Annotated in this window: 64 protein-coding genes (1 of these 64 only partly in view); 44 read left to right on the top strand and 20 right to left on the bottom strand. The window is 68.2% G+C overall.

Translation table 11 applies throughout. The annotated features are described in order from the left end of the window. Both aroQ and ASD34_RS23365 read right to left on the bottom strand, forming a co-directional pair. Nucleotides 1-119: the 5' portion of a type II 3-dehydroquinate dehydratase gene (gene aroQ, locus ASD34_RS23370; protein ID WP_056582929.1), read on the bottom strand. The gene continues 322 nt to the left of window position 1, outside the view; the window shows 119 of its 441 coding nt (coding positions 1-119); the start codon lies at nt 117-119; its stop codon lies off the left edge, out of view. A 46-nt stretch (nt 120-165) separates the two neighbouring features. Further along, on the bottom strand, nt 166-1,161 hold the full coding sequence (locus tag ASD34_RS23365) for a LysR family transcriptional regulator (RefSeq protein ID WP_056582926.1): 996 nt from the start codon (nt 1,159-1,161) through the stop codon (nt 166-168). 171 nt (nt 1,162-1,332) lie between these two features. Between ASD34_RS23365 and ASD34_RS23360 the strand changes: the two genes are divergently transcribed. From ASD34_RS23360 to ASD34_RS23315, 10 genes are read left to right on the top strand one after another with little or no spacing between them, the layout of a single operon-like run. Further along, nucleotides 1,333-2,016: a Rieske (2Fe-2S) protein gene (locus ASD34_RS23360; protein WP_056582924.1), complete on the top strand. Its 684-nt coding sequence runs from the start codon at nt 1,333-1,335 to the stop codon at nt 2,014-2,016. 16 nt (nt 2,017-2,032) lie between these two features. Beyond that, nucleotides 2,033-2,878 (top strand): aromatic ring-hydroxylating oxygenase subunit alpha, encoded by an 846-nt coding sequence (locus ASD34_RS23355; protein ID WP_056582922.1) that lies wholly within the window; start codon nt 2,033-2,035, stop codon nt 2,876-2,878. Continuing rightward, the gene (locus ASD34_RS23350) at nt 2,875-3,525 is read left to right on the top strand and encodes a glutathione S-transferase family protein (RefSeq protein WP_056582920.1); all 651 of its coding nucleotides are present in this window, start codon (nt 2,875-2,877) and stop codon (nt 3,523-3,525) included. The genes ASD34_RS23355 and ASD34_RS23350 overlap by 4 nt, the downstream gene beginning before the upstream one ends. A 52-nt stretch (nt 3,526-3,577) precedes the next feature. Further along, the gene (locus ASD34_RS23345; protein ID WP_056582918.1) at nt 3,578-4,684 is read left to right on the top strand and encodes an S-(hydroxymethyl)glutathione dehydrogenase/class III alcohol dehydrogenase; all 1,107 of its coding nucleotides are present in this window, start codon (nt 3,578-3,580) and stop codon (nt 4,682-4,684) included. Between the two features lie 20 nt (nt 4,685-4,704). Continuing rightward, entirely contained in the window at nt 4,705-5,634 is a 930-nt protein-coding gene (locus ASD34_RS23340) for an alpha/beta fold hydrolase (RefSeq protein ID WP_056582916.1), read from the top strand. Then, nucleotides 5,631-6,515: an S-formylglutathione hydrolase gene (fghA, locus tag ASD34_RS23335; protein ID WP_056582914.1), complete on the top strand. Its 885-nt coding sequence runs from the start codon at nt 5,631-5,633 to the stop codon at nt 6,513-6,515. Before ASD34_RS23340 ends, fghA begins: the two co-directional genes overlap by 4 nt. A 45-nt stretch (nt 6,516-6,560) precedes the next feature. Beyond that, nucleotides 6,561-7,055 (top strand): GNAT family N-acetyltransferase, encoded by a 495-nt coding sequence (locus ASD34_RS23330; protein ID WP_235510224.1) that lies wholly within the window; start codon nt 6,561-6,563, stop codon nt 7,053-7,055. A gap of 30 nt (nt 7,056-7,085) precedes the next feature. Beyond that, nucleotides 7,086-7,481 carry a VOC family protein gene (locus ASD34_RS23325; protein ID WP_235510222.1) on the top strand — a complete coding sequence of 132 codons (396 nt, stop codon included), beginning with the start codon at nt 7,086-7,088 and terminating at the stop codon, nt 7,479-7,481. Then, nucleotides 7,478-7,870 (top strand): TfoX/Sxy family protein, encoded by a 393-nt coding sequence (locus tag ASD34_RS23320; protein WP_056582909.1) that lies wholly within the window; start codon nt 7,478-7,480, stop codon nt 7,868-7,870. Before ASD34_RS23325 ends, ASD34_RS23320 begins: the two co-directional genes overlap by 4 nt. Further along, nucleotides 7,867-8,499, top strand: coding sequence for a 3'-5' exonuclease (locus ASD34_RS23315; RefSeq protein WP_056582907.1), 633 nt, complete (start codon nt 7,867-7,869; stop codon nt 8,497-8,499). The genes ASD34_RS23320 and ASD34_RS23315 overlap by 4 nt, the downstream gene beginning before the upstream one ends. Before the next feature lie 18 nt (nt 8,500-8,517). Here the strand turns inward: ASD34_RS23315 and ASD34_RS23310 are convergent, their stop codons facing one another. After that, a complete protein-coding gene (locus ASD34_RS23310; protein ID WP_056582905.1) occupies nt 8,518-9,246 on the bottom strand; it encodes an alpha/beta fold hydrolase in 729 nt (242 codons plus the stop codon). Nucleotides 9,247-9,396: 150 nt separating this feature from the next. On the opposite strand from ASD34_RS23310, the gene ASD34_RS23305 reads away from it, so the two are divergent. The 8 genes from ASD34_RS23305 (at nt 9,397) to ASD34_RS23270 (ending at nt 14,957) form a co-directional block, all read left to right on the top strand. Next, entirely contained in the window at nt 9,397-9,720 is a 324-nt protein-coding gene (locus ASD34_RS23305; protein WP_056582903.1) for an ArsR/SmtB family transcription factor, read from the top strand. A 45-nt stretch (nt 9,721-9,765) separates the two neighbouring features. Next, nucleotides 9,766-10,233: an ArsI/CadI family heavy metal resistance metalloenzyme gene (locus ASD34_RS23300; protein ID WP_056582901.1), complete on the top strand. Its 468-nt coding sequence runs from the start codon at nt 9,766-9,768 to the stop codon at nt 10,231-10,233. Between the two features lie 32 nt (nt 10,234-10,265). After that, a complete protein-coding gene (locus ASD34_RS23295) occupies nt 10,266-10,760 on the top strand; it encodes an arsenate reductase ArsC (protein ID WP_056582899.1) in 495 nt (164 codons plus the stop codon). Nucleotide 10,761: 1 nt separating this feature from the next. Continuing rightward, nucleotides 10,762-11,247: an arsenate reductase ArsC gene (locus tag ASD34_RS23290; RefSeq protein WP_056582897.1), complete on the top strand. Its 486-nt coding sequence runs from the start codon at nt 10,762-10,764 to the stop codon at nt 11,245-11,247. An 82-nt stretch (nt 11,248-11,329) separates the two neighbouring features. After that, the gene (locus ASD34_RS23285; RefSeq protein ID WP_056582896.1) at nt 11,330-12,616 is read left to right on the top strand and encodes an arsenic transporter; all 1,287 of its coding nucleotides are present in this window, start codon (nt 11,330-11,332) and stop codon (nt 12,614-12,616) included. 35 nt (nt 12,617-12,651) lie between these two features. Further along, a complete protein-coding gene (gene arsC, locus ASD34_RS23280) occupies nt 12,652-13,083 on the top strand; it encodes an arsenate reductase (glutaredoxin) (RefSeq protein WP_056582894.1) in 432 nt (143 codons plus the stop codon). Continuing rightward, nucleotides 13,067-13,786, top strand: coding sequence for an arsenical resistance protein ArsH (arsH, locus tag ASD34_RS23275; RefSeq protein ID WP_056582892.1), 720 nt, complete (start codon nt 13,067-13,069; stop codon nt 13,784-13,786). The genes arsC and arsH overlap by 17 nt, the downstream gene beginning before the upstream one ends. A gap of 148 nt (nt 13,787-13,934) precedes the next feature. Beyond that, the gene (locus ASD34_RS23270) at nt 13,935-14,957 is read left to right on the top strand and encodes an AraC family transcriptional regulator (RefSeq protein ID WP_056582890.1); all 1,023 of its coding nucleotides are present in this window, start codon (nt 13,935-13,937) and stop codon (nt 14,955-14,957) included. 16 nt (nt 14,958-14,973) lie between these two features. Here ASD34_RS23270 and ASD34_RS23265 read toward each other — a convergent pair whose 3' ends face one another. Beyond that, nucleotides 14,974-16,170, bottom strand: a complete 1,197-nt coding sequence (locus ASD34_RS23265) for an ABC transporter substrate-binding protein (protein WP_056582888.1) — start codon at nt 16,168-16,170, stop codon at nt 14,974-14,976. Nucleotides 16,171-16,357: 187 nt separating this feature from the next. On the opposite strand from ASD34_RS23265, the gene ASD34_RS23260 reads away from it, so the two are divergent. Genes ASD34_RS23260 through ASD34_RS23235 form a run of 6 tightly spaced genes read left to right on the top strand, consistent with a single transcriptional unit; the run spans nt 16,358 to nt 21,830 of the window. Continuing rightward, nucleotides 16,358-17,620 carry a dienelactone hydrolase family protein gene (locus tag ASD34_RS23260; RefSeq protein ID WP_056582886.1) on the top strand — a complete coding sequence of 421 codons (1,263 nt, stop codon included), beginning with the start codon at nt 16,358-16,360 and terminating at the stop codon, nt 17,618-17,620. Beyond that, nucleotides 17,617-18,582 (top strand): PDR/VanB family oxidoreductase, encoded by a 966-nt coding sequence (locus tag ASD34_RS23255; RefSeq protein WP_056582884.1) that lies wholly within the window; start codon nt 17,617-17,619, stop codon nt 18,580-18,582. The genes ASD34_RS23260 and ASD34_RS23255 overlap by 4 nt, the downstream gene beginning before the upstream one ends. Before the next feature lie 23 nt (nt 18,583-18,605). Next, nucleotides 18,606-19,973: an aromatic ring-hydroxylating dioxygenase subunit alpha gene (locus ASD34_RS23250; protein WP_056582882.1), complete on the top strand. Its 1,368-nt coding sequence runs from the start codon at nt 18,606-18,608 to the stop codon at nt 19,971-19,973. Then, the gene (locus ASD34_RS23245; RefSeq protein ID WP_056582880.1) at nt 19,970-20,458 is read left to right on the top strand and encodes an aromatic-ring-hydroxylating dioxygenase subunit beta; all 489 of its coding nucleotides are present in this window, start codon (nt 19,970-19,972) and stop codon (nt 20,456-20,458) included. The genes ASD34_RS23250 and ASD34_RS23245 overlap by 4 nt, the downstream gene beginning before the upstream one ends. Further along, entirely contained in the window at nt 20,455-21,048 is a 594-nt protein-coding gene (locus tag ASD34_RS23240; protein WP_056582879.1) for a cysteine hydrolase family protein, read from the top strand. Before ASD34_RS23245 ends, ASD34_RS23240 begins: the two co-directional genes overlap by 4 nt. After that, nucleotides 21,045-21,830 (top strand): SDR family oxidoreductase, encoded by a 786-nt coding sequence (locus ASD34_RS23235; protein ID WP_056582877.1) that lies wholly within the window; start codon nt 21,045-21,047, stop codon nt 21,828-21,830. The genes ASD34_RS23240 and ASD34_RS23235 overlap by 4 nt, the downstream gene beginning before the upstream one ends. Before the next feature lie 7 nt (nt 21,831-21,837). On the opposite strand, the gene ASD34_RS23230 is transcribed toward ASD34_RS23235, so the two are convergent. After that, nucleotides 21,838-22,812 (bottom strand): helix-turn-helix domain-containing protein, encoded by a 975-nt coding sequence (locus ASD34_RS23230; RefSeq protein ID WP_056582874.1) that lies wholly within the window; start codon nt 22,810-22,812, stop codon nt 21,838-21,840. 146 nt (nt 22,813-22,958) lie between these two features. On the opposite strand from ASD34_RS23230, the gene gnd reads away from it, so the two are divergent. Further along, nucleotides 22,959-24,383, top strand: coding sequence for a decarboxylating NADP(+)-dependent phosphogluconate dehydrogenase (gene gnd, locus ASD34_RS23225; protein ID WP_056582872.1), 1,425 nt, complete (start codon nt 22,959-22,961; stop codon nt 24,381-24,383). 12 nt (nt 24,384-24,395) lie between these two features. Here the strand turns inward: gnd and ASD34_RS23220 are convergent, their stop codons facing one another. Continuing rightward, complete coding sequence (locus ASD34_RS23220) at nt 24,396-25,490, bottom strand: PA0069 family radical SAM protein (RefSeq protein ID WP_056582870.1); 1,095 nt, start codon at nt 25,488-25,490, stop codon at nt 24,396-24,398. A gap of 134 nt (nt 25,491-25,624) precedes the next feature. On the opposite strand from ASD34_RS23220, the gene ASD34_RS23215 reads away from it, so the two are divergent. From ASD34_RS23215 to ASD34_RS23195, 5 genes are all read left to right on the top strand, one after another. Next, the gene (locus tag ASD34_RS23215; protein ID WP_056582868.1) at nt 25,625-26,218 is read left to right on the top strand and encodes a GbsR/MarR family transcriptional regulator; all 594 of its coding nucleotides are present in this window, start codon (nt 25,625-25,627) and stop codon (nt 26,216-26,218) included. A 67-nt stretch (nt 26,219-26,285) separates the two neighbouring features. Next, entirely contained in the window at nt 26,286-26,717 is a 432-nt protein-coding gene (locus ASD34_RS23210) for a thiol-disulfide oxidoreductase DCC family protein (protein WP_056582866.1), read from the top strand. A 49-nt stretch (nt 26,718-26,766) separates the two neighbouring features. Then, nucleotides 26,767-27,723: an SAM-dependent methyltransferase gene (locus tag ASD34_RS23205; protein ID WP_056582864.1), complete on the top strand. Its 957-nt coding sequence runs from the start codon at nt 26,767-26,769 to the stop codon at nt 27,721-27,723. Beyond that, nucleotides 27,720-28,337, top strand: coding sequence for a DUF4166 domain-containing protein (locus ASD34_RS23200; RefSeq protein WP_056582863.1), 618 nt, complete (start codon nt 27,720-27,722; stop codon nt 28,335-28,337). The genes ASD34_RS23205 and ASD34_RS23200 overlap by 4 nt, the downstream gene beginning before the upstream one ends. A gap of 7 nt (nt 28,338-28,344) precedes the next feature. Next, complete coding sequence (locus tag ASD34_RS23195) at nt 28,345-28,692, top strand: DOPA 4,5-dioxygenase family protein (protein ID WP_056582862.1); 348 nt, start codon at nt 28,345-28,347, stop codon at nt 28,690-28,692. Between the two features lie 28 nt (nt 28,693-28,720). On the opposite strand, the gene ASD34_RS23190 is transcribed toward ASD34_RS23195, so the two are convergent. Continuing rightward, nucleotides 28,721-30,055 carry an aromatic ring-hydroxylating dioxygenase subunit alpha gene (locus ASD34_RS23190; RefSeq protein ID WP_056582861.1) on the bottom strand — a complete coding sequence of 445 codons (1,335 nt, stop codon included), beginning with the start codon at nt 30,053-30,055 and terminating at the stop codon, nt 28,721-28,723. A gap of 21 nt (nt 30,056-30,076) precedes the next feature. Then, a complete protein-coding gene (locus tag ASD34_RS23185; RefSeq protein ID WP_056582860.1) occupies nt 30,077-31,063 on the bottom strand; it encodes a Bug family tripartite tricarboxylate transporter substrate binding protein in 987 nt (328 codons plus the stop codon). Between the two features lie 113 nt (nt 31,064-31,176). Between ASD34_RS23185 and ASD34_RS23180 the strand changes: the two genes are divergently transcribed. From ASD34_RS23180 to ASD34_RS23175, 3 genes are all read left to right on the top strand, one after another. Further along, on the top strand, nt 31,177-32,004 hold the full coding sequence (locus tag ASD34_RS23180; protein ID WP_056582859.1) for a helix-turn-helix domain-containing protein: 828 nt from the start codon (nt 31,177-31,179) through the stop codon (nt 32,002-32,004). Between the two features lie 87 nt (nt 32,005-32,091). After that, nucleotides 32,092-32,217 carry a hypothetical protein gene (locus ASD34_RS28510; RefSeq protein WP_257214726.1) on the top strand — a complete coding sequence of 42 codons (126 nt, stop codon included), beginning with the start codon at nt 32,092-32,094 and terminating at the stop codon, nt 32,215-32,217. A 212-nt stretch (nt 32,218-32,429) separates the two neighbouring features. Then, a complete protein-coding gene (locus ASD34_RS23175; protein ID WP_235510220.1) occupies nt 32,430-33,161 on the top strand; it encodes an N-acetyltransferase in 732 nt (243 codons plus the stop codon). On the opposite strand, the gene ASD34_RS23170 is transcribed toward ASD34_RS23175, so the two are convergent. Then, the gene (locus ASD34_RS23170; RefSeq protein WP_056582858.1) at nt 33,124-34,026 is read right to left on the bottom strand and encodes a LysR family transcriptional regulator; all 903 of its coding nucleotides are present in this window, start codon (nt 34,024-34,026) and stop codon (nt 33,124-33,126) included. The genes ASD34_RS23175 and ASD34_RS23170 overlap by 38 nt on opposite strands. A gap of 85 nt (nt 34,027-34,111) precedes the next feature. Here ASD34_RS23170 and ASD34_RS23165 point away from each other — a divergent pair, with 85 nt between their 5' ends. Continuing rightward, nucleotides 34,112-35,227, top strand: coding sequence for an adenosine deaminase family protein (locus ASD34_RS23165; protein ID WP_235510219.1), 1,116 nt, complete (start codon nt 34,112-34,114; stop codon nt 35,225-35,227). 8 nt (nt 35,228-35,235) lie between these two features. Next, on the top strand, nt 35,236-36,219 hold the full coding sequence (locus ASD34_RS23160) for a Bug family tripartite tricarboxylate transporter substrate binding protein (RefSeq protein WP_056582854.1): 984 nt from the start codon (nt 35,236-35,238) through the stop codon (nt 36,217-36,219). A gap of 154 nt (nt 36,220-36,373) precedes the next feature. Here ASD34_RS23160 and ASD34_RS23155 read toward each other — a convergent pair whose 3' ends face one another. Continuing rightward, the gene (locus tag ASD34_RS23155; protein WP_056582851.1) at nt 36,374-36,832 is read right to left on the bottom strand and encodes a CBS domain-containing protein; all 459 of its coding nucleotides are present in this window, start codon (nt 36,830-36,832) and stop codon (nt 36,374-36,376) included. Nucleotides 36,833-36,987: 155 nt separating this feature from the next. Here ASD34_RS23155 and ASD34_RS23150 point away from each other — a divergent pair, with 155 nt between their 5' ends. Both ASD34_RS23150 and ASD34_RS23145 read left to right on the top strand, forming a co-directional pair. Beyond that, a complete protein-coding gene (locus tag ASD34_RS23150; RefSeq protein ID WP_056582849.1) occupies nt 36,988-38,298 on the top strand; it encodes an O-acetylhomoserine aminocarboxypropyltransferase in 1,311 nt (436 codons plus the stop codon). Nucleotide 38,299: 1 nt separating this feature from the next. Next, on the top strand, nt 38,300-39,106 hold the full coding sequence (locus tag ASD34_RS23145; protein ID WP_056582847.1) for an alpha/beta fold hydrolase: 807 nt from the start codon (nt 38,300-38,302) through the stop codon (nt 39,104-39,106). A 19-nt stretch (nt 39,107-39,125) separates the two neighbouring features. On the opposite strand, the gene ASD34_RS23140 is transcribed toward ASD34_RS23145, so the two are convergent. Together ASD34_RS23140 and ASD34_RS23135 are read right to left on the bottom strand one after the other, a co-directional pair. Beyond that, nucleotides 39,126-39,791, bottom strand: coding sequence for an NAD-dependent epimerase/dehydratase family protein (locus ASD34_RS23140; protein WP_056582845.1), 666 nt, complete (start codon nt 39,789-39,791; stop codon nt 39,126-39,128). 21 nt (nt 39,792-39,812) lie between these two features. Then, entirely contained in the window at nt 39,813-40,196 is a 384-nt protein-coding gene (locus ASD34_RS23135; RefSeq protein ID WP_056583435.1) for a thioredoxin family protein, read from the bottom strand. Nucleotides 40,197-40,294: 98 nt separating this feature from the next. On the opposite strand from ASD34_RS23135, the gene ASD34_RS23130 reads away from it, so the two are divergent. Continuing rightward, a complete protein-coding gene (locus ASD34_RS23130; RefSeq protein WP_056582843.1) occupies nt 40,295-40,636 on the top strand; it encodes a DUF962 domain-containing protein in 342 nt (113 codons plus the stop codon). 24 nt (nt 40,637-40,660) lie between these two features. On the opposite strand, the gene ASD34_RS23125 is transcribed toward ASD34_RS23130, so the two are convergent. Continuing rightward, the gene (locus ASD34_RS23125; protein ID WP_056582841.1) at nt 40,661-41,248 is read right to left on the bottom strand and encodes an SGNH/GDSL hydrolase family protein; all 588 of its coding nucleotides are present in this window, start codon (nt 41,246-41,248) and stop codon (nt 40,661-40,663) included. Nucleotides 41,249-41,675: 427 nt separating this feature from the next. Beyond that, the gene (locus ASD34_RS23120) at nt 41,676-42,887 is read right to left on the bottom strand and encodes a YihY family inner membrane protein (protein WP_056582839.1); all 1,212 of its coding nucleotides are present in this window, start codon (nt 42,885-42,887) and stop codon (nt 41,676-41,678) included. A gap of 66 nt (nt 42,888-42,953) precedes the next feature. Here ASD34_RS23120 and ASD34_RS23115 point away from each other — a divergent pair, with 66 nt between their 5' ends. Together ASD34_RS23115 and ASD34_RS23110 are read left to right on the top strand one after the other, a co-directional pair. Continuing rightward, complete coding sequence (locus tag ASD34_RS23115; RefSeq protein ID WP_056582838.1) at nt 42,954-43,364, top strand: DUF2069 domain-containing protein; 411 nt, start codon at nt 42,954-42,956, stop codon at nt 43,362-43,364. Then, a complete protein-coding gene (locus ASD34_RS23110) occupies nt 43,361-44,788 on the top strand; it encodes an FAD-binding oxidoreductase (RefSeq protein ID WP_056582836.1) in 1,428 nt (475 codons plus the stop codon). Before ASD34_RS23115 ends, ASD34_RS23110 begins: the two co-directional genes overlap by 4 nt. Here ASD34_RS23110 and ASD34_RS23105 read toward each other — a convergent pair. Genes ASD34_RS23105 through nthA form a run of 3 tightly spaced genes read right to left on the bottom strand, consistent with a single transcriptional unit; the run spans nt 44,785 to nt 46,459 of the window. After that, nucleotides 44,785-45,162, bottom strand: coding sequence for a nitrile hydratase accessory protein (locus tag ASD34_RS23105; RefSeq protein WP_056582833.1), 378 nt, complete (start codon nt 45,160-45,162; stop codon nt 44,785-44,787). The genes ASD34_RS23110 and ASD34_RS23105 overlap by 4 nt on opposite strands. Beyond that, nucleotides 45,159-45,824 (bottom strand): nitrile hydratase subunit beta, encoded by a 666-nt coding sequence (nthB, locus tag ASD34_RS23100; RefSeq protein ID WP_056582831.1) that lies wholly within the window; start codon nt 45,822-45,824, stop codon nt 45,159-45,161. Before nthB ends, ASD34_RS23105 begins: the two co-directional genes overlap by 4 nt. After that, on the bottom strand, nt 45,821-46,459 hold the full coding sequence (gene nthA / locus ASD34_RS23095; protein WP_056582829.1) for a nitrile hydratase subunit alpha: 639 nt from the start codon (nt 46,457-46,459) through the stop codon (nt 45,821-45,823). Before nthA ends, nthB begins: the two co-directional genes overlap by 4 nt. Before the next feature lie 36 nt (nt 46,460-46,495). Here nthA and ASD34_RS23090 point away from each other — a divergent pair, with 36 nt between their 5' ends. The 4 genes from ASD34_RS23090 to ASD34_RS23075 all read left to right on the top strand — a co-directional run bounded on the left by ASD34_RS23090 (nt 46,496) and on the right by ASD34_RS23075 (nt 49,385). Then, nucleotides 46,496-47,335, top strand: coding sequence for a thymidylate synthase (locus ASD34_RS23090; protein ID WP_056582827.1), 840 nt, complete (start codon nt 46,496-46,498; stop codon nt 47,333-47,335). A gap of 5 nt (nt 47,336-47,340) precedes the next feature. Continuing rightward, the gene (locus ASD34_RS23085) at nt 47,341-47,859 is read left to right on the top strand and encodes a dihydrofolate reductase (RefSeq protein ID WP_200937638.1); all 519 of its coding nucleotides are present in this window, start codon (nt 47,341-47,343) and stop codon (nt 47,857-47,859) included. Next, complete coding sequence (locus tag ASD34_RS23080; RefSeq protein ID WP_056582823.1) at nt 47,856-48,983, top strand: phosphatidate phosphatase App1 family protein; 1,128 nt, start codon at nt 47,856-47,858, stop codon at nt 48,981-48,983. Before ASD34_RS23085 ends, ASD34_RS23080 begins: the two co-directional genes overlap by 4 nt. Before the next feature lie 162 nt (nt 48,984-49,145). Further along, nucleotides 49,146-49,385 (top strand): hypothetical protein, encoded by a 240-nt coding sequence (locus tag ASD34_RS23075; protein WP_056582820.1) that lies wholly within the window; start codon nt 49,146-49,148, stop codon nt 49,383-49,385. Nucleotides 49,386-49,407: 22 nt separating this feature from the next. On the opposite strand, the gene gdhA is transcribed toward ASD34_RS23075, so the two are convergent. From gdhA to ASD34_RS23060, 3 genes are all read right to left on the bottom strand, one after another. Continuing rightward, complete coding sequence (gene gdhA, locus ASD34_RS23070) at nt 49,408-50,751, bottom strand: NADP-specific glutamate dehydrogenase (RefSeq protein ID WP_056582818.1); 1,344 nt, start codon at nt 50,749-50,751, stop codon at nt 49,408-49,410. 195 nt (nt 50,752-50,946) lie between these two features. Next, a complete protein-coding gene (locus ASD34_RS23065; RefSeq protein WP_056582816.1) occupies nt 50,947-51,966 on the bottom strand; it encodes a TRAP transporter substrate-binding protein in 1,020 nt (339 codons plus the stop codon). Between the two features lie 46 nt (nt 51,967-52,012). After that, nucleotides 52,013-52,795: an IclR family transcriptional regulator gene (locus tag ASD34_RS23060; RefSeq protein ID WP_056582814.1), complete on the bottom strand. Its 783-nt coding sequence runs from the start codon at nt 52,793-52,795 to the stop codon at nt 52,013-52,015. Between the last annotated feature and the right edge of the window lie 347 nt (nt 52,796-53,142).

The following is a 53,142-nucleotide window of genomic DNA, read 5'->3' as shown; positions in this document are numbered from 1 at the left end:
GCACCCGTTTCATGGCACAGGCGCTCCACATCGGCGAGCGTGTCGCGGCCGTACTGTTCGGGCTCGCGCGTGCCGAGCAGGTTGAGGTTGGGGCCGTTGAGAACGAGGATTTTCTTCATGATGGATCGGTGAAGGAAGCAACCGGATGCCGGCAGATGGCCGAGATTATGGGCGCGCCGCCGCCCGCGCCCGCCGGGCCGGCGACACCGTTGCGGTCGACCCCACATAGTGGTTGTACCTGCCGATGTCCGCCACGCAGCGCGCCATGAGATCGACGAAGGCGCGCAACTTCTGCCCCATGTAGCGCTGCCGCTGGTAGGCGCAGTACAGCCGCCGCGCCTCTGGCGGCCACTGCGGCAATACTGGCACCAACACGCCCTGCGCCACCTCGGGCTCCGCGAAGAACACCGGCAGCGGAGCGATGCCCAGGCCGTCGATGCAGAAAGTCTTCATCACCCAGTGGTCGTTGGTCTCGAAGGCCGGCTCCGCGCGCACGACGTGGCGCGCCGAAGGCTGCTGGGACACCAGCCGCAGCGGCGACGGCGGCCCCGACGGTTCGCGCATCGCGATCATCCGGTGCTGCGCCAGCGCCTCGGGCGTCTGCGGCGTGCCGTGCCGCGCCAGGTACTGCGGGCTGGCGTACAGGCCGTAGGCCAGCCGGCCCAGCAGCTTGGCGACGAGGTCCGGCAGGTCGGGCGGCGTGGAGCCCACATAGCAATCGACCTCGCCGATCTGCGGGGCCTGCGCGCCGTTCGCCACGTCGAGCTGGCAGCGCACGTTGGGGTGCGATTCGAGAAAGATCCGCACCACATGGCAGACGAAGGAGGTGCTGAACTGCGTATCGGACAGCAGCGTGAGCCGCCCCGACACCCCGCCCGTGAGCTCCTGCACCTCGGTGCGCGCCGTTTCCAGCCGGCCGCTCACCTCGCCGAGCAGCCCCTCGCAGCGTGCGAAGAACGCACGCCCGGCCTCCGTGGGCGCGATGCGGCGCGAGCTGCGCAGCAGCAGCTGGGCGCCCAGCAGTTCCTCCAGCCGCGTGAGCTGGCGGCTCAGCGTCGCCTTCGACACGCCCGACAGGCTCTCGGCCTTGGTGAGGCTGCCGCTCTTCATCACGAGCACGAAGGCCTCGACCAGCGCGAGGTCGATGCGCCCGGCCGTCATGGACGCGACCGCCGCGCGGGCCGTCGTTGCAGGAATGAAAAGGAGCGTCTTGGCATGGGGCTTTCATCGGTGCGGCGGACACGCTACGGTAGGCGGCACCGCCGACAAGGGCATGGCCGATGCTATGCCGATTTGCGGCGCCCTTTCCCGCTGCCCCCACGATCAAGACCCATGAATCCTTCCGCCGCATCACAGGCTTGGCACCCCGTCGCTCCCTCCGCCGAGGTGCGCGCCGGTGCCAACATCGTCGCCGGCTTTGCGCAAGGCCAGGAGCTCGCGCTGTGGCGCGCAGCCGATGGCTCGCCGCAGGCCTGGGAGAACCGCTGCCCGCACCGCAGCGTGCGCTTCACCCTCGGCCAGGTGACCGGCGGCGACCGCCTGGCCTGCGCGTACCACGGCTGGCAGTACGAGGCCGGCAGCGGCGCATGCGTGCGCATCCCGGCGCACCCGGCCATGCAGGCGCCGCGCAACGTCTGCGCCAAGGTGTTCGCCACGGCGGATGCGGCGGGCATGCTGTGGGTACGCCTGGAAGCCGACGGCCCGCCGGCACCGACCGAACTGGCCGATGTCGTTCCCGCGGGCTGGCACCTCGCCCGCACGCTGACGCTGCGCGTGGCCGCGTCCGAGGTGCGCGCTGCGCTCGCGCCGCATGGCTTCGCATCGACGGGAACGCCCGACGCATGGCAAGGCACGCTGGGCGAATCGCCCGTCGCCGCCCTGCTGCTCGACGCCCAGCCGCAGCTGAGCTTCCTGCACCTGTGGACCGACGCGGCCCCCGGCTCCGACGCGATGGCCCGGGTGCACCACGCGGCGCGCCAGCTGCGCAGCGACATCGAAGCCGCGGCCTCGCACTGAAAGAAGAAAGAAAGACATGCCCTTCGGCACCGACGATCCCAACATGCTCGACGACTGGCTCGTCGTCGGCCCCGCCAGCGGCTTGCCGCGCACAGCGCGGCTGCTCGGCGACACCCTGCACCTGCACACCGATGCCGACGGCACACCGCACGCCCTCCTCGGCAACGACGCACTCACCGTGCAATCGCGCTACGGCTTCCTCTGGGTCTGCCCCAGCGGTCGCCCGGCGCGCCCGCTGTTCGCCTTCCCCGAATACGACGAACCCGGCCGCCGCATCGTCGATTGCGGCGGGCTCGGCGTGGCAGTGTCGGGCCTGCGCGTGATCGAGAACTTCCTGGACATGGCGCACTTTCCCTTCGTGCACCCCGACTACCTCGGCAAGGTGCCGCACACCGAAGTCGCCAAGTACAACGTCGAGGTCGATGCCGCCACCGACGAGATCTGGGCCACCGACTGCCGCTTCTGGCAGCCGCGCGCCTCGGCCGCCCACGACACGGGCAGCGAGGTGTTCTACAAGTACCGCGTGATGCAGCCCTTCTCGGCCATGCTCTACAAGTCGAGCTCGCGTCCCGATGCGCTCGACGCCATCGGCCTGTTCCTGCAACCCGTGGACGACGAGCACGTCATCGCCCACACGCTGCTGGCCTACTTCGACGATGTGTCGACCGATGCCGAACTCATCGCGTTCCAGCACACGATCTTCGGACAGGACAAGCCGATCCTGGAGAACCACGCCTTCAAGCGCATGCCGCTCGAAGGCCGCGCCGAGACACCCACGCGCGGCGACACCACCTCCGTCACCTACCGCCGATGGCTGCGCGAGCGCGGCATGCGTTTCGGCACCGTGAGGGCCACCGCATGACCGTCCGGCTCTACGACTACCCGCTCTCGGGCAACTGCTTCAAGGTGCGCCAGATGCTGCTGTGGCTTGGCGTGGACCACACGAGCGTGCCGATCGACTTTCACCCGGGTCGCGCGCACAAGTCCGCCGACTTCCTCGCGGGCATCAACCCGCTGGGCCAGCTCCCGGTGATCGACGACGAGGGCTTCGTGCTGCGCGACGCGCAGGCCATCCTGGTCTACCTCGCGAGCCGCTACGGCAACGCCGAGCAGCACTGGTACCCCGCCGATCCGAAGCTGCGCGGCCAAGTCGCGATGTGGCTCGCCATGGCCGACGAGATCACGCGCACCGCTTCGGCCGCCCGGCTGCACGACGCGCTGGGCTACACGCACCTGGACATCGACGCCTGCCGGCGCGGCGCGCGCGCGGCCTTCCGCGTGCTCGACGACCACCTGGCCGAGCAGCACGCCGCCACCGGCCTGCGCTGGCTTGCGGCGGCGTCCGAGCCGACCCTTGCCGACCTCGCCTGCTTTCCGTACGTGGCGCTGGCCGGCGAAGGCGGCATTTCGCTCGATGAATTTCCCGCGCTGCGCCGCTGGGTCTGGGATTTCCGTCACCTGCCGGGCTTTGTGGGCATGTCGGGTATCTTCCCCGCTGGCCCCGCCTGAAGGCCCGCCTGAGTATCCTTGTCCCCTTCCGCTCTCTGAAGAACCGAATCCCATGAAAACCAAAGCCGCCGTCGCCTGGCAAGCAGGCCAACCCCTGACCATCGAAACCGTGGACCTCGAGGGCCCGAAGTTCGGTGAAGTGCTGGTCGAGATCAAGGCCACCGGCATCTGCCACACCGACTACTACACGCTCTCCGGCGCCGACCCCGAAGGCATCTTCCCCGCGATCCTCGGCCATGAAGGCGCGGGCATCGTGGTCGACGTCGGCCCCGGCGTCACGACGCTCAAGAAGGGCGACCACGTCATTCCGCTGTACACGCCCGAATGCCGCCAGTGCAAGTTCTGCCTGAGCCGCAAGACCAACCTGTGCCAGCTGATCCGCGGCACGCAGGGCAAGGGCCTGATGCCCGACGCCACCTCGCGCTTCAGCCTCGACGGCAAGCCCATCTTCCACTACATGGGCACGAGCACCTTCAGCAACTACACGGTCGCGCCCGAAATCTCGCTGGCCAAGATCCGCGAGGACGCGCCCTTCGACAAGGTCTGCTACATCGGCTGTGGCGTCACCACCGGCATCGGCGCCGTGATCTTCACGGCCAAGGTGGAAGCCGGCGCGAACGTGGTCGTGTTCGGCCTCGGCGGCATCGGCCTGAACGTGATCCAGGGCGCCAAGATGGTGGGCACCGACAAGATCATCGGCGTCGACCTGAACCCCGAGCGCGAAGCCATGGCCCGCCAGTTCGGCATGACGCACTTCATCAACCCCAAGACCACCGAGAACGTGGTCGACGCGATCGTGCAGCTCACCGACGGCGGCGCCGACTACAGCTTCGAATGCATCGGCAACACGCAGGTGATGCGCCAGGCGCTCGAATGCACGCACAAGGGCTGGGGCCGCAGCATCATCATCGGCGTGGCGGAAGCCGGTGCCGAGATCAGCACGCGCCCGTTCCAGCTGGTCACCGGCCGCAAGTGGGAAGGCTCGGCCTTCGGCGGCGCGCGCGGCCGCACCGACGTGCCGAAGATCGTCGACTGGTACATGGAAGGCAAGATCGACATCGACAGCCTCATCACGCACACCATGCCGCTCGAAGACATCAACAAGGGCTTCGATTTGATGAAGCGCGGTGAGTCCATTCGCGGCGTGGTCCTGTACTAACCCCTCGGGAGACGCCCGCCATGAACCGCATGGAACCCCTGCGCAAGATCGAGGCGGGCGTCCTCGAAATCGCCTACGTCGAAGCCGGCCCGAGCGATGGCCCGCCCGTGCTGCTGATGCACGGCTTCCCCTACGACATCCACACCTACGCCGAAGTCGCGCCGATGCTGGCCGCGCAGGGCTGCCGCGTGATCGTGCCGTACATGCGCGGCTATGGCGCCACGCGTTTCCTGAGCGACGCCACGCCGCGCTCGGGCGAACAGGCGGCGTTCGGCGCGGACCTGCTCGCGCTGCTCGACGCGCTGAAGATCGAGCGCGCCGTGCTGGCCGGCTACGACTGGGGCGGCCGCGCCGCCTGCGTGGTGGCGGCGCTGTGGCCCGAGCGCTGCGCGGGGCTGGTCTCGCTCAACAGCTACAACATCCAGAACATCGCCAAGGCGATGGAGCCGGACACGCCCGACAACGAGCACAGCCTCTGGTACCAGTACTACTTCCACAGCGAACGCGGGCGCGCCGGCCTGCAGAAAGACCGCAAGGCATTCACGAAGCTGCTGTGGAAGCTCTGGTCGCCGACGTGGCAATTCGACGACGCCACCTTCGCGCGCAGTGCCGCCGCCTTCGATCACCCCGACTTCGTCGACGTGGTGATCCATTCGTACCGACACCGCTTCGGCCTCGTGCCCGGCGACCCGGCGTATGCCGACATCGAACGCCGCCTCGCCGCGCAGCCGACGATCACCGTGCCCGCCATCACCTTCGACGGCATCGACGACGGTGTGCGACCGCCCGCCGATGCCTCGGCCCACGCGCACCGCTTCAGCGGGCCGCGCTCGCACCGCCTCGTGCCCGGCGCGGGCCACAACCTTCCGCAGGAAGCGCCGCGTACCTTCGCCGATGCCGTGCGCGAACTCATGCCCGCACTGCGCAGCCAGACGACCCCTTCTTCATGACCGACACCACTCCGACACTCCTTTCCGAACACCACGCCTTCGGCGGCGTGCAGCGCTTCTTCGAGCATCGCTCGCACGAAATCGGCCTGCCGATGCGCTTCTCGGTCTACCTGCCACCGCAGGCCGTGACCGCCGACAAGCCCGTGCCCGCCCTGCTCTACCTCGCAGGCCTGACCTGCAACGAGGAAACCTTTGCGGTGAAGGCCGGCGCCCAGCGCATGGCCGCAAGCCTGGGCCTGGCACTCATCGCTCCCGACACCAGCCCGCGCGGCGCCGGTCCCGAAAGCCTGCCGGGCGCGAAAGACAGCTGGGACTTCGGCATCGGCGCCGGCTTCTACCTCGACGCCACCGCCGAGCCCTGGGCCACGCACTGGCGCATGGAAAGCTGGATCGTGCACGAGCTGCTGCCGCTGGTGGCGCAGCACCTGCCCATCGACGGCGAGCGCATCGGCATCTTCGGCCACTCGATGGGCGGCCACGGCGCGCTCACGCTGGCATTGCGGCACCCGGGCCGCTTCAAGTCGCTCTCGGCCTTCGCGCCGATCTGCGCGCCCACCCAGTGCCCGTGGGGCCAGAAGGCTTTCGCCGGCTACCTGGGCGAGCCCGGCGACGACCGCGCGCAATGGCTCGCGCACGACGCCAGCGCGCTGATGCAGTCGCAGACCGTGGCGCCCTATCCGCAGGGCATCCTCATCGACCAGGGCCTGGCCGACAAATTCCTCGCCGAGCAGTTGCACCCCGAGGTCTTCGAGGCCGCCTGCTTCGCCGCCGGCCAGCCGCTCACGCTGCGCCGCCATGCGGGCTACGACCACGGCTACTACTTCATCCAGAGCTTCATGGCCGACCACATCGCGCACCACGCGCAGACGCTGAACGGGTGACCCCAAAGGGTGCGGTCCGCGCCCCGCGTGGCTATCATGGTCCGCATGTCTGCCGCCGAGATTCCCGCCTTCGCGTTGCGCTCGCGCGATGGCGGCGCCGAAGAGAACATGGTGCTCGCCGGCATCTGGCGCCGCGCCTGGGTGTCGGCCAATCGGGGCGCCGCCCACGTCGAGCCCATCGGCCATTGGCTGCACCGCGTGCAGACCGAATTCATCCCGCCCGCCGACGTGGTGCTCGCCGAGCGCGACGGCCAGGTGCTGGCCTTCATGGTGCTGCTCACGGCGCGCGAGTATGTGGCCCAGCTGTTCGTCGAACCGCACCTGCGCAGCCAGGGCCTGGGCAAGGCGCTGCTCGACGAGGCCTGCGTGCGCATGCCGCACGGCTGGCGGCTGCACGTGGCCGTCACCAACACCGAGGCGCAGCGCTTCTACGAACGTTACGGCCTCGCGCGCGGCGTGGTCGACCGACACCCGGGCAGCGGGCGCGAACGCATCGCCTACCATTGGTCGCCTGCCCGCGCGCCCTGGCGCACGGGCTGACACCGCCGCCCTCTTCCTTCTTCTTGCCCCATGCGCATCCGCATCGATCACATCGCCCTCTGGACCACCGACCTCGAACGCTGCAAGCGCTTCTATGTCGACTACTTCGGCGCCACCGCCGGCGCGGGGTATGTCAACCCGATCAAGGGCTTCGCCTCGTGCTTCCTGAGCCTGGGCGACGGCGCGCGCATCGAGGCCATGACCACGAGCACCCTGTCGCCCGTGGTCGCCGAGGCCGGCGCGCAGCGCATGGGCTGGACGCACCTTGCGATTTCGGTCGGCTCCGACGCCGAAGTCGATGCCCTCACGCAGCGGCTGAAGGCCGATGGCTACCCGCTGCTCGACGGCCCGCGCCGCACCGGCGACGGCTACTACGAGAGCGTGGTGCTCGACCCGGACGGCAACCGCATCGAGATCACGTCATGAGCGTTTTTGTACAGAGCCTGCATGAGACCTTCGAACGCCTCGGCCGCATCGAGACCCGTCGCATGTTCGGTGGCCACGGCGTGTGGCACGAGGGTCGCATGATCGCGCTCGTCGTCAGGGACACGCTGTACCTCAAGTCCGATGCGGGCAGCGCCGCGCACTTCGATGCGCTGAACCTGCCGCCCTTCACGTACGTGCGCGCGGGCAAGGAGATGCCGATGTCGTACCGGCAGGCGCCGGCCGACCTGTTCGAAGACCGCGAGGAAGCCGCCCGCTGGGGCCGCCTGGCCTACGAAGCCGCGCTGCGCTCGGGCCAGCCGCCGAAGCAGAAGAAGCCCAAGCCCCAACCCAGGACCCCCCCCAAGGCCGCGAAAGCGAAGACCCGGTGAACGAACAGAACAACGACAACAACCACCTCGGCCACCGGCTTCCTCCGCTGCCCGAGCGCGACCAGATCGCGCTGCTTGATCCGTTCGACAGCCTCGATCTGAAAGACATCGTGGTCGTCGCCTCACTGGCCGAGGCCGAACGCGCCGCAGACGCATTGCTCACCGCCGGCGTGGCCGGCTTCGACACCGAGTCGCGTCCCACCTTCGCGAAGAACGAAGTGTCGACCGGCCCGCACGTGGTGCAGTTCGCCACGCGCGACACGGCCTGGCTGTTCCAGCTGCACCGCGACGAATGCAACCACGTGGTCGCGGGCCTGCTGGCCTCCCGCGAACTGCGCAAGGTCGGCTTCGGGCTCTCGAGCGACCTGTCGCTGATCCGCCTGCGCCTCGCCATTGCACCGCAGGCCGTGTTCGACATCGACGACGAGTTCCGCCGGCGCGGCTACCGCCGTTCGGTCGGCGTGAAGACGGCGGTGGCGCTCATGTTCAACCAGCGCTTCGCCAAGTCGCGCAAGGCGACCACGTCGAACTGGGCGCACAAGCAGCTCAGCGAATCGCAGATCCGCTACGCGGCCAACGACGCCTGGGCGTCGCTGCGCGTGTTCGACGCGCTCTTTCCGAACGGCTGACCGAACGCGCGGCTTGCGTCAGTCGCGCCCCGCTTCGAGGATCGCCTGCGCCAGCCGCAGCGGGTTCGAGAAGAACATCTCGTGGCTGCCCGGGCACTCGACGAGCCGGAACAGCCCGAGTCGCTCCGACAGCCGCGGATGCCACGGCAGGCTGTGCGGCAGCGCCGTGTCCTGCTGGCAATTGACGTACGACTTGCCCAGCGCCAGCGCCGCCAGCGGCTGCTTCAGTTGGATCCTGTCGGTGAAGGTGCGGTACGGGTGCGGGTTGAGCTGGTCGTACGCAGACTGCGCCAGCCGCAGGTCGGCGTCGTTGATGAAGGCCTCGCGCCAGACCTCGAACGGCAGCACCACCGCGTTGTCGTTGGCCCCCGCAATGGCATCGAACATGGTCACGTAGTGCGGCGGCACCATGTCGTTCAGCGACTCGCCGTCGAGCGGCACGAAGGCGTTGATGTAGACCAGCCGCCGCAGCCGCGCCGCGATGCGGTCGGCCACGCCCGAGATCACCATGCCGCCGTAGCTGTGGCCCACGAGCCGCACTTGCGTGAGGTTCTTGCCCTCGATGAAGCGGACCACCGACGCGATCGCGTCGTCCAGGCTGGTGTTTGCGCGGCTGTCGCCGGGGTTGTTGCCGGCCACGGTGGGGCAATGCACGGTATGGCCGGCCGCGCGCAGGCCGTCGGCCACGGCCTCCATTTCGGCGCCGGTGTGCCAGGCGCCGTGAACCAGAACATAGGTGTCGGACATGGGTGTCTCCTTGGTTGGATGCTTCGTTGGGGAATGAGCCGAGCGCGACTGTAGAAAAAGCGGTGCGCCGCGGATGGCCGCTGCCTGCCAGCGCGATGGCCGATTCGCGCCGTGGTTGCTCCAATTCAATAATTCAAATATTATTGAAATATGGAAGAAGACATCGTCATCCGCTCGCTGGCCGCCCTGGCGCAACCCGTTCGCCTGCGTGTGTTCCGCGCACTGGTGGTGGCCGGGCCTGCCGGCCTCACGCCCGGCGCCCTGGCCGAAGCCCTCGCGGTCTCGGCCACGGGCCTGTCCTTTCATCTGAAGGAGCTCGTGAACTCAGGGCTGATCTCGCAGGAGCGGCAAGGGCGCAACCTCGTCTACCGCGCCGCCTTCGAGCAGATGAACACCTTGCTGGCCTATCTCACCGAGAACTGCTGCCAAGGCGAGGCCTGCCTTGTCGACGCGCAGGCCGACTGCGACTGCTGAACAACCCGACCATCCCACCACCACCACCGATCGAGGAGAGTCACCATGAAGCGCTTCCACGTCCACCTGCATGTCGATGACCTGAACCGGAACATCGCGTTCTATTCGCGCCTCTTTGCGGCCGAGCCCACGCGCGTCGAGAGCGACTACGCGAAGTGGATGCTCGACGATCCCCGGGTCAACTTCGCGATTTCCACGAGAGGCCATGGCACGGGCATCGACCACCTGGGCATCCAGGCCGAGGACGACAACGAACTGGCCGAACTCAAGCTCCGCGCCCAGGCCGCCGACCGCGCGCTGTTCGATGAGGGCGCCACGGTCTGCTGCTATGCCAAGAGCGAGAAGCACTGGGTCACCGACCCGCAGGGCCTGGCATGGGAGCACTACCGCACGATGGACGCGTCGAAGATCTTCGGTCAGGGGCGCGACCAGGTCAGCCAGCAAGTGCAAGGCCTGGCCACCAAGGCGGCCGAGCAGCTGGGGCGCCCGGCAGGCGCCTGCTGCGCGCGTTGAGTCCCCTTCACAAACCCGCACTTCCCCACCCCATGACCGAACGAAAACACAACGTCCTGTTCATCTGCACAGGCAACTCCGCCCGCTCCATCCTGGCCGAAGGCATCCTCGATGAGCTGGGCTTCGACCGCTTCACCGCGTACTCGGCGGGCAGCCAGCCCAAGGGTACGGTCAACCCGCTGGCGCTGTCCACGCTGCGTCATCTGCACTACCGCGACACCGGCTATCGCAGCAAGAGCTGGGCCGAATACGCCACCGACGGCGCCCCGCACATGGACTTCGTGATCACCGTGTGCGACCAGGCGGCCGGCGAGGTGTGTCCGGTCTGGCCCGGCCAGCCCATCACCGCGCACTGGGGCCTGCCCGATCCGGCCGCGGTCGAAGGCTCGGACGACACCCGCCATCGCGCCTTCATGGATGCGGCGGTCACACTCAAGCGCCGCATCGAGTTCCTGCTCTCGCTGCCGCTGGCCAAGCTGGAGACCCTGGCGATCCAGCGTGAAGTGCGCGACATCGGAGCCCGCTGACATGACGACGAATGTGCTGATCCTGTGCACCCACAACTCGGCGCGCAGCGTGCTGGGCGAGGGCATGTTCAATCACTGGGCCCAGGCACTCGGCGTGGATGCGCGCGCGTACAGCGCGGGCAGCACGCCGAGCGGCCGCATCAACCCGATGGCCATCGAGGTCCTCGAGAACGCCGGCATCGACACGTCGGGCTACCGCAGCAAGCGCTGGGACGAATTCTCCGCGCCCGATGCGCCGACGATGCGTGTCGTGATCACGGTGTGCGACAGCGCGGCGCAGGAAACCTGCCCGTACTGGCCCGGTTCGCCGGTGCAGATTCACTGGGGATATCCGGACCCGTCCCATGCCGGCAGCACGCCCGAAGAGAAACGCGCGGCCTTCGAGGCCACCCGCCGGGCAATCGGTGAACGCATGCACCAGCTGGCACAAATTCCGTTCGACACCCTGAGCGATTCGCAACTGCGCGCCCGACTCGACACGCTCTGACTCCCCTCGCACGGCGCGCGGCCCGGCCACGGGCTGCGCGCCTTCATGCGCCCTTGCTCCATCCGTTCACGTTCACCGCCCCATGCTCGCAGCCCTCCTCATCTTCATCTTCACGCTCGTGCTCGTCATCTGGCAGCCGCGCGGCCTGGGCATCGGCTGGAGTGCCTCGCTGGGCGCCGTCATCGCCCTGCTCTTCGGTGTCGTCCAGCTGGCCGACATCCCCGTGGTGTGGGGCATCGTCTGGAACGCCACCGCGACCTTCATCGCCGTCATCCTCATCAGCTTGCTGCTCGACGAAGCCGGCTTCTTCGAATGGGCCGCGCTGCACGTGGCCCGCTGGGGACGCGGCAACGGTCGCCGGCTGTTCGCCTTCATCGTGCTGCTGGGTGCCGCGGTGTCGGCCCTCTTTGCGAACGACGGTGCGGCGCTGATCCTCACGCCCATCGTGATGGCGATGCTGGTGGCGCTCGGCTTCCGGCCCGCCGCCACGCTCGCCTTCGTCATGGCGGCGGGCTTCATCGCCGACACGGCCAGCCTGCCGCTGATCGTGTCGAACCTCGTGAACATCGTGTCGGCCGACTTCTTCAAGATCGGCTTCAACGACTACGCGGCCGTGATGATCCCGGTGAACCTCGCCGCGGTCGCGGCCAGCCTTCTGGTGCTGATGCTGTACTTCCGCCGCGACATTCCGGCGAGCTACGACGTGGCACAGCTCAGGCACCCCGTCGAAGCCATCCGTGACCCGGCCACCTTCCGGGCCGGCTGGGTCGTGCTGGTGCTGCTGCTCGTCGGCTTCTTCGGGCTGGAGCCGCTGGGCGTCCCGGTGAGCGCCGTGGCGGCCGTGGGTGCGGCCCTTCTACTGGCCGTGGCGGCGCACGGGCATGTCATCAGCACGCGCAAGGTGCTGCATGGCGCACCGTGGCAGATCGTCGTCTTCTCACTGGGCATGTACCTCGTGGTCTACGGCCTGCGCAACGCCGGGCTGACGGACCGGATCGCATCGCTGCTCGACGTGTTCGCGCAAGGCGGCGTGTGGGGCGCCGCCATCGGCACCGGCTTCCTGGCCGCGGGGCTGTCATCGGTCATGAACAACATGCCCACCGTGCTGGTGGGCGCGCTCTCCATCGATGCGTCGGGCACCACGGGCCTCGTGAAGGAAGCCATGGTCTACGCCAATGTCATCGGCTGCGACCTGGGCCCCAAGATCACGCCGATCGGCAGCCTGGCCACGCTGCTGTGGCTGCACGTGCTCGAGAAAAAGGGCACGACCATCGCCTGGGGCTACTACTTCAAGGTCGGCATCGCGATGACGCTGCCCGTGCTGGCCGTCACGCTGGCCGCGCTGGCGCTGCGCCTCAGTCTCGGCTGATCCCTTTCACTTTTCTTTCCTCCAACGAGCTTGCCATGAGCGACATCACGATTTATCACAACCCCGCCTGCGGCACGTCGCGCAACGTGCTCGCGCTGATCCGCAACACGGGCGACGAACCCACCGTCGTCGAGTACCTGAAGACCCCGCCCGACCGCGCCACGCTCACGCAGCTGATCGCGGCAATGGGCGTGCCCGTGCACGACGTACTGCGCCAGAAAGGCACGCCGTACGACGAGCTGGGCCTCGGCGATCCGAAGTGGAGCGACGCTCAGCTCATCGACTTCATGGGGCAGCACCCGATTCTCATCAACCGACCCATCGTCGTCACGCCGCTGGGCACGCGCCTGTGCCGGCCGTCCGAAGCCGTGCTCGACATCCTGCCGAAACCGCAGCAAGGCGCATTCGCCAAGGAAGACGGCGAAGCCGTGGTCGACGCGAAAGGCCAGCGTGTCGCCAAGCCCTGACCTCCCCCAGCTCGACACCGATGCGTTCCGCGTCCCCCGCCTGCAGGAGCTTCTGCCCACCGCTCGCGCCACGCATGCACCGCGCATCCTGCTGCTGTACGGATCGCTGCGCGAGCGCTCCTACAGCCGCCTGCTGACCGAAGAGGCCGCGCGCCTGCTGCAGGCGATGGGCGCCGAGCCCCGCATCTACGACCCGCGCGGCCTGCCGCTGCCCGACGGCGAACCCGAAGACCATCCGAAGGTGCAGGAGCTGCGCGATCTCGCGCAGTGGGCCGAGGGCATGGTGTGGACCTCGCCCGAACGCCACGGCGCCATGACCGGCATCATGAAAGCGCAGATCGACTGGATTCCGCTGGCCGTCGGGTCCGTGCGGCCCACGCAGGGCAAGACGCTCGCGGTGATGGAGGTGTCGGGCGGCTCGCAGTCGTTCAACGCGGTGAACCAGCTGCGCGTGCTGGGCCGATGGATGCGCATGATCACCATCCCCAACCAGTCGTCGGTGGCCAAGGCCTTTCTCGAGTTCGACGACGCGGGCCGCATGAAGCCTTCGCCCTACTACGAGCGCGTGGTCGACGTGATGGAAGAGCTGGTGAAGTTCACGCTGCTCACGCGGGACTGCGCGAGCTACCTGGTCGACCGCTACAGCGAGCGGCGCGAGAGCGCGCAAGCACTGTCCAAGCGGGTCAATCTGCGCAGTATTTAGAAACAAGTCGGGCAAGCTTCTTGCAACGGGGACGCCCGTTGCCCGGGCAATTCCCATGGCGGCGCGCGGCGCACCGACGTAGATTCCGGCGTAGAAAAAAGCGTCCGTCGCCGTCGCTTTCCCCTACTTTGGCCCCGCAGGAGTGTCCATGGACGCATGGTCGAGTCAGCAACTGTCCCCGCTGTACAGGCGCGAGGTCTTTCGCTCGCGCGAGGCCGAAGAAACCGACGCCCGCGTGGCCCGCGAACTGAAGCCGCACCGCAGCGCGTGGGGCGCGGGCGATGTCGATGCCATCTTCTGCCGCGCCGAGATGAACGCACTGTCGCTGTGCATCCTGCGCTACGGCTGCGACGTCGACATCGAGCCCGACGCGCTCGGCAACTTCGTGCTCGTGCAGATGCCATTGCGCGGCCATGCCGACATCCACACCGGCGGGCAGACGCTGCAGATCCATCCCGGGCAAGGCGCCATCATTTCCGCCCACAAGCCCGTGCGCCTGCGCTGGCACGCCGACTGCGAGCAGCTGATGCTGAAGATCGAGCTCAACCGCCTGCAGGAGGTGGCGCGCCATGCCTTCGCGCTGCGCGGCACCGACACCGTGGGCGAGATCGATTTCGACATGCCCTTTCGCCTGGACGACACGGCGGGCACGCAGTGGTGCCGCATGGTCGCGAGCCTAGCCTCGCTGCTGCCGCCGAACGAGTTCGAGCGCTACGACCCGCGCTGGCTCGCGCACTGCGAAGACAACCTCATGCTCTACCTGCTGTGCCACCGGCCGAACTCGGTGCTGCAGCGGCACGCCGACGCGCAGCGCGGCACCGAAGAAACCAGCCTGCGGCAGCTGCGCCGGGCCGAAGAATTCATGCGCGAGCGGCTCGACTCGCTGCTCTCGCTCGAAGACGTGGCACAGGCCGCGGGCATCACGCGCCGCGGCCTCGCCCTGCTCTTCCGGCGCTACCGCGACCTCTCGCCCGGCGAGGTGCTGCGCAACATGCGCCTCGATGCCGCGCACGCGCAACTGGCGCGGCACGACGGCGCCAGCGTCACCGAGGTGGCGCTGAACTGCGGCTTCTCGCACCTGAGCCGCTTTGCCGCCTGCTACCGCGAGCGCTTCGGTCAGCTGCCGCGCGACACCTCGCGCGAGCCTTTGGCCGCGCCCGCGCGGCACTGAAGAAACCCAGCGCGCTTCAGGATTTCATCGGGCACTGCACGGCCGTGCGGTCCTGGTAGCGCTCCAGCACGGTGCCGATGACCTTGTTGGCGATGCGCCCGTTCGCATCCTTGGCGATCACGCGCAGGTAGTAGTTCTGGATCGGGAAGTTGTTCGGGCCATAACGGAAGTCGCCGCGCACCGATTTGTAGTTCGCCGCCTTGATCGCCTTGAGCAGCGCGGGTTTGTCGGCCACCTTGCCGCCGACGTCGCGTACGGCCGCATCCATCGCCATGAGCACGTCGTAGGCCTGGCCGGCATAGAACGACGGGTTGCGCCCGTTGTTCTGCTGGCGGAACGCGGCCACGAAGCGCTGGTTGGCCGGGTTGTCGAGGTCGAACGACCAGTGCGCCGTGTTGAACAGGCCCAGCATCGGCTCGCCGACGGCGGGGATCATGTCCTCGTCGGCGGAAAAGGCGGTGGAAATCAGCGCCACGTCCTTCGACAGCCCCGCGCCGACGAACTGCTTGATGAAGCTCACGCCCATCGCGCCAGGCAGGAAGAAGTACAGCGCATCGGGCTTCGACGCACGAATCTGCGCGAGCTCGGCCGAGTAGTCGAGCTGCCCGAGCTTGGTGTACAGCTCGTCGCCCACGCCGCCCTTGAAGGTGTGCTTGAAGCCGTTGATGGCGTCCTTGCCACCGGGGTAGCTGGGCGCGATCATCGCGACCTTCTTGAAACCCTTGTCCGAGGCGAACTTGCCGGCCGATTCGTAGTACGCGTCGTTCGGGTACGAGGCGCCGAAGAAGTACGGGTTGCAGCGCGCGCCCGAATAGTCGCTCGGGCCGGTGTTGCTCGACAGGTAGGGCACCTTGGCCGCGAAGAGCGGCGGGCCCACGGCCAGCGCGACCGACGAGCCGACGGGCCCGGTGAACAAATCGATCTTGTCGCGCAGCAGCATGCGCTCGACCACCTGGCGCGCCATCTCGGGATTGCCTGCCGTGTCGGCCTCGACGAACTCCACCGGCACGCCGCCGAGCTTGCCGCCCAGCTGCTTCATCGCGACGGCAAAGCCGGCCTTGGCCTCGGCGCCGCCGACGGCAAACGGGCCGGACAGGTCCATCGCCAGGCCGACTTTCACGGTCTGCGCGGTCTGCGCCTGCGCGGGTAAAGCCAGCGCGCCCACCAGGACGGTGAGTGCGCACAAGACGGATCGGGGCGTGGCCTGCGACATGAGAGATCTCCTCGATGTGAGCTCGTTGAACGTGGGGGAGTGGCAAATGCAGGCCGCAGTCTCTGTGCGGCAGCGGTGCCCCGCTATCCGTTTCGTGCGACCGAAACCGCTGCACGAAATGGACAGACAACGCCCCGGCGCGCTCCACAGAATCGCCGCCGACCCCACCACTTCGAGAGACGAACCGATGAGCGACACCATCGACATTCCCACCGGCGACGGCACCCGGACCTTTCGCGGCTACCTGGCCCTGCCCGCCTCGGGGCGTGGCCCCGGCATCGTGCTGTGCCAGGAAATCTTCGGCATCAACGACTACGTGCGCGAGGTGGCCGACCTCTATGCCGAAGAGGGCTACGTGGTGCTCGCGCCCGACCTGTTCTGGCGCATGGAGCCCGGTGTCGAACTCGGTTACTCGCCCGAAGACTGGCAGCGCGCCTTCGGCTTCTTCCAGAAGTTCGACATCGACGCCGGCGTGGCCGACGTCACGGCGAGCGTGAAGGCGCTGCGCGCCCATCCGGCCTGCACCGGCAAGGTCGGCGCGCTGGGCTTCTGCCTCGGCGGCAAGCTGGCCTACCTGGCCGCCGCGCACTCGGGCGTGGACGCGGCCGTGGGCTACTACGGCGTGGGCATCGAGGGCGCACTCGACCTCGTGCCGCAAATCCAGTGCCCCATCGCCCTGCACTTCGCGGAGCTCGACCAGTTCTGCCCGCCCGAGGCCCGCGCCCAGGTGCTTGGAGCCTTCGCCGGCCAGCCCGATGCGCAGATGTATGTGTACCCCGGCGTCGACCACGCCTTTGCGCGCACCGGCGGCGAGCATTTCGACAAGCCCTCCACGCTCATGGCGCACCAGCGTTCGATGGCGCTGTTCAAGGAAGCGATCGGCCCGGTGTACGACCTCTCGGCGCTGTGGGACAAGCACTGCGAGTACGAGTTCGCCACGCGCGACGTGGTCGCCACCATGGCCACGATGGTGAGCGAGCCCTACGTGAACCACATCCCGACCATGACCGGCGGCGTGGGCGCCAGGGAGCTGTCGCGCTTCTACAAGCACCACTTCATTCCGAGCACGCCGCCCGACACGCGGCTCACGCCCATCTCGCGCACGGTGGGCGCCACGCAGATCGTGGACGAGATGCTGTTCAGCTTCACCCACACGGTCGAGATCGATTGGCTGCTCCCGGGCATCGCGCCCACCGGCAGGCCGGTGGAGATTCCGCTCGTCGCCATCGTGAAGTTCCGCGGCGACAAGCTCTACCACGAGCACATCTACTGGGACCAGGCCAGCGTGCTGGTGCAGATCGGCCTGCTCGATCCGAAGGGCCTGCCCGTGGCCGGCGCCGAGACGGCGCGCAAGCTGGTCGACGAAACGCAGCCGTCGAACACGCTGATGCCGCGCTGGGAAAAATCGACCGGCCTCACCATCGCCGACCCGGCGCTGCCCCTGGGATGAGCCACGCCGCCGACATGCTGGCGCTGGTCGTGGACTCGGTCAGGCCGCTCACCCCGGCCATCAAGGCCTTCGTGCTGCGCTCGGCCAGCGGCGAGCCGCTGCCGCCGTTCACGCCGGGTGCGCACCTGGGCGTGCAGGTCATGCAGATCAACGGCCACCCGGGGCAGCGCGCCTACTCGCTCGCCAGGCCGCACGACGGCTCCGACCGCTGCGAGATCGCCGTGCTGTGCGAACCGCAGGGCGCGGGCGGCTCGGCCTGGATGCATGCGCTGCAACCGGGCACCGCACTGGCCGCGCATGCGCCGCGCAACGACTTCGCCTTGCACGCGGGCAGCGCGCCGCCGCTGCTCATCGCGGGCGGCATCGGGATCACGCCGCTGCTGTGCATGGCGCGCTCGCTCGCGGCCGAAGCGCGCCCCTTCGAGTTCGTCTACGCTACGCGCAGCGAAGAAGCCACGGCCTACCTGCACGAGGTGCGCGCGCTCGGTGGCACAGTGGTGCACGACGGCGGCGACCCGGCACGCGGTGTGGACCTGCGCGCGCTGCTGGCCGCGCCCGAGCCCGGTCGCCACCTGCATGTGTGCGGCCCGCGCGGCATGGTGCAGGCCGTGGTCGACACCGCCCGCGCGCTCGGCTGGCCCGACGACCACGTGCACTTCGAACTCTTCGCCGGCGCCATCGAGCAGGCGGGCGATGCGCCCTTCGAGGTGCGCACGCTGCGCTCGGGCAAGACGCTGACCGTGGCCCCCGACCAGAGCCTGCTCGACGTGCTCATCGCCGCCGGCCTGGACCCGCTGTACGACTGCCGCCAGGGCGACTGCGGCGTGTGCGTGGTGGACGTGATCGAGGGCGTGCCCGACCACCGCGACCACAACCTCAGTCCGCGCGAGAAGGCGGACGGCAAGACCCTGTGCACCTGCGTGTCGCGCGCCAAGACGCCGCACCTGGTGCTCGACATCTGATGACGTTTCAGGAGACCCACCCGATGAATTCCGTGATTCCCATCATCCCCATCGCGGCGACAAACCCGATCGACATCCAGTCGCTCGTGCAGCCCGACCGCGTGCACAAGCGCGTCTACACCGACCCCGCCATCTTCGAGCTGGAGATGGACCGCGTGTTCGGCCAGGCCTGGATCTACATCGGCCACGAAAGCCAGGTGCCCAAGCCCGGCGACTACTTCACCACGCGCCTGGGCCGCGAGCCCGTGGTGATGGTGCGGCACACCGACGGCCAGGTGCACGTGATGTTCAACCGCTGCCCGCACAAGGGCGCCAAGCTCGTGCCCGACGGCAGCGGCAGCGCCGGCAAGTTCCTGCGCTGCCTGTATCACGGCTGGACCTTCAAGTGCGACGGCAGCCTGCTGTCGGTGCCGCTGCGCAGCGGCTACGAATGCACCGCGCTCGACCTGAAAGACCCCCAGTACGGCGTGCGCAAGGTCGCGCGCGTGGCCACGCACCGCGGCTTCGTGTTCGCCAGCCTGTCGGAAGACGGGCCCGAGCTGAAAGACTTTTTGGGTGGCGTGGCCACGTCGCTCGACAACTTCTGCGACCGCGCGCCCGAAGGCGAAGTGGAAGTGGCCGGCGGCGTGCAGCGCGTGATCCAGCGCAACAACTGGAAGATCTTCTTCGAGAACCTGCACGACACCATTCACGCGGTGGCCACGCACGAGTCGTCGTGGCGCGCGGCCAAGGAAGAGCACGCGTCCATGCCCGCCGGCACGCCCAAGCCTTTCGAGGTGGTGATCGTCGACGGCAACGGCGAGCCGCTGGAGTTCTGGGAGAAGCTGGAGCTCAAGGGCTACGACCACGGCCACGGCTTCATGGAAGGCATCTTCGTGCCGCCGACAGACCCGGTGAGCCTGGCCTATGTGGCCTCGCTCGAAGCCGCGAAGGGCGCCGAGCGCGCGGACGAGATCCTTCGCGTGAACCGGCACAACACCATCGTGTACCCGAGCTGTTCGCCGCACACCTCGTTCCAGCAGATCCGCGTGATCCGGCCGCTGTCGGTGGACCGCACGCTGGTCGAGATCTTCAGCTTCCGCCTCAAGGGGGCGCCCGAGGCCACCTTCCAGCGCACGCTCAAGTACACCAACATCGTCAACTCGCCCTCGTCGAACGTGATGCCCGACGACCTGGAGGCCTACAACCGCGTGCAGGAAGGCCTGAGCTCCGACGGCGGCGACTGGGTCAGCATGCACCGCGCCGCCGGGCGCGACCAGCCGCTGCCGGGCGGGCGCGCGTCCAACGGCAACAGCGAGATGCCCTCGCGCAACATGTTCGCGGCGTGGGCTGGCTACATGGGCGTGGACACGGGCGCACAGACGAACGAACACGCGGGGAGCGCCGAATGAACTTCCGCGACTGGAACGAACAGCAGGACCTCACGCAGTTCCTGCACCACGAGGCGCGCCTGCTCGACGAGCACCGCTGGGACGAATGGCAGAAGCTCTTCACGCCCGACGGCCTGTACTGGGTGCCGCTGGTGCACGGCCAGGTCGACCACCTCAACCACGCCTCGCTGTTCTGCGAGGACGCCCTGCTGCGCTCGATGCGCGCGCGGCGGCTCGAACAGGCGCGTGCCTACTCGCAGCAACCGCCCACGCGCACCGTGCACGTGCTGGGCAACATCGCGCTCGAGTCGCGCGACGACGATGCGGGCTGCACCGTGCGCTCGACCTTCCTGCTGCTGGAGTGGCGCAAGACCGAGCAGCGCACCTTCGGCGGCAGCGTGCTGCACACGCTGCGCCGCGCCGACGACGGCTGGCGCATCCAGACCAAGCGCGTCGACCTCGTGAACTGCGACGCGCCGCACGAAGCCCTGCAGGTGTTCCTGTGAAGGCCGCGCTGCTGGCCATGCACTACCAGAACGACGTGCTGCACGTCGATGGCAAGGTGCGCGTGGGCGTGGCCGCCGACGACCCGGCGCGCCCGCGCCTCATCGCCTCGGCCGCGCGGCTCATCGCCGGGGCGCGCGCGAACGGCGTGCCGGTGATCTTCGTTCGCATCGCCTTCGCGCCGGATTACGCGGACTGCCTGCGCAACTGCACGCTGTTCCGGCGCGTGGCCGAGAGCGGCGCCGTGCAGGAAGGCAGCTGGGGCGCCGGCTTCTACGACGAGCTCGCGCCGCGGCCGGGCGAAGCCGTCGTCACCCACAAGCGCAACAACCCCTTCTGGGCCAGCGGGCTCGAAGAGGTGGTGCGCGCCACCGGCGCCCGTCGCCTGTACCTGGCCGGCATCGCCACCAACCACGTCGTCGAGCACGGCGCGCGCCATGCGAGCGACCTTGGCTACGACGTGGCCGTGGTCGCCGACGCCTGCAGCACCGCGCAGGCACACCTGCAGGCGGCGAGCCTCGAAACGCTGGCGATGCTCGCGGACGTGGTCCGCGTGGACGATGCCGTCGCGCAGATGGGAGGCCAAGCATGACCCCACTGCAAGGCAAGGTCGCGATCGTGACGGGCGCCGCCGCGCTGCTGGGCAGCGCCATCGTGCGCGCTTTCGTGCAGGCCGGCGCGCGCGTGGTGGCGGTCGACATCGACACGGCGCGCGGCGCCGCACTGGCGGCCGATGTGGGCGCGGGCTGCCGCTTCGTCGTCTGCGACATCGCGTCGGACGATGCACTCGATGCGCTCGTGGCCGGCACGCTGCGCACCGAAGGCCGCATTGACTTCCTCATCAACAACGCCGTGGTCTACGGCGACGCGGGGCTGGATGCCGCGCGTGCCGACTGGCTGGGCGCGCTGAACGTCAACCTCGTCTCCGGCGCGATGCTGGTGCAGAAAACCGCCGACGCGCTGGCCGCGCACGGCGGCGCCATCGTGAACATGGGCAGCGTCGGCGGCAAGTTCGGCGCGGCGGGCCGGGCACTGTATCCCGCGGCCAAGGCGGCCATCCTGCAGCTCACGCGCAACCAGGCCGCCACGCTGGCGCCGCGCGGCGTGCGCGTGAACTCGGTGTCGCCGGGCTGGACCTGGTCGGACGCGCTCTCGCGCATGGCGAACGGCGACCGTGCACGCGCCGACCGCGTCGGCGCACCGATGCATCCGCTGGGCCGCGTGGGCGACGGCGACGACGTGGCGCAGGTGGTGCTGTTCCTGTGCTCGGACGCGGCGCGCTTCGTGACCGGCGCAGACATTCCGGTCGATGGCGGCTTCTCGATGCTGGGGCCCGACCAGGGACGCTCGGCGCGCGACTGGTTCGAGGCGTAGCGACCGTTCAGCCGCGCGACTGCCGCAGCGCCCCCGGCGTGCCGCCCAGGTGCCGGCGGCACAGCCGCACGAAGTGCGAGGCATCAGCCAAGCCGACGCGCAGGCCGATCTGCGCCACGCTCAGGCGGTCGAAGCGCGCATCGGCCAGCATCCGCTGCGCCACCTGCATGCGGCAGGCGGCCAATGCGCTCGCGAAGGTGGTCGCTGCCTCGCCCCCTTCCGCGAGGCAGCGGTGCAGGCTGCGCTGCGAAATGCCCAGCCCCTGCGCGACGGCCGCGGCCGTGAGGCCCGGCTCGGCATGACGCTCGCGCGTGGCGTCGAGCACGCGCTGGCGCAGGGCGGCACGGCCACATGCGCCGGTCGCCGCCACGCTGGCTGCCGGGCCGAGCGCCAGTGCCAGCAGGCCGCCGAGCTGATCGGCCAGCAACGCCGGCGGCAGCGGCGGCCGCAGGGCCACTTCGGGCGACAGCGCCCGGGCGAAGCCGCTGAGCGCCGCACCCCAGCCGCCGTGCCCGTCGATGCGGCGCGCCACGTGGTCGCCGGCATCGGGCAGCCACGACTCGACCCACGCGGTCGGCAACTCGATGGACACCGTGTCGGCCGACTGCTGCAGATGGAAGGCGTAGCAGCGCCGCGAATCGACCAGCACCGCGTCGCCGGGCAGCAACCGCGCGGAGCGCTCCTCCTGCACCGCGACCCAGGGCGAATCGGCCTTGCACAGCAGGTAGTAGTAGTTCTGGCGGCTGTGGGCGATGGCGCGGCGCGTGCGGTACACGTCCTGCGCGCTGCCGCGCACGCGGTTCACATGCAGCGGTCCGAGCGGCGCGGATTCGAGCGAGGCGCCGAAGCCACCGGCTTGCGGGCTGCTCACGTCCATCTCGAGAAAGCCTTCGCAAACCGCGCCGATCCAGTAGTCCAGCCGCTGCGGCGGCGGCACTGCGTCGGTCGACCAGGTGTGGATCGCTACGGGGGTTGCGGACATGGCGGCGGAAGTCATCCGGCCAACATAGCCAGCCCAGGCCCATTTGCCAAGCGGGTATAGACGCCCTCCGACGCCGCGCCGCGCGGGCGCCCGGCACAATCACCGGCTACTTTTTCCAACTGCACATGCACGAAGGGCCCGCACACATGAGCAAGCAGCAAAGCGATTTCGGATTGATCGGCCTGGCCGTGATGGGACAGAACCTGGTGTTGAACGTGGAAAGCCGCGGCTTCCAGGTCAGCGTCTACAACCGCACCGAGGCCACGACCGAGGCCTTCGTTGCAGCCAACCCCGGCAAGAAGCTGGTCGGTGCCAAGACGCTCGAGGAATTCGTCCAGAGCCTGGCCAGGCCCCGCAAGATCCAGATCATGGTGAAGGCCGGCGCGCCGGTCGATCAGGTGATCGAACAGCTCATTCCCCTGCTCGACAAGGACGACATCGTCATCGACGGCGGCAACAGCCTGTACACCGATACCGAGCGCCGCGATGCGTACCTGACGAGCAAGGGCCTGCGCTTCATCGGCGCAGGCGTGTCGGGCGGCGAGGAAGGCGCGCGCAAGGGGCCGTCGATCATGCCGGGCGGGCCGCTCTCGACCTGGGAGGTGATGAAGCCGATCTTCGAGAGCATCGCGGCCAAGGTGGACGGCGAGCCTTGCGTGATCCACATCGGACCGGGCGGCGCGGGCCACTACGTGAAGATGGTGCACAACGGCATCGAGTACGGTGACATGCAGCTGATCTGCGAGGCCTACAGCCTGTTCAAGGCGGCCGGCTTCACGACCGACGAAATGGCGGCGGTCTTCAACGACTGGAACGAGGGCGAACTGCAGAGCTACCTGATCCAGATCACCGCCAAGGCGCTCGAACAGAAAGACCCGCAGACGGGCCAGCCGGTGGTCGACGTGATCCTTGACAAGGCCGGCCAGAAAGGCACGGGGCAGTGGACGCTGCTGAACGCGGCCGAGAACGCGGTGGTCATCAGCACCATCAACGCTGCGGTCGAGGCGCGCGTGCTGTCGTCGCAGAAGAAGGCGCGCGTGGCGGCGAGCCAGCTGCTGCACGGGCCGGCGCCCACGCTGTCGATCGAGAAGCAGGCGCTGGTGGCCAAGGTGCATGACGCGCTCTATGCCTCGAAGGTCATCAGCTACACACAGGGCTTCGACCTCATCCAGACGATGGGCGAGAAGAAAGGCTGGAAGCTCGACCTGGCGGGCATCGCATCGATCTGGCGCGGCGGCTGCATCATCCGCGCGCGCTTTCTGAACCGCATCACCGACGCCTTCCGCACCGACCCGGCGCTGGGCAACCTGATGCTCGACGCGTTCTTTCAGGACTTGCTGAACCGCACGCAACAGAACTGGCGTGAGGTGGTGGCGCTGGCAGTGAGCAACGGCATCCCGGTGCCGGCCTTCAGCGCCTCGCTGGCCTACTACGACAGCTACCGCACCGCGCGCCTGAGCGCGAACCTGCTGCAGGCGCAACGCGACTTCTTCGGGGCCCACACATACGAACGCGTGGACAAGCCTGAGGGCCAGTTCTTCCACACCGACTGGCCCGAGGTCATCGAGTAAGCGGCCTGCGGGTCAGAACAGAGTGCCCTGTCCTTGCGCGCCAGGCGGCCGGAAGGCGCTGGTGTCGAGCGCAATCCGCTCGCGGTTGAAACCCAACCGGTTCGTCGCCTTCTGGAAGCGCTGGTGGATCAGGTCGGCCCACAGGCCGCTGCCCTTCATGCGCGTGGCGAAGTCGGCGTCGTAGTCCTTGCCGCCGCGCATCTCGTGGATGCGCGCCATGACGCGCTCGGCCCGCTGTGGGTAGTGCAGCTCTAGCCACTCCTTGAAAAGCGGCGCCACCTCCCACGGCAGCCGCACCACGGTGTAGAAGGCGCTGCGCGCGCCCGCTTCCCAGGCGGCTTCGAGCACCTGCTCCATGTCTTCGGTGATGAACGGAATCTGCGGCGCCACGCTCACGCCCACCGGCACGCCGGCCTCGGCCAGGGTGCGGATGGTGCGCAGCCGCCGGTGCGGCGCGGCGGCGCGCGGCTCGAGCTTGCGCGCCAGCTCGCCGTCGAGCGTGGTGATCGTGACGTACACGGCCGCGAGCCGGTCGGCCGCCATCGGCGCGATCAGGTCGAGGTCGCGCTCGACCGCGCTCGACTTGGTGACGAGCGCGAACGGATGCCGCACCTCGCTCAGCAGCTCGATCACGCCGCGCGTGAGCCGCAGCTCGCGCTCGATGGGCTGGTAGCAGTCGGTGGCGGTGCCGATGGCAAGGTTGCTGGGGCGATAGCTCTTGCGCCCGAGTTCGGCGCGCAGCACCTCGACGAGGTTGCGCTTGGCGATGAGCTTGGTCTCGAAGTCGAGGCCGGGTGAAAGGTTCAGGTAGCTGTGCGTGGGCCGCGCAAAACAGTAGATGCAGCCGTGCTCGCAGCCGCGGTACGGGTTGAGCGAGCGGTCGAAGGGAATGTCGGGCGAGTCGTTGCTGCTGAGCACCGACTTCACGTCCTCGAAGCGCACCTCGGTCGCCAATGGCATCAGCCCGGCGGCCTCGGCCTCGCCTTCTTCCAGCGTGCCCCAGCCGTCGTCGAAGGCGTCGCGTTCGTCTTTGGAAAACCGGTGCGCAAGCCGCGTGGCTGCGCCGCGGCCCTTGATGATGTGGATGGGAACCTGGGCGGCGGGCATGGCGAATCCTTGGAAGGCGTCAGGACACAAATTTGATAACTGTTTATTCATACAGTATTTCATCTTTGATTCGACCACGCTCGAATTTTTATTTCTGTATTGACAGAAATTTAGGAATTCCTAAACTCGATGCCATGGAACTCACCGACATTCAACGCAAGTTCGTCCTGCACTGGGGCGAGATGGGCTCCATGTGGGGCGTGAACCGCACGGTCTCGCAGATCCACGCCCTGCTCTTCGCGCACGGCAAGCCGATGCACGCCGAAGAGCTGTCGGAAACGCTGGGCGTGGCGCGCTCCAACGTCAGCAACAGCCTGAAGGAATTGCAGGCCTGGAACCTCGTGCGCATCACCCACACGCTGGGCGACCGGCGCGACTACTTCGAGACCAGCGTCGATGTGTGGGAGCTGTTCCGTACCGTGGTACGCGAGCGCAAGGAGCGCGAGTTCGACCCCACCATCCGCGTGCTGCGCGAGATCGTTTCCAGCCCCGATTTCCAGAAGGAGCCCGCCGATGCGCAAGACCGCATCCGCTCCACCATGGACCTCATGACCAAGCTCGCCACCTGGGCCGACGAGATGCTGCGGCTGTCGCCCGGCACGCTCGACAAGGTGCTCACGCTCGGCGCCAGCGTGCAGAAGTTCGTGCGCGGCGATGCGGCACCGCCGTCGCCCGCAGGCAAAGGTGACGATCCCGACGCGCACCATGCCAGCCTGCCCATGATCTGAGAAAGGCCGCGTCTTTTTTTGCCTTCTTATTTCTGTTTTGACTGAAATATCGAGAACCACAAACGCCATGCCCCGCTTCGCCCTTCCCAGCTACCCGCTCACCGTCTATTTCGACGCCACCTGCCCGCTGTGCACGGCCGAGATGGGCGCCATGCAGGCGCGCGACACCGCGGGGCGGCTGCACCTGGTCGATTGCTCGCCCGCAGGTTTCTCGAACGGCCCGGCACCGCGCGAGGCGTTGATGCGCTCGCTGCACGCGGTCGATGCCACAGGGCGGCTGCGCGTGGGCGTCGACGCCATCCGCGCCTGCCGCGCCGCCGTGGACCTGCCGGCCGGCGGCGCCGTGCTCGACCTGCCGGCGATCGGCCGGCTGGCCGACCGCGCCTACGCGGTCCTGGCCCGCAACCGCTACCGGCTGCCGCGCTGGCTGGTGCTGCGGCTCGCGGGGCACGGTGCGATCGCCCCGGCCACCTGCGCCGACAACCACTGCAAGCTCTGAAAAAACTCACGCTGTCACACACCCACGTTCACGTCCGAAGGAGTTTTCGATGCCCGACGTCTTCCAGCCCGACTTCCGCCTGCCCGGCACCGCGCGCACCACGCCGCCCGCGGTCGAAGGCCACGTGAGCCGCGAGGACACACAGGACTATTTCACCGAGGTCGCGGACGACTACCGCGCCTGGAGCCCGAGCTACAACATGCACTTCGGCTTCTGGCGCCTGGGCCTGAACCCGCTGCGGCGCGAAGGCATGCTGATCGAGATGAACCGCGCCGTCGGCCGCGCACTGCGGCTCGACGCGGCCAACGCCGGCCCGCGCTGCGTGCTCGACCTCGGCTGCGGCGCCGGCGCCACTGCGCGCACGCTGGTCGGCGACGACCTCTCGCTGCATGCGGTCACGGTGACCAACGTGCCGGTGCAGAACGGCATCGCCGCGCGGCTCGATGCCCGCGCCGGCGTGGCCGAGCGCATCGCGCACGTCGAGGCCGACTACACCCGCACCGGCCTGCCCCCCGCCCAGGCCGACGGCGGCTGGGCACTCGAAAGCGCCTGCTACGCCGAAGGCACCGCCAAGGCCGACTTCGTGCGTGAAGCCGCGCGGCTGCTCAAGCCCGGCGCGCGGCTGGTGGTGGTCGACGGCTTCCTGCTGCGACGCCGGCCGGGCCGGCTCGCGGGCTGGCTGCACCGCCTGTGGGCCGACAGCTGGGCCGTGCCCACGCTGGCCGTGCGCGAAGACTTCGTCGCCGCACTGGGGGCGCATGGCTTCGACGACATCGAGGTGAAGTCACTGCGCTGGCGCGTCGCGCCCAGCGCGCTGCACATCCCGGTGCTGGCCACGCGCTTCACGCTGGCCGAACTGTGGAAGGCGCGCGGCAGGCTCAGCCCCTGGCGCCGCAAGCACATCGTGGCCAGCTACTGCGCGCTTGCGCTGGGCATGTTCTGGCGCGACTTCGACTACGCCATGGTGAGCGCCACGCGCAGAGCCGGCGAAAGCACCGCGTCATGAGCGCCACGCCGCTGATCCGGCAAGCGCTCGGCCCGGCCTGGGAACGCCTGGGCGACGTGATCCGCCGGCACTACGCCATGACGCCCTTCTCGGCCGAACACGTGTGCGTGCGCGGCGCCATGCACGAGGTGCACCATGCGCCGTGGGCCGCGCTGCTGATGCCCTTCGGCCGGCTCGTCGGCGCGCTGGTGCCGCACACCGGCACCGACGTGCCGATTGAGGTGCACTACCGCTGCCGCATCGACGACCCGCACCTGTACTGGGACCGCATCTTTCACTTCGCGGGCCGCGTGCCTTTCCACTTCCGCTCGCACATGGAAGCCGCGCCTTCGCAAGATGGCGAGGTGATCGAGTTCGTGCGCTTCGGCATCGGCATGCGGCTGGCGGTGAGCGCCGAAGACGGCGCGCTCGTGTTCCGCGACCGCGGCTACCTCTGGCGCCTCGGCCGGCTGCGCATTCCTCTTCCGCTGGGCTTGCTGCTGGGCACGGCCTACGTCGAGGAGCGGCCCGATCCCGTCGACCCCGACCATTTCACGATGAAGATGCTGCTGCGCCATCGCTGGTTCGGCGACGTGTTCCGCTACAGCGGCCGCTTCCGCCTCGGCTCACAATGAGGGCACCATGCCGCGTCGCCCCGAAAACCTCTACGCCCAGTATCACGCCCACATCTACTTCGCACCCGCCACGCTGGCGCAGGCGCGCGAACTCAGCGAGCGTGCCGGCCGCGAGCTGATGGTGGTGGTGGGCCGCGTGCACGAACGCCTCGTCGGACCGCACCCGCACTGGAGCTGCCAGCTGGCCTTCGACGCCGCCGAGTTCCACGAGGTCATCGCCTGGCTCGAGGCCCACCGCAATGGCCTCGACGTGTTCGTGCATGGCGTGACCGGCGACGATTTCGCGGACCACACGGCGCACGCCATGTGGCTGGGCGAAGAGAGCGCGCTCGACCTGCGGATGTTCCGGCGCTAGACCCGCATCGCGGCGTGCTGCTGCAGGGTCAGGCCGCGTCCTGCGTTTCAACTTCGGCGTCCGACGCGCCGCCGTGCACCTTGAAGAAACGCGCACCCTCGACCTTCTGGCCAATGGCCTTCTCATACGCCGCGCGCACATCGTCGGGCTGACCGGCCTGGCCGAAGAAGTCCTTCAGGTACGGTCCCAGCAGCGGATGCGCCGCCAGTTCCTCGCGCGGCAGGCCATGCAGCATCTCGTCGCGGCAGGCCGACGGCAGGAACACGTCGCGGTTCTTCTCGGGATCGCGGATGAGTCCCTTGGGCTCGTGTGACGGATCGGACTGCATCGATTCGAGCTCTTCAAAAAAGCGCCGGCGCATCATCACGATGCCCTTGTCGCTCTGGCCCAGCTTCTCGCGCGTGCGGTCGGTCACGGTGCCCTGCCCGACCCACACGACGAAGTCCTGGTTGGCGACGTGGCTCGTGATCCAGCGGCCCGTGGCCGGGTCCTTGATGGGGCCGTACCACGAGGGAATGCGCTCCTGCACATACGGCTCCTGCTCGGTCGGCACGCGGCTGAGCACCCACAGCACGCTCAGCGTGTGGTGGTCGTCGATGGGCACGCGCCATTCGAAGTGGTGGCCGAGGAAGAAGCCGTTGGGCCACAGCGTGACGCGGCCGGTGGTCCACATCACGTTGTCTTCGCGCTCGCCGCCGCGCAGGCGCTTGTAGACGAAGCCGTGCTCGAACTCCTCGAACGCGAGCTTCAGGTGCGTGGGCACGTAGGGGCCTTCGTCGCCCTGCAGGCGCGTGGTCCAGTTGTTGTGCGTCCACTCGAAGTGCACGGGGTCGATGGAGTTCTCCTGGCACTGGAACCAGTTGCAGGGAATCTCGGCGAACACGGCCTGCGCGAAACCGTTCCTGCAGTTGAAGAGTTCCCAGTCGGGCAGCAGCGGCGCGGGCTGCGGGCCCATGTAGGCCCACAGCAGGCCGGCTTTTTCCTGCACGGGGTAGGCCTTGATCTTCGTGTTCCTGCGCATGCGCGCATCGGGGTCCAGTGTTTCTTCAAACGGCTGGTGGATGCACTGGCCGCTGGTGTCGTACTGCCAGCCGTGGTAGCTGCAGCGCAGGCCGCACTTCTCCACGTAGCCGTACGACATGTCGGCGTTGCGGTGCGGGCAGCGGCGATCGACCAGCCCGTAGTTCCCGCTCAGGTCCTTGTAGAGCACCAGGTCCTCGCCGAGGATGCGCAGCGGCTTCACGGCCTTGTCGTCGAACTCGCTGGCGCCGGCGATCGGGTGCCAGTAGCGGCGCAGGTAATCGCCCATGGGCTTGCCCGGACCGACTTCGGTCAGCAGGCGGTTCTTTTCTTCGCTCAACATGCATCGTCTCCTTTTATGGGGTCAATCGGCGCGGATACCGAACTCGCGCACCAGCTTGCCGAAGCGCTGGTCGTCGTCGCTGATCTGCTGCGCCAGCACGGCCGGCGCGCCGCCCACGGGTTCGATGCCGAGCGCGGCCATGCGCGCCTGCACGTCGGGCATCTTCAGGATCTCGTTGAAGTGGCGGTTGAGCGTCTGCACGACCTCGGCCGGCATCGCCTTCGGCCCGAGCAGGCCCATCCAGGCGCTCACGTCCATGTCGCGGTAGCCCAGCTCGAGAAACGTGGGCACGCTGGGCATGAGCTTCGTGCGCTGGCGTTCGGCCACTGCGAGCGGCACGAGCTTGCCGGCGGCGATGTGGCCTGCCACCGCGCCCGGCGTGATCCAGCCCACGCTCACATGGCCGCCCAGCGTGTCGTTGACCACCGGCGCCACGCCGCGGTACGGCGCATGCGCGACGGCAATGCCGGCATCCTTGTTGAACAGCTCGCCCGCGATGTGCATCGGCGAGCCCGCGCCCGGCGTGCCGTAGGTGAAGGCCTTGCCGGCCCTGGCGCCGGCGACGAGTTGCGCCACGTTCTGGATGCCGCTCGCAGGCGCCGTGACCATCAGCACCGGGATGTTGCCGGTCTTCACGATCGGGGTGAAGTCTTTCACCACGTCGTGCGCCACGCCGGGGCCGGCCTTGAGCACATGCTGCGCGATGGGAAAGGTGCTCGGCGTGAAGAGCAGCGTGTAGCCATCGGCCGGCGCCTTCGCGACCCAGGCGTTGCCGATCATGCCGCTCGCGCCGGGCCGGTTGTCGATGAGCACCGGCTGCCCGACGCGCTGCGCGAGCTTCTCGGCGTAGGCGCGCGCGATGGCGTCGGTGTCGCCGCCGGCCGGGTAGGCGACGACGATGGTGATCGGCTTCGCGGGCCACGACTGCGCCAGGGCCGCCGTTGCGGCACATAGCAAAAGAATGGCTCCTGCAGCGGCACGGACCACGTTTCGGTGGTGAAACATCATGGCAATTTCCTTCTCTGTGGGACGACGTTTAGGTGTCGTCGGACTGTAGGAATGCCATCGCGCGACCAGAAGATATAGTTTCACTGAGTGAACTTTTTTTCTTCGGAGGCGGCATGTCAGACACCACCGGCGCGCACAGCGTGAAGTCGATCGACGCGCTGCGTCGCGGGCTCGACGTGATGCTGGCCATCCAGCGTTCGTCGGCCGTCACGCTGCAGGAGCTGCACCGGCAGACCGGCATGTCGAAGGCCACGCTGCTGCGCATCCTGAAGACGCTGCAGCAGGCCGGCTGGGTGGAACGCAACGAGCTGGAGAAGCGCTACGTGCCCACTTCGGCCACCGGCCAGTCGGGCGCCGCGGCGGCGTGGCGTACGCGGCTCACGGCGCTGGCGGCATCGCCGCGCGCCACGCTGCAGCGGCTGGTGCCGTGGCCGATCGACCTCGGCGTGCGCGACGGCACGGCGATGCTGATCCTCGACACCGACCGGCCGCGCAACGGCCTCGCGGTGAACTACCGCGCGCTGGGCTTTCGCCCGCCCATGCTGCTGTCGTCGCTCGGGCGTTGCTACCTCGCGTTCTGCCCCGAAGACGAACGGCGAGAAATCGTTGCAGCACTGGCGCGTTCACCCAACGACTTCGACCGCGGCGCGCGGCGCCCCGACAGCATCCGCCGCATGGTGGCGCACGCACGCGACCAGGGCTACGCCGCGCGCGACCCCACGTCCACCAGCCTCGATTCGCCCGACCGCTTTGGCGCGGTGTCGGTGCCGGTGCGACTCGGCGATCGGGTGGTGGGTTGCCTCAGCTGCGCATGGCTGCCGACAGTGAAGAGCGAGCGCGAGATCGTGTCGGCGCATCTGGGCGACCTGCAACAGGCCGCGCAAAGCATCGAACGACGGCTGAGACAAGACACGCTCGGCCTGCCGCCCGCGAGCCCCTGAAGCGCTGCACTGAACGCAACCCAATCTGGCAAAGCGCGCGGGGGCTTTGATGGCCTGGATGCCCCTTTGCTTCCTACAATCGGCCCTATGAACGTCATGGTTTTCATTGCCGGCTTCGATCGCACGGCGGCCTGCGCGGCCCCGGGCGATGCGCGCGTGCGCGCGCCCGCCGCAATGACGGCGAGGTCGCAGCAGACCCTCGCACATCCCTGAGCCCGGCGGTCAGCCTCCTTTTTTCTTCAGCGCACATCGACCGTCGGGCACCCGCCCCGCGCGGTCGCGCGCCCTGGCCCTGATCCATTGATCGATCGGCCCGGGCGACGCACCACTTCCCCAGCGTCCGACTTTCTTCCCGCCTCCGGCCCCGTGCCGCGCGGAAGAGCCTCGCCCGCTTCGTCGTCGTGTTTCGTCGTGAGGATTTCCCCGTGGTGGCTCTTGCCCTCTCCCCTGTCGTCTCTTTTTCGCCTTCACCCGCCCTGCCGCCCTGGCCCGCATGGCTGTCGTTCGATGCGCTGAGCCGCCGCCTGCTGCGGCCGGCCGAACTGCGCATCGACGTCGATCCGAAGAAGGGCCGCCCGAGCGAGCCGCTGACGCCGGTGTACGAGCGCATGCGCGCCATGGGCGACCGCGTGCAGGACCTGCCCGCGCTGCGCCTGGACGACCCCGACCTGCACGCACGCTTTCGCGAGGCCGACGGCGAGACCTACGTGTACATCGAAGACGTGCGCCAACAGCGCCTGGTCGGCTACACCGTGTTCAACCGCCTGATCGAACTCGACCGCCGCGCCGACCGCCACCTGCGCGCACCGCATTCGCAGTACGACGCCGCTTATCAGCGGCGCGGGCTGGCCACGGCGGTGTACCGCTGGGCGCTGGGCAGCGGCATGTGCCTGATGAGCGGCGCGCGCCAGTCGCCGGGCGCGCATGCGCTGTGGCTGCGTCTGGGGCGTGACTACACGACAGGCTTCGTCGACCTGCGCGAGAAACGGCTGAGCTACCTCGGCGACGAAGTGGACGACGACACGCTGTCGCAGCTGCACACGCGCATGTTCATGCTCGGCGCCGGCTGGACGTTCGAGCGTTTCAGCAGCGAAACGCGCATGGCGATGTGGGGACCGCCTAAGCCTGCGGCAGCCGCTCGCGCAGGAACCCGATGAGTTCCTGCGCCGCGACATTGCGCATCGGCCCCGGCAGGTAGGCCAGCACCACGCGCCGCTCGATGCGCGGCGCCGACAGCGGCACCACGGCCAGCTCGGGGTCGCGCAGCGACGAGGTGTACAGCTGCGGCATCAGCCCCAGCGCCTGCCCGCTGCGCACCAGCGCGTAGAGCGTTTCGGAATAGCTCACGCGGTACGGCTGCGCACCCTGCGCGAACTGGGCCCGCGCCGGATCGCCCAGCGCCGGCATGCTGCCGCTTTCGAACAGCACGAGGCGCTCGCTGCCGATGGCTTCCCACCGCACATCGCGCGCCGCCGCCAGCGCATGGTCGCGCCGCACCACCAGCACCAGCGGATCGCGGAACAGGTCGATGCACGCCAGTCCGCCCGGCGGCTCGGTGATCGCGGCCACGGCCATGTCGAGCTGGCCGCTGCGCAGCTCGGCCAGCAGCACCGTGGAGGGCGCGTCGCGCCAGGCCAGTTCCACCTCGCCGCGCTGCTGCAAAAAGCCGGCCGCCGCCGTCGCGACGCGCGCGCTGGCCGAAGGGATCACGCCCACGCGCACATAGGCACGTCCGCGCTGCACCGTGCTCTCGATGTCGCGCAGCGCCACCTCGAAGGTGTGGACCAGGAAATCGGTGCGCGCCAGCACCTCGGCGCCGACGGGCGTGAGTTCGAGCCGGTGGGTGGAGCGGGTCAGCAGCTCGGCGCCGAGCAGCTTTTCCATCTGCTTGATCGCGTTGCTCAGCGCCGGCTGCGTGATGGCGAGCCGGCGCGCCGCACGACCGAAATGCCCTTCCTCGACCAGCACCGAGAAACACTGCAGCTGGCGCAGCGTGAGCGCACGCAGGGGCAAGGCGGCCATGGGCGTCCTGGTTATCGATTCAATGAATCAAATTATAGAAATTCAAAATTTTCCTTATGAGCACGCACTGCCTAGACTGCGCCGCATGACCCTTGCCGCGCCTGCGCCCGCCGCCGCTCCTTTCACGCTCGAAGCGATGCTGCGCGCGATTCCGAAGGTGGAACTGCACTGCCACCTCTTCGGCACCGTGCGCCACGACACCTTCCGCCAGCTCAACCGGCGCGCCAATGCGCCCCTGGCCGACGCGGAAATCGACGGTTTCTACACGCGCGGTGAAAAGCCCGTGGGCGTGCTGCGCGTGCTGCGCGCGCTCGACGCCCAGCTGGTGCGCAGCGCCGACGACCTCTACCAGCTCACCCTCGAATACCTGCAGGACGCGGCCTCGCACCACGTGCGCTACGCCGAGTTCTTCTGGAACCCGACCGGCACGGTGCACGGCTCGGGCATCGCGTACCCGCTCGCGCAAGGCGCCATCGTCCGCGCGATCCACGATGCGCAGCAGGCGTTCGGCATCACCGGCCGGCTCATCGCCGCCATCGACCGCGAGGCCAGCGCCGAAGCGGCCGTGGAAATGGTCGAGTGGGTCAAGGCCCACCGCTGCGACGAAGTGATCGGCATCGGCATCGACTACCGCGAGAACGACCGGCCGCCCGAGCTCTTCGCCCGCGCCTACGCCGAGGCCAAGAAGGCCGGCCTCAAGACCACCGCGCACGCCGGCGAGTTCGGCATGCCCTGGACCAATGTGCGCACCGCGCTGGAGCTGCTGCAGGTCGACCGCATCGACCACGGCTACACGGTGGTCGACCAGCCCGACTTCGCGCGCCAGTGCGCCGAGCGCGGCGTGATCTTCACCGTGGTGCCGACCAACTCCTACTACCTGCGCACGCTGCCGCCCGAGCGCTGGGCGCTGGACCACCCCATCCGCCGCATGCCCGGCCTGGGCCTGCGCATCCATCCGAACACCGACGACCCGACGCTGCACCAGGTCACGCCCACGGGCGCCTGGCTGATGATGGCGCGCGACTTCGGCTTCGGCCTGGACGACCTGCGCGGCTTCATGCACAACGGCCTGGACGGCGCGTGGATCGACGACACGCAGCGCCGCCAGTGGCGCGCCGAATGGAGCAGCGCCTTCGACGCGCTGCGCGCCCGCCTGACCGTTCCCGAACCCACGCCTTCCGCCACACCCTTCCCCGGATGAACCCCGCCATGACCACGAACCGCCACCTGATCCTTGCCGCCGCACTCTGCGCCGCCCTGCCCATGGGCGCCCTCGCGCAACAGGCCTGGCCTGCCGCCAAGCCCCTCACGCTGATCGTGCCCTACACGGCCGGCGGCAGCGTGGACGTGAATGCGCGGCTCGTGGCGCAGCGCCTGAGCGAGCGGCTCAAGCAGTCGGTCGTGATCGAGAACGTGAGCGGCGCCGGCGGTGCCATCGGCGTGGCCAAGGCCGTGAACGCGGCACCCGACGGCTACACGCTGGTGGTCGGGCCCGACAGCGCCATCGCCATCGGCCGGCTGGTCAACCCCTCGGCTTTCCGCTTCGATCCGCTGAAAGACCTGGCGCCCGTCGGCCTGCTCAACACCGCGCCGATGGTGCTGGTGGCGCGCCCCGGCCTCGATGTGCGCAGCTACGCCGACTTCGTGAAGCTCGCCAAGGCCCAGCCCGGCCACTACAACTACGCCACCTCGGGCGTGGGCACCGTGCTGCAACTGGCGATGGAACTGCTCAAGGAGCGCAGCGGCATCTTCGTGACCCACGTGCCCTACCGCGGCGGCGCGCAGATCGCCACCGACGTGATCGGCGACCAGGTCGACCTCGCGATGCTGGTGAGCACCAGCGCCATCCCGCACGTGAACGGCAAGCGCCTGAAGGCCCTGGGCATCACCGGCAGCCAGCGCCTGCCGGCGCTCGCGCAGGTGCCGACCTTCAACGAGATGCCCGGCCTCAAGGGCTACGACATGGTGAGCTGGACCGGCATCTTCGCGCCCGCCAAGACGCCGCCGGCCGTGGTGGCCCGGCTCAACCAGGAACTGAATGCGGTGCTGCAGGAAGAAGGCGTGCGCGCCAAGCTGGCGGAGCAAGGCGCATTGCCGGGCAGCGGGACGCCGGAGGCGTTCAGGAAGTTCGTGCAGGCCGAGTACGCGCGCAATCAAAAGATCGTCGCGACCGCCAACATCAAAAGTGACTGACTCGGGTGACTGACTCGCCCCCAGGCTGCGCGCACTTCGTGTCGCTTCGCCAACCCCCTACCGGGGGCAACACCTACGGCCCGGCAAAGCCGGTTCCGTGGTGTTCGCTTGAAGAGGGCCGACGCAGAGTCGGTCGGTGACTGGCTGAAAAGGCTCAGCCGGCCTTTTCGTTGCTCTCGTCTTCCGGCCAGTCGCGGATGTAGGCCTTGAGCATCTTGTTCTCGAAGTTCTGCGCGTCGACCACGGCCTTGGCCACGTCGTAGAAACTGATCACGCCCATGAGCATGCGCTTGTCCATCACGGGCATGTAGCGCGCGTGGCGCTCCAGCATGATGCGGCGAATTTCGTCGAGGTCGGTTTCGAGCGTGCAGGTGACCGGCGCGTCGTCCATGGCCTTGCGCACCAGCGTGGTCCCGACCTGGCCGCCGTTGTTGACGATGGCCACGATCACTTCACGGAACGTGAGCATGCCGACCAGGTCGCCGTGCTCCATGACCACCAGCGAGCCGATGTCCTTGTCCGCCATGGTCTGGGCGGCTTCCGCCAGCGGGTCGTCGGGCGTGATGGTGAAGAGCGTGTTGCCCTTGACGCGAAGAATGTCGCTGACTTTCATGGTGGTGCTCCTCTCGGGGATTCGTCGTTCTCGGCGTCGTGCCGATTTGAATATAGCCCACAATCAACGCCGACCTGAACGCCCCTGTCGCCTGTGCATGCATTGCAGGCGTAACGGGGCATTGCGAAGAGACAACAGAAAGCAGAAAGGCCCTCATGCCCGGTTATTCCGACCCCGGTTTCGACACCCTCGCGCTGCATGCCGGCGCCGCCCCTGACCCCGCCACCGGTGCACGGGCTGTCCCGATCCACCTGACGACATCGTTCGTCTTCGAATCCAGCGACCACGCGGCCGCGCTGTTCAACCTGGAGCGCGCGGGCCACGTGTATTCGCGCATCAGCAACCCGACCAACGCGGTGCTGGAGCAGCGCGTGTCGGCGCTCGAAGGCGGCATCGGCGCCATCGCCACGGCCAGCGGCCAGGCGGCGCTGCACCTGTCGGTGGCCACGCTGATGGGCGCGGGCTCGCACATCGTCGCCAGCACGGCCCTGTACGGCGGCTCGCAGAACCTGCTGCACTACACGATGCGCCGCTTCGGCATCGAGACCACCTTCGTGAAGCCCGGCGACCTCGATGGCTGGCGCGCGGCGGTGCGGCCCGAGACCAAGCTGTTCTTCGGCGAAACCGTGGGCAATCCGGGCCTCGATGTGCTCGACATCCCCGCCGTGAGCGACATCGCGCACGAAGCCGGCGTGCCGCTCTTGGTCGACTCCACGCTCACCTCCCCTTACCTCATCAAACCCTTCGACTGGGGTGCCGACCTGGTCTACCACTCGGCCACCAAGTTCCTGTCGGGCCACGGCACCGTCATCGGCGGCGTGGTGGTCGACGGCGGCAGCTTCGACTGGGAGAAGTCGGGCAAGTTCGCCGAGCTCACGCAGGCCTACGACGGCTTCCACAACATGGTGTTCAGCGAGGAAAGCACCGTCGGCGCCTTCCTGCTGCGCGCACGCCGCGAAGGCCTGCGCGACTTCGGCGCCTCGATGAGCCCGCACACGGCGTGGCTCATCCTGCAGGGCATCGAGACGCTGCCGCTGCGCATGGAACGCCACATCGACAACACACAGAAGGTGGTCGAGTTCCTGGCCAGCCATCCCTTCGTGTCACGCGTGGGGCATCCGCTGATCGAATCGCACCCCAGCCACGCGCTCGCGCAAAAGCTGCTGCGCCATGGCGCGCGCGGGGCCGGCGCCGTGTTCAGCTTCGACATCAAGGGCAGCCGCGCGCAGGGCAAGGCCTTCATCGAGGCGCTCAAGCTGTTCAGCCACCTGGCCAACGTGGGCGACTGCCGCAGCCTTGTGATCCACCCGGCGAGCACCACGCACTTCCGCATGACCGACGAGGCGCTTGCAGGCGCGGGCATTTCGCAGGGCACGATCCGCCTGTCGATCGGCCTGGAAGACCCGGTCGACCTGATCGACGACCTCAAGCGCGCACTCAAGGCGGCGGAAAAGGCGGGTGCCTGAGATGAACTACACCGTCAACGGCCACGACACCTACTGCTACACCGCCGGCAAGCCCCTCGATGCGGCCAAGCCCACGGTCGTTTTCATCCATGGCGTGCTCAACGACCACAGCGTGTGGATTTTGCAGAGCCGCTGGTTCGCCAACCACGGCTGGAACGTGCTGGCAGTCGACCTGCCGGGCCACTGCAAGAGCGCTGGCACGCCGCCCGCCAGCGTGGAAGACGCGGCGCAGTTCGTCATTGCGCTGCTCGACGCGGCGGGCGTGCAGAAGGCCGCGCTGGTCGGCCACAGCTTCGGCTCGCTGATCGCGCTCGAAGCCGCGGCGCGCGCGCCCGAGCGCATCACGCAGCTCGCGATGGTCGGCACGGCCTACCCGATGGTGGTGTCGCCCGCGCTGCTCGAAAGCTCGGTGAGCGATCCGCAGCGCGCCATCGCCATGGTCAACACCTTCTCGCACTCGCTGCTGGCACCGCCGCCTTCGTCGCTCGGCCCGGGCACCTGGCTGTACGGCAGCTCGCGCGCGCTGATGCGCCGCGTGCTGGCGAGCAACCGCGAGGCGAACGTGTTCCACATCGGCTTCAAGGCCTGCAACGACTATGCGAACGGTGAGGCGGCGATGGAGAAGGTGCAGTGTCCGGTGCTGTTCCTGCTGGGCGATTCCGACCAGATGACACCGCCGCGCGCCACCAAGGCGCTGGTGGGCAAGGCGCGCAACGCCAAGGTGATGACGGTGCACGCCGGCCACGCGCTGATGAGCGAGGCGCCGGACGAGGTGCTGTTCGCGCTGCGCGACTTCGTCGCGGGCTGAAAGAACGCAGGGCGGTGTTTCAGCTGCCCAGCGCGTTGATGTCCGCCGGATCGAGCAGCACCTTGCGCGCGCCCTTGCGCGCCACCGCGAGCATCGCCCGGCCCATCTTCTCGGTGGTGGTCACGCGGTCGGGCCACCAGCGGTGGGCCAGCCCAAGCACGGGCTTGAGCACGACGATGGCGGCCTGGTACAGCGGCGTCTTCGAACGCACGCCGTGCAGCGGCTGGATCATCCCGGGCCGGAACATGTAGGACGCGCGAAACGGCAGGCGCATCAGCGCGTTCTCGGTCGCGCCCTTCACGCGCGCCCACATGCGTTCGCCGCGCTCGCTGCTGTCGGTGCCGGCGCCGGTCACGTAGGTGAAGGTCATGCCCGGGTTGAGCCGCGCCAGCACGGTGGCGGCCGCCATCGTCAGGTCGTACGTGATGCGCTTGTACTCGGGCTCCTTCATGCCCACCGACGACACGCCCAGGCAGAAGAAGCAGGCATCGAAACCTGTCAGCTGCGACTCGATGGCGCGGTAGTCGAACATGTCTTTGTGCACGAGGTCCTGCAGCTTGGGATGCTGCTGCCCGGTGGCGCTGCGCCCCACGGCCACCACGCGTTCCACGTCGGGCGCCAGCAGGCACTCGCGCAGCACGCCCTGCCCCACCATGCCGGTGGCGCCAAAGATCAGGATGTTCATGGGAGGAAAGCTCCGAAGGAGTCAGACCGCGAAGGCCGCGGGCTTTTTCTCGAGCACGGCCAGCAGCAGGTCGACGTCGAGGCTGGAAGGTTGCGGCGGCTGCAGCGCGCCGAGCAGGCGCGACAGGGTCTCGATGTGCGGCAGCAGCGGCCCCAGAAAGCGCGTGCCGTCGGCGCCCGCCACCAGCAGGGTCGGGAAGGTCTCGACGTCGAAGGCGTCGGCAATCTCGGCGTGGTCCTCGATGTCGACCCAGGCGAAGCGGAACTGCGGATGCGCCTTCGCCAGCTCGGCCAGCAGCGGCCGGTAGTCGCGACAGGTGCCGCACCATTCGGCGCACAGGCAGACGACCCACAACGGGTTGGCATCGGCAGAAGAAGCGACGGGGACGGCGGGAACAGCGCTCAAGGTGGACACGGTGAAGGTGGGATGGCGAACCCGGGTGGTGCGTCCGCGGGGTCGTGGCTATTATCAACAAAGCCCCTGCGGGGCGCAGGAGACCCACGATGAACACCTCCACCCCCACCACGCCGGACGCGGTCGATCCGCGCCACTTCACGAGCTTTGCCGAGTTCTATCCGTTCTACCTGACGGAGCACGCCAACGTTACCTGCCGGCGGCTGCATTTCGCGGGTTCGACGATCTCGCTGCTGTGCTTCGTGGCCCTGGTGGTCACCCTGAATCCGTGGTGGCTGCTCGCCGGGCTCGTGGCGGGCTACGGCTTCGCCTGGGTCGGGCATTTCGGCTTCGAGAAGAACAGGCCGGCCTCGTTCAAGCGCCCGCTGTACTCCTTCATGGGCGACTGGGCGATGTACCGGGACATCTGGGCGGGCAAGGTCAAGATCTAGGCCGAGGTCCGCGACCCGCAACCGCTATTTGCAGCCGGTCAGGGCGCTCAATGCGGCGCCCAGCCGGTCGTGGAGTCGCTGGCTGTAGGCTGGACCGGGATGAACGCCGTCCGTCAGATCGCGGGCGCCATCGAAACGCACAGCACCCCAGTCGACGAACGGCACCTTCATGGTCTGCGCAAGCCGATGCACCAGCAAGTCGTACTGGTCGCGTCGCAACAGCTGTTGCTTGTGGATATGGAGTGACGACGCTACCACCTGACGCGAGAACCCTGTGAGGACTGGTTCGCGTCCCTCGGCGCGCACGCGCTCGATCATGCGCTGCAAGGTCTGCACGAACACGGCAGCCTGAACGTTGCGCCATGCATCGATGACCCCGTTTTCTATGACGACCCAACGCCCCGTTCGCGGAGAGGCCTCAAAGCGAGCAGCCAGATCCGTCAATTGCATCGCCGGAACGGCGTGATCGACGAGCGTAAGGCCCGGGTACTTGCGCATCAGGATGGTGAGCGGCCGAACCTCAAGATCCGCGCCGGCCACGATGCTGTCGCCATAGACATCGATCACGCATCGCAGCGAAGCCGCGCTGGCAACGGTTGCCGGCAACGCCACCGCGGGAGGCTCAACAGCCGTGCCACCGCCCGGCGCAGAAGTCGGTGCGGGCGCTGGCGGGTCCGCGCGAGCGACGTCGCCGAGGCCGGCCGTCAGGGCCGCGCAAAGCAACAGAACGCGAAAGGGTTCCCCCGGATTTCGACGCGCAGGCGCCGGTCGCCGCGACGGATGCGGCAGGCCATTTTTTGACATTGTTCTCCCTGGGAGGGAGCGAAGCTCCCTGTTCTTCTGAGCGGCGCCAGTGAACCGAAGACACATGCCCCGGGATCACTGGCTCGTTGAAGAATAGCGACGACAGGGTGAAATGAGGCAACCTCAAAAGAGGTCAATTGCTCTCAAGATAAATGAATGGCCAATCGGTCAATCGATTTGCGAGCAGACCTCACCCCAATCGACTTGCAGCCCGCTTTCTTTCCTTGAACGGCGGTTAGATCAACAGCACATCGCCCAGCCGCAGCGTGTGCAGCGGTCCCTTCTGCCACAGGTCTTCGAGCGGTTCAGCGCGCGGCATGAGCAGCTCGCGCAGCAGCGGCTCGATGGGCGTCGACGGGTCGGCCAGCAGCACATAGCGCGGGTCCTCGTTGGCAGGCTCCTCGGCCAGCGGCGCGATCCAGTCGAGCCGCACCAGCGTGTCGATCACCGGCACCAGTTGCAGGCCGTCGACCCGCATGCGCACCAGCAGTTCGCCCGCACCCAGGCCCTTGGCCGCTGTGGCCTGCGCGCGCGCCAGGTGCTGCAGCACTTCCATCGCGAGCTGCATCGGCCAGCCCGCCACGCCGCCCCGGCGCGCCACGCCCATCAGCAGGCTCGGCAGGTAGGCCGCGATGACGGCACCCAGCAGCACGATCACCCACGCCACGTAGATCCACACGAGCAGGATCGGAAATGTGGCGAAGGCGCCGTACAGCACCGAGTAGGTCGGCACGAGGCTCAGGTAATAGCCGAGCACGCGCTTGGCGATCTCGATGGCGGTCGCCACGAAGATGCCGCCGGCCCAGGCGTGCGACCAGCGCACCGTCGTGTTCGGCACGTAGTGGTACAGCGCGGCCATGCCGGCCGCGAGCAGCACGAATTCGAAGGTGTCGAAGACCAGCTTGACGATGGTGCCGCCCACCACATCGCGCGAGGCCGCGAACACATACGAGGTGGTCGACAGGCTCACCGCGAGGATCAGCGGCCCGAGCGTGATGGTCGCCCAGTAAATGAGCACCCGCTGCGCCAACGGCCGCGGCGTGCGCACGCGCCAGATGTTGTTGAGCGTCTTGTCGATGGTGAGGATCAGCGCGATGGCGGTGATCAGCAGCACCACCAGGCCCGCGATGCCGAGGCCGCTGGCCTTGCTCGCGAACTGGTTCAGGTAGCCCAGCACCTGGCGCGCGATGTTGTCGGGAATCAGGCTCTCGATCAGCCAGCGCTGCAGGCGGCCCTGCATGGTGGCGAACATCGGGAACACGGTGAACAGGGCCAGTGCCACCGTGAAGAACGGCACCATGGCGATGGTCGTGGTGAAGGTCAGGCTGCTGGCCGTGAGGCCGAGGCGGTCTTCGCGGAAACGCTCGCCCAGCACTGCTGCGGTGTTGCGCCAAGGAAAGCGCGAAAGATCCCTCCAAAGCTGCCGACGATTCATGCCCGGTATCATGCCATCCGCTCTTTCCAGAGGCGCTCCACACCCCGGTGCGCCCCCTCTTCCTCTTTCGCCGCCACCGTGTCCGACACCCCACTCCCGCCCTCTTCCGTCCGCGCCACCCGATGGGCCGCCGTGGGCAGCCTCGTCGGCCTGATCGTGCTGGGCCTGGCCTGGGAGCTGTGGCTGGCGCCGCTGCGCCCGGGCGGCTCGCTGCTCGCGCTCAAGGTGCTGCCGCTGGTCATTCCGCTCGCGGGGCTCTACAAGAACCGCATGTACACCTACCGCTGGGTCAGCCTGATGATCTGGCTCTACTTCACCGAAGGCGTGGTGCGCGCGTGGAGCGACACCAACGGCGTGGGACAAATCCTTGCGCTCGTCGAGGTGCTGCTGTGCCTCGTGCTCTTCGCGGCCTGCGCGTGGCATGTGCGCCTTCGCCTGCGCCACGCCAAGGCCGCCGCTGCCCGTCCCCTGGAGGCTTCCGCCCAATGACCACCTCTTCTTCCCTCCTCGACCAACTGCGCGCCATCGTCGGCGCCACGCACGTGCTGACCGAGGGCGACCTCGCGGCCTACGAGCAGGACTGGCGCAAGCGCGCGCGCGGCAAGTCGCTCGCCGTGGTGCGCCCGGCCAACGCGCAGCAGGTGGCTGACGTGGTCAAGGCCTGCGCCGCGGCCGGCACGGCCGTCATTCCGCAGGGCGGCAACACCGGCCTGGCGGTCGGCTCCATTCCCGACGACAGCGGCACGCAGGTGGTGCTGAGCCTGCAGCGCCTGAACGCCATCCGCAACATCGACGCCGCCAACCTCACGATGACCGTCGAGGCCGGCTGCATCCTGCAGACGCTGCAGGAGACGGCCGAGAAAGCCGGCTACCTGTTCCCGCTGAGCCTGGCGGCCGAAGGCAGCTGCACCATCGGCGGCAACCTCGCCACCAACGCGGGCGGCACGCAGGTCGTGCGCTACGGCAACACGCGCGACCTGTGCCTGGGCCTGGAAGTGGTCACGCCGCAGGGCGAGATCTGGGAAGGCACGAGCGGCCTGCGCAAGGACAACACGGGCTACGACCTGCGCGACCTGATCGTCGGCAGCGAAGGCACGCTGGGCGTCATCACCGCCGCAACCATGAAGCTGTACCCGCTGCCCGCCGCGCAGCTCACGGCCTGGGCGGCAGTGCCTTCGCTCGACCACGCGGTCACGCTGCTGGGCCTGGCGCACAAGCACCTGGGCTCGGGCCTCACGGGCTTCGAGGTGATGGGCAAGTTCGCGCTGAGCCTGGTCGACAAGCACATGCCGCAGCTGCGCGTGCCCTTCATCAAGGACGACGCCGTGCCCTACTGCGTGCTGCTCGAGAATTCCGACAGCGAGTCCGAAGACCATGCCCGCGCGCGCTTCGAGGCGCTGCTCGAAACCGCCTTCGAAGACGGCTGCGTGACCGACGCGGTCGTGGCCGAAAACCTCACGCAGGCGCACCAGCTCTGGCACATCCGCGAGAGCATTCCGCTCGCGCAGGCCGAGGAAGGCCTGAACATCAAGCACGACATCTCGATCCCCGTGTCGCGCATCCCGGCCTTCGTGGAAGCCACCGACGCGCTGCTCAAGCGCGAGATCGCCGGCGTGCGGCTCGTGAACTTCGGCCACCTGGGCGATGGCAACCTGCACTACAACGTGCAGGCGCCCGAGAACATCGACACCAAGGCCTTTTTGAAGAACGAGGAAGAACGCATCAACACGCTGGTCTACGACGCGGTCGAGCAGTTCGGCGGCTCGTTCTCGGCCGAGCATGGCGTGGGCTCGCTCAAGGTCGACAAGCTCGAGAAGCACAAGTCGCCGGTGGCGCTGGAGATGATGCGGGCGATCAAGCGCGGGCTCGATCCGAAGAACATCCTCAACCCGGGGCGCGTGATCCGGGTCTAGCCCGGAAAGTCGTCGCCGCGCAGCTCGATCGGCTGCCCGTGTGGCGTGCGCTCCGCCGCGTGGTCCCAGGCATGGCGGTAGCGGGCCAGCTCGTCGCCCGAACTCGCACCCTTGCGCGCCACGAGGCTTTCGAGCGCGGCGAGCCAGTGCCGGTAGTAGGTGTCGCCCGTGTCGGGGTCGCCCGCGGCCTGCGCGGCGCTGATCTGGGCGGCCAGCGCCTCGGCCCATTCGACCCAGCTGAACAGCCCGCGCTCGTGCAGCGCCAGCGTCATCGCGAAGGCCTGCGCCTCCCACGGCTGCCTGAACACCGGCCCGTCGGCGTCGCGCGGCATGCCTGGGGCGATTGCGAGCGGCGGCATGTCGTTCACCTTCATGCCGCCGGCTCCAGGTAACTTTCCCACGCATCGACCGACACCGCGAGGTTCTGGCGCGGCGCGTCGTCGCCCCACAGTTCGGCTTCGTCGAAGACCACGGTGTAGAGCCATTGCGGCTGCTCGCCCAGACCCTGCGCGTTTGCATCGGCGAACACGTGCGCGCCGTGGATGTGCTCGATCGTGCCGCGCCTGCCCTGCACATAGTCCGGCAGGCGCGTGTGGTGCTCGACGCGGCCCAGGTGCATGCGCACGGCCTGGCCGACCGCGAAGCGTGCGGGCGCCGATGCGGGGCGTTCGGTGGCGGAGCCCTTGGCGAGCACGGCGGGCACGTTCGCGGCCTGCAGCACGCGGGCGACTGGCGCAGCGGGGTGCTGCATCTGGCCGGACGCGAGCTCGTCCGCGAAGACCTGGCCGCGCTGCAGCATGAGCTGCTCCAGCGCGCCGAACCAGATCTGGTAGTAGCTCAGGTCGCGGTAGTTCGGCAGCGTCTCGCGCACGGCACGGCTCGCATCGATGTTCCAGGAGCCGGTCGCGCCCATGGCCAGCGTGAGCGCCAGCGCGCGCGGCTCCCAATCGGCGTGGAACAGCTCGCCCTCGGGCTCGGGCGCGACGGGGCCGAAACCGGGTTGGCCGCCGAGGTCGGCGTGTGTGGTGTAGGTCATGCGCCGCTCCTTGCCGAGGGGACTTCGACCACCCGCGTGCCGATCATCGAATCGCGCGACACCAGCGCGGCCAGTTCATCCTCGCTCCAGCCCTCGGTGCCGGCCGGGCGCTGCGGGATCACGAGGTAGCGCACCTCGGCGGTCGAGTCCCAGACGCGGATGCGCGTGGTCTCGGGCAACGTCGTGCCGAAATCGGCCAGCACGCCGCGCGGATCTTTCACGGCGCGCGAGCGGTACGGCGCGCTCTTGTACCAGGTGGGCGGCAGGCCGAGCACGGGCCACGGGTAGCAGCTGCACAGGGTGCAGACGACCATGTGGTGCTGGTCGTCGGTGTTCGCCACGGCCACCATGTGCTCGCCCTGGCGGCCGGTGTAGCCCAGCGAGGCGATCGCCGCCGTCGCATCGGCCATCAGCCAGTCATGGAAGGTCGGGTCGACCCACGCCCGCGCCACCACCCGTGCGCCGTTGCGCGGACCGATGCGGGTCTGGTATGTGTCGATCAGCGCATCGAGCGCAGCGGGGTCGATGTAGCCCTTTTGGGTGAGCACGCTTTCCAGGGCGCGCACGCGCAGGTCCATCTCGCCGAGTTCGCTGTGGTCGTGGGAATGGTCGTGGGAGTGGTCATTGCCGGTCATCGGCCGATGCTAGCGCGGCCCCGTAAAATTCCCAACATGACCTCGTCAACCCGCCCCATCCGCGCCCAGTACGAAGACTTCATGCGCCATGTCGACACCCATGGCGTGTTCAAGAGCGACCGCACGGGCACGGGCACCAAGAGCGTCTTCGGCCACCAGATGCGCTTCGACCTGAACGAGGGCTTTCCGCTGGTGACCACGAAGAAGGTGCACCTGAAATCCATCATCCAGGAACTGCTGTGGTTCCTGACCGGCTCGAGCAACAACAACTGGCTCAAGGAACGCGGCGTCACCATCTGGGACGAATGGGCGCGCGAAGACGGCGACCTGGGCCCGGTGTACGGCGTGCAGTGGCGCAGCTGGCCCACGCCCGACGGCGGCCACATCGACCAGATTTCCGACGTCATCAAGACGCTGAAGACCAACCCCGACTCGCGCCGCATCATCGTGAGCGCCTGGAACGTGGCCGAGCTGTCGAAGATGGCGCTCATGCCCTGCCACGCCTTCTTCCAGTTCTACGTGGCACCGCCGCAGGCCGAGGGCGAGCGCGGCAAGCTGAGTTGCCAGCTCTACCAGCGCAGCGCCGACATCTTCCTGGGCGTGCCCTTCAACATCGCCAGCTACGCCCTCCTCACGCACATGGTCGCGCAGCAGTGCGACCTCGACGTGGGCGACTTCATCTGGACCGGCGGCGACTGCCACATCTACAGCAACCACGCCGAGCAGGTGAAGCTGCAGCTCAGCCGCACGCCCTTCCCCTACCCCACGCTGAACATCAAGCGCAAGCCCGACTCGATCTTCGACTACCAGTACGAAGACTTCGAGGTGCTCGACTACAAGCACGGCGATCCGATCAAGGCACCGGTCGCGGTGTGAGCGCCATGAGTACCGCCGCGCCCCGCATCCACCTGATCTTCGCGCGTGCCGCCAACGGCGTGATCGGCGTGAACAACACCATTCCCTGGCACCTGCCCGAGGACATGGCGCACTTCAAGCAGCAGACGTTGGGCGCGCCGGTGATCATGGGGCGCAAGACCTGGGATTCGCTGCCGCCGCGCTTTCGCCCGTTGCCGGGCCGTCAGAACATCGTGATCACGCGGCAGGCCGACTGGGCCGCCGAGGGCGCGCAGCGTGCGGGCAGCCTGCAGGAGGCGATCGCATGGTGCGAAGCGCTGAAGCTGCCCGACGTCTGGGTGATCGGCGGCGCCCAGATCTACGCCGAAGCCGAGCCGCTGGCCCAGCGTGCCGTGGTCACCGAAATCGCACGCGACTACGAAGGCGATGCGCACGCACCGGAACTCGACGCCGCCGTGTGGCGCGAGACGCAGCGCGAGTCGCATGTCTCGGCCAAGGACGGCCTGCCCTTCAGCTTCGTGACCTACGAGCGCGCCGCGGCATGACAACGCCGCGCCGCACGTCCGGCACCGTGCCGCTGCTCTCGCGGCGCACCGTGCTGGCCGGTGCCGCGCTGCTCACTGGCCTCGCGCCGCTTCAGGCCCTGCACGCCGCCGGTCCGCTGGAGCCGGACGAAGAAGCGCTCTTCATGCCCGGCACCGCGCGCCCGACCGCCGACGGCCGCATCGAAGTCGATGTGCATGCCTGGGTGTTCGAGCGCGAACAGCGTTGGGGCCTGGACGCCGCGCTCGCGCGCTACCTCGGCATGAGCCTGAAGAGACTCTCGCCGGCCGCACGATTGCGCTTCAGCCAGCGCACCGCCCTGTTCCATGCCGAGTCGGAAGAAGACAAGGTGATCGACGTCGTCTTCGACGGGTCGGCCACGCGCCTCACGATGCCACCCACGGGCGCCGACGGCCGCAGCAACCTGCGCGCGGTCATCGAGGCCTCGCACATCCCGGCCTCGCAGGAATGGCTGCCGTTCCACGGCGTGACCGGCCCGGGCGAGCTGCTGCCGCGCTTTCGCGGCCGTGCGCAGATCGTGCCCGCGCAGGGCGTGTCGGTCATCTCGGACATCGACGACACCATCAAGCGCACCCAGGTGCGCGACCGGCGCGAGATGCTGCTGAACACCTTCGCGCGCCGCTTCGAGGCCGCACCGGGCATGGCGGCATACTACCGCGCGCTGGCGCAGGTGCCGGGCACGCGCTTTCACTACCTTTCGGGCAGCCCGATCCAGCTGTACCCCGCACTCACCGATTTCATTCGCGACGCCGACTTTCCCGCCGGCAGCATGCACCTGCGCGAGAGCACCACGTGGCGCACGCTCATTCCCAGCGGTGAAGAATCGCGCGCGCACAAGCTCGGCATGATCGAGCGGCTGCTGGCCGAATTTCCGCAGCGCCGTTTCGTGCTCGTGGGCGACTCGGGCGAGGCCGATCCCGAGATCTATGCGCAGGTGTTCCGCGCGCATGCGCAACGCATCGACGGCATCGTGATCCGCGACGTGACCGACGAGAACCGGCTGTCCGATCGCTACCGCTCAACCTTCGACGGCATCGATCCGGTGGTCTGGCACCTGCTGCGGCCCGACACCACGGCATGGCCAATGCAAGCCGCCCTGCGGTAGCCGGACACGGGCAGAAACAAACCGGCACACCGCCACCGTTTGCGCTTGCAAAAAGAACACTTCGGTACACGCGACAAAGGCATGCGCATCGCAGGGTTTAGACAGCGCTAATTGTTTGTGCGCACAATGTCCGAACCGCCCATCAAGACAAGGAGACGCCCCATGTCCATGGAATTTCTTCGGACCATCGCCGAGCAGAAATTGCCATACGTCCTCCACACGCCCGCAGACATCGACCGGCTGCGCGTGCTGCGTGCCGCCGAGCTCGTGACTGCTTTCATTCCGCCGTCGGAGCACGCGTCCGACGAGCGCGCAATCCGTCAGCTGGCCCAGGTGGAATCGATCACCGCGAAGGGCCGCCTCGCACTGAACAAGGCGACCTCTTCGTTCATCGAGCTCTGAGCCCCGGGCCTGAACCCTCAGCTCAGACCACGCCCTGCGCCAGCATCGCGTCGGCCACGCGCACGAAGCCGGCGATGTTCGCGCCATCCACATAGCTCACGCTGCCGTCGGCGCGCGAACCGTAGTGCAGGCACGACTCGTGGATGCCCTGCATGATCTGCAGCAGGCGCGCATCGACCTCGTCGCGCGTCCATGACAGGCGCGCCGCGTTCTGGCTCATTTCCAGGCCCGACGTCGCCACGCCCCCTGCGTTGCTGGCCTTGCCCGGCGCATACAGCACGCCGTGGCCTTCGAGCACCTTCACGGCCTCGATGGTCGAGGGCATGTTGGCGCCTTCGGCCACGCACACCACGCCGTTCTTCACCAGCGTGCGCGCGTCTTCCTCGTTGAGCTCGTTCTGCGTGGCACTGGGCAGTGCCACGTCGACCGGCACGTGCCACGGCGTCGCGCCAGCCACGAAGCGGGTGCCGGTGCGCTCGGCGTAGTCGCTCACGCGGCCATAGAGGTGGTTCTTCACGTCCATCAGCACCGCGAGTTTTTCAGGCGTGAAGCCGTCCTCGTCGACCACGGTGCCGCTCGAGTCCGACACGGTGACCACCTTGGCGCCCAGCGCCATGGCCTTTTCGATGGTGTACTGCGCCACGTTGCCCGCGCCCGAGACGCTCACGCGCAGGCCGTCGAAGCTGCGGCCCCTGCGCTTGAGCATTTCCTGCGCGAAGTAGACGTTGCCGTAGCCGGTGGCTTCAGGGCGGATCAGCGAGCCGCCGAAGCTCAGGCCCTTGCCCGTGAACACACAGTCGGCGCGGTTGGTGAGCTTCTTGACCATGCCGGCCATGAAGCCGACCTCGCGCCCGCCCACGCCCACGTCGCCGGCCGGCACGTCGGTGTCGGAGCCCACGTGGCGGAACAGCTCGGTCACCAGCGCCTGACAGAAGCGCATCACCTCGCCCTGGCTCTTGCCCTTGGGGTCGAAGTCGGCGCCGCCCTTGCCGCCGCCCATGGGCAGCGTGGTCAGCGCGTTCTTGAAGGTCTGCTCGAAGGCGAGGAATTTCAGGATCGACAGGTTCACCGAGGGGTGAAAGCGCATGCCGCCCTTGTAGGGGCCGATGGCCAGGCTGTGCTGGATGCGAAAACCGCGGTTGACCTGCACCTCGCCGTGGTCGTCCACCCAGGATACGCGGAACATGATCACGCGCTCGGGCTCGACCAGCCGCTCCAGCAAGCTGTGGCTCGTGTACTTGGGGTGCTTTTCGATGTACGGCCAGAGGCTTTCCATGACCTCGGTCACGGCCTGAAGGTACTCGGGCTGCCCGGGGTTGCGTTGTGCGACGTGTGCGAGGAACCCCCCGGCGGATGCGTGCTTCATTCCAATCCTCTGTTTTCCAAAACGGTGCATAACCTTATGCGAATCCTGCATTTTGCCGGATTGGAGAACCAAATTGAGGCGCAAAGCCCTCGGAAGGTGCGTTGTTTGAGGCGGTGGTCGCCACGACGCCCCAATTTGAAACAAAACGGGCCGGGCGCACGCCTGTCGCCCGGCCTCCAGTCGTGCCTTCTGCGACTACTTGCGCGCCTTCTCGATCTCAGCCATCAGCTCCTTGACGGTGGCCTCGCCGACCGACGCGGTGTACTTGTCGATCACCGGCTTCACCTTGGCGCGCAGCTTCGCCATCTCTTCGGGCGGCAGCTCGGAGACGGTCATGCCGGCCTTCTTGAGCGCGTCGAGCGCGCTGTCGGCGGCGCCGCGCGAGGCCTGGCGCTGGAACACGGTGGCCTCGGCGGCGGCCTCGTTGACGATCTTCTTTTCGTCGGCGCTCATGCCGTCCCAGGTCTTGCGGCTGATCAGCAGCGCCTGCGGGTTGTAGATGTGGCGGGTCTGGGTGATGTACTTCTGCACTTCCGCGAACTTGGACGACAGGATGGTCGTGTTCGGGTTCTCCTGGCCGTCGACCGCCTTCTGGTCGAGTGCGGGGTACAGCTCGGGGAACGGCAGCGGCGTGGCATTGGCACCCAGCGCGCCGAACATGTCGATGTAGATCGGCGACTGGATCACGCGGATCTTCAGGCCGGCGATGTCGTCGGCCTTGACGATCGGGCGCTTGCTGTTCGTCAGGTTGCGAAAGCCCAGGTCCCAGTAGCCCAGTCCGTGCAGCGCCTTGTCTTCGAGTCTGGCCATCATCTTCTGGCCGAAGGGGCCATCGGTGACCACGTCGGCTTCCTTGCCGCTGTTGAAGAGGAACGGGAAGTCGTAGGCCGCGAACTCCTTCACCTGCGCCGACAGGATGCCGGCGTTGAGCACGGTCATCTCCACCGTGCCGCCCTGCAGCGCCGACACGGTCTGCAGGTCGCCGCCGAGCGTTCCGCCGGGGAACAGCTTCACGGTGATCTTGCCGCCCGACTTCGCGGCCACGAGGTCGGCGAACTTCTGCGCGCCCTGCGCCTGCGGATGGCCGGCCTGGTTCTGGAACGCGAACTTGATGGTGCGCTCCTTGAGCTGCGCGAACGCGCCGGGAGCGGCGAACGCGAGGGTCGCCGCCACGGTGGCCAGCAGCAGGGTGCGCTTCGAATGCTTCGTCTTCATGGTGATGTCTCCTTCTCTTTTTGGGGGGTGGTGAAACCGGCCGGGCCTACGCCCTCTTCTTGAACAGCGCCGAGGCCCCGCTGGCGCGCGCCACCTCTTCGGCGGCCTGGCACAGCGCCGGCCCGAGCGCTTCCATGCGTTGCGGCGTGAGCCGCACCGACGGGCCCGCGATGGTGACGACCCCGATTGCCGTGCCGTCGGCGCCGAACACGGGCGCGGCCATGGCAGTCATCGCGGGAGCGAACACCTCGTTGATCATGCTGAAGCCGCGCTGGCGCGCCGCCTTCACGAAAGCCATCACGGCCTTGAGCGACGTGGGCGCCTTGGGGCCGTAGTCCTCGGGCTTGCCCAGCCCCTTCCTGGCGACGAGCGCCATCGCGTCGTCCTCGCTCATGGTCGAGAGCCACGCATGCCCAGCCGCGCTGCACGAGAGCGCCACCGACAGGCCCATGTCGGGGTCGTAGCGCAGGCCGTGCGTGGCGCCCTGCGCCTTGGCGACGAAGGTCAGGTCTTCGCCATCGACCACCGCCAGGCGCACGAGTTCCCCCGAGGTCGAGGCCAGCTGGTCGAGCAGCGGCTGCGCGATGTCGACGATGCCCGAGCGGCTGAGGAACGACAGGCTGATCGACACCAGCTTGATGGTCAGCACGTAGTGGCCGTCGCGCGCCTCCTGCCGCACGTAGCCGCAGCGGATGAGTTCCGCGAGCAGCCGGTGCGATGCACTCAAAGGGATCTGCAATTCGCTGGCCAGCGTCGACAGCGCGCACCCCTCGGGATGCTCCGCCAGATGTTCCAGCACCTTGAAGCTGCGTTCCAGTATTCCGCTCATTTCGTCCTCCGGGTGTCGTCTCGTCAACGCGGGCCATGAGGCCCGCCGCTCGTGGGTCGCCAGCGTAGCAGAACTCGGGGAAGGGATTTCCATTATGGAAATTCTTTCCAATAAAAATACGATCCCCACCGTCCTGCATTTTTCCTCTCCTCCTTCCTTTTTTCTTTCCCCTTTTCTTCCTTCCCGCCTGAGGACTCTTCGTGAAACTTCTTCGTATGCTTGCCGTGGCCGGCCTGTGCGCTGGCCTCACCGCTCCGTCGTGGGCACAGCAGGAGCGCGTGATTCGCTTCGGCCACCTGAACAACGCCGACCATCCCGTGAGCTTCGGCGTCAAGCGCTTCGCCGAG

It is taken from the genome of Variovorax sp. Root473, from assembly GCF_001426505.1.
Taxonomy (GTDB): domain Bacteria; phylum Pseudomonadota; class Gammaproteobacteria; order Burkholderiales; family Burkholderiaceae_C; genus Variovorax.
This window is presented reverse-complemented; position numbering and strand designations above follow the sequence as displayed.

Coding starts and splice junctions, on each gene's coding strand:
- ASD34_RS23080 (WP_056582823.1), top strand. CDS start 47,856: ATGACAACGCCGCGCCGCACGTCCGGCACCGTGCCGCTGCTCTCGCGG.
- ASD34_RS23215 (WP_056582868.1), top strand. CDS start 25,625: ATGGAACTCACCGACATTCAACGCAAGTTCGTCCTGCACTGGGGCGAG.
- ASD34_RS23160 (WP_056582854.1), top strand. CDS start 35,236: ATGACCACGAACCGCCACCTGATCCTTGCCGCCGCACTCTGCGCCGCC.
- ASD34_RS23075 (WP_056582820.1), top strand. CDS start 49,146: ATGTCCATGGAATTTCTTCGGACCATCGCCGAGCAGAAATTGCCATAC.
- ASD34_RS23310 (WP_056582905.1), bottom strand. CDS start 9,246: ATGTCCGACACCTATGTTCTGGTTCACGGCGCCTGGCACACCGGCGCC.
- ASD34_RS23250 (WP_056582882.1), top strand. CDS start 18,606: ATGAATTCCGTGATTCCCATCATCCCCATCGCGGCGACAAACCCGATC.
- ASD34_RS23365 (WP_056582926.1), bottom strand. CDS start 1,161: ATGACGGCCGGGCGCATCGACCTCGCGCTGGTCGAGGCCTTCGTGCTC.
- ASD34_RS23210 (WP_056582866.1), top strand. CDS start 26,286: ATGCCCCGCTTCGCCCTTCCCAGCTACCCGCTCACCGTCTATTTCGAC.
- ASD34_RS23065 (WP_056582816.1), bottom strand. CDS start 51,966: ATGAAGACGAAGCATTCGAAGCGCACCCTGCTGCTGGCCACCGTGGCG.
- ASD34_RS23330 (WP_235510224.1), top strand. CDS start 6,561: ATGTCTGCCGCCGAGATTCCCGCCTTCGCGTTGCGCTCGCGCGATGGC.
- ASD34_RS23060 (WP_056582814.1), bottom strand. CDS start 52,795: ATGAGCGGAATACTGGAACGCAGCTTCAAGGTGCTGGAACATCTGGCG.
- gdhA (WP_056582818.1), bottom strand. CDS start 50,751: ATGAAGCACGCATCCGCCGGGGGGTTCCTCGCACACGTCGCACAACGC.
- ASD34_RS23120 (WP_056582839.1), bottom strand. CDS start 42,887: ATGATACCGGGCATGAATCGTCGGCAGCTTTGGAGGGATCTTTCGCGC.
- ASD34_RS23295 (WP_056582899.1), top strand. CDS start 10,266: ATGACCGAACGAAAACACAACGTCCTGTTCATCTGCACAGGCAACTCC.
- ASD34_RS23140 (WP_056582845.1), bottom strand. CDS start 39,791: ATGAACATCCTGATCTTTGGCGCCACCGGCATGGTGGGGCAGGGCGTG.
- ASD34_RS23230 (WP_056582874.1), bottom strand. CDS start 22,812: ATGTCCGCAACCCCCGTAGCGATCCACACCTGGTCGACCGACGCAGTG.
- ASD34_RS23145 (WP_056582847.1), top strand. CDS start 38,300: ATGAACTACACCGTCAACGGCCACGACACCTACTGCTACACCGCCGGC.
- ASD34_RS23220 (WP_056582870.1), bottom strand. CDS start 25,490: ATGCCCGCCGCCCAGGTTCCCATCCACATCATCAAGGGCCGCGGCGCA.
- fghA (WP_056582914.1), top strand. CDS start 5,631: ATGACCGACACCACTCCGACACTCCTTTCCGAACACCACGCCTTCGGC.
- ASD34_RS23320 (WP_056582909.1), top strand. CDS start 7,478: ATGAGCGTTTTTGTACAGAGCCTGCATGAGACCTTCGAACGCCTCGGC.
- ASD34_RS23150 (WP_056582849.1), top strand. CDS start 36,988: ATGCCCGGTTATTCCGACCCCGGTTTCGACACCCTCGCGCTGCATGCC.
- ASD34_RS23195 (WP_056582862.1), top strand. CDS start 28,345: ATGCCGCGTCGCCCCGAAAACCTCTACGCCCAGTATCACGCCCACATC.
- ASD34_RS23165 (WP_235510219.1), top strand. CDS start 34,112: ATGACCCTTGCCGCGCCTGCGCCCGCCGCCGCTCCTTTCACGCTCGAA.
- ASD34_RS23130 (WP_056582843.1), top strand. CDS start 40,295: ATGAACACCTCCACCCCCACCACGCCGGACGCGGTCGATCCGCGCCAC.
- ASD34_RS23110 (WP_056582836.1), top strand. CDS start 43,361: ATGACCACCTCTTCTTCCCTCCTCGACCAACTGCGCGCCATCGTCGGC.
- ASD34_RS23265 (WP_056582888.1), bottom strand. CDS start 16,170: ATGTCGCAGGCCACGCCCCGATCCGTCTTGTGCGCACTCACCGTCCTG.
- ASD34_RS23300 (WP_056582901.1), top strand. CDS start 9,766: ATGAAGCGCTTCCACGTCCACCTGCATGTCGATGACCTGAACCGGAAC.
- ASD34_RS23190 (WP_056582861.1), bottom strand. CDS start 30,055: ATGTTGAGCGAAGAAAAGAACCGCCTGCTGACCGAAGTCGGTCCGGGC.
- ASD34_RS23285 (WP_056582896.1), top strand. CDS start 11,330: ATGCTCGCAGCCCTCCTCATCTTCATCTTCACGCTCGTGCTCGTCATC.
- ASD34_RS23245 (WP_056582880.1), top strand. CDS start 19,970: ATGAACTTCCGCGACTGGAACGAACAGCAGGACCTCACGCAGTTCCTG.
- ASD34_RS23350 (WP_056582920.1), top strand. CDS start 2,875: ATGACCGTCCGGCTCTACGACTACCCGCTCTCGGGCAACTGCTTCAAG.
- ASD34_RS23345 (WP_056582918.1), top strand. CDS start 3,578: ATGAAAACCAAAGCCGCCGTCGCCTGGCAAGCAGGCCAACCCCTGACC.
- ASD34_RS23305 (WP_056582903.1), top strand. CDS start 9,397: ATGGAAGAAGACATCGTCATCCGCTCGCTGGCCGCCCTGGCGCAACCC.
- ASD34_RS23255 (WP_056582884.1), top strand. CDS start 17,617: ATGAGCCACGCCGCCGACATGCTGGCGCTGGTCGTGGACTCGGTCAGG.
- ASD34_RS23325 (WP_235510222.1), top strand. CDS start 7,086: ATGCGCATCCGCATCGATCACATCGCCCTCTGGACCACCGACCTCGAA.
- ASD34_RS23340 (WP_056582916.1), top strand. CDS start 4,705: ATGAACCGCATGGAACCCCTGCGCAAGATCGAGGCGGGCGTCCTCGAA.
- nthA (WP_056582829.1), bottom strand. CDS start 46,459: ATGACCGGCAATGACCACTCCCACGACCATTCCCACGACCACAGCGAA.
- ASD34_RS23180 (WP_056582859.1), top strand. CDS start 31,177: ATGTCAGACACCACCGGCGCGCACAGCGTGAAGTCGATCGACGCGCTG.
- ASD34_RS23360 (WP_056582924.1), top strand. CDS start 1,333: ATGAATCCTTCCGCCGCATCACAGGCTTGGCACCCCGTCGCTCCCTCC.
- ASD34_RS23090 (WP_056582827.1), top strand. CDS start 46,496: ATGACCTCGTCAACCCGCCCCATCCGCGCCCAGTACGAAGACTTCATG.
- ASD34_RS23290 (WP_056582897.1), top strand. CDS start 10,762: ATGACGACGAATGTGCTGATCCTGTGCACCCACAACTCGGCGCGCAGC.
- ASD34_RS23355 (WP_056582922.1), top strand. CDS start 2,033: ATGCCCTTCGGCACCGACGATCCCAACATGCTCGACGACTGGCTCGTC.
- ASD34_RS23185 (WP_056582860.1), bottom strand. CDS start 31,063: ATGATGTTTCACCACCGAAACGTGGTCCGTGCCGCTGCAGGAGCCATT.
- nthB (WP_056582831.1), bottom strand. CDS start 45,824: ATGACCTACACCACACACGCCGACCTCGGCGGCCAACCCGGTTTCGGC.
- arsC (WP_056582894.1), top strand. CDS start 12,652: ATGAGCGACATCACGATTTATCACAACCCCGCCTGCGGCACGTCGCGC.
- ASD34_RS23170 (WP_056582858.1), bottom strand. CDS start 34,026: ATGGCCGCCTTGCCCCTGCGTGCGCTCACGCTGCGCCAGCTGCAGTGT.
- ASD34_RS23270 (WP_056582890.1), top strand. CDS start 13,935: ATGGACGCATGGTCGAGTCAGCAACTGTCCCCGCTGTACAGGCGCGAG.
- gnd (WP_056582872.1), top strand. CDS start 22,959: ATGAGCAAGCAGCAAAGCGATTTCGGATTGATCGGCCTGGCCGTGATG.
- ASD34_RS23260 (WP_056582886.1), top strand. CDS start 16,358: ATGAGCGACACCATCGACATTCCCACCGGCGACGGCACCCGGACCTTT.
- ASD34_RS23205 (WP_056582864.1), top strand. CDS start 26,767: ATGCCCGACGTCTTCCAGCCCGACTTCCGCCTGCCCGGCACCGCGCGC.
- ASD34_RS23105 (WP_056582833.1), bottom strand. CDS start 45,162: ATGAAGGTGAACGACATGCCGCCGCTCGCAATCGCCCCAGGCATGCCG.
- ASD34_RS23200 (WP_056582863.1), top strand. CDS start 27,720: ATGAGCGCCACGCCGCTGATCCGGCAAGCGCTCGGCCCGGCCTGGGAA.
- ASD34_RS23155 (WP_056582851.1), bottom strand. CDS start 36,832: ATGAAAGTCAGCGACATTCTTCGCGTCAAGGGCAACACGCTCTTCACC.
- ASD34_RS23235 (WP_056582877.1), top strand. CDS start 21,045: ATGACCCCACTGCAAGGCAAGGTCGCGATCGTGACGGGCGCCGCCGCG.
- ASD34_RS28510 (WP_257214726.1), top strand. CDS start 32,092: ATGAACGTCATGGTTTTCATTGCCGGCTTCGATCGCACGGCGGCCTGC.
- ASD34_RS23085 (WP_200937638.1), top strand. CDS start 47,341: ATGAGTACCGCCGCGCCCCGCATCCACCTGATCTTCGCGCGTGCCGCC.